The sequence below is a fragment of the Streptomyces sp. So13.3 genome (assembly GCF_005860785.2).
Classification (GTDB): Bacteria; Actinomycetota; Actinomycetes; order Streptomycetales; family Streptomycetaceae; genus Actinacidiphila; species Actinacidiphila fildesensis.
Genome location: NZ_CP048835.1, coordinates 7864090 through 7921241 on the forward strand (window position 1 = coordinate 7864090; position 57152 = coordinate 7921241).

At 69.7% G+C, this 57152-nt stretch carries 51 protein-coding genes and 4 pseudogenes (2 of these 55 only partly in view); 32 read left to right on the top strand and 23 right to left on the bottom strand.

From position 1 onward, the window contains the following. The 8 genes from C8250_RS35200 to C8250_RS35235 form a co-directional block, all read left to right on the top strand. Positions 1 to 279, top strand: partial view of an ABC transporter ATP-binding protein gene (locus tag C8250_RS35200; protein WP_138352766.1) — the final stretch only. The gene continues 447 nt to the left of window position 1, outside the view; only the last 279 of its 726 coding nucleotides appear in the window; its start codon lies off the left edge, out of view; it ends in the stop codon at positions 277 to 279. Next, on the top strand, positions 276 to 1016 hold the full coding sequence (locus C8250_RS35205; protein WP_138352767.1) for an ABC transporter ATP-binding protein: 741 nt from the start codon (positions 276 to 278) through the stop codon (positions 1014 to 1016). The genes C8250_RS35200 and C8250_RS35205 overlap by 4 nt, the downstream gene beginning before the upstream one ends. Next, positions 1013 to 3673 carry an ABC transporter permease gene (locus tag C8250_RS35210; protein WP_138352768.1) on the top strand — a complete coding sequence of 887 codons (2661 nt, stop codon included), beginning with the start codon at positions 1013 to 1015 and terminating at the stop codon, positions 3671 to 3673. Before C8250_RS35205 ends, C8250_RS35210 begins: the two co-directional genes overlap by 4 nt. 85 nt (positions 3674 to 3758) lie before the next feature. Continuing rightward, a complete protein-coding gene (locus C8250_RS35215) occupies positions 3759 to 4499 on the top strand; it encodes a response regulator transcription factor (RefSeq protein WP_138352769.1) in 741 nt (246 codons plus the stop codon). A gap of 68 nt (positions 4500 to 4567) precedes the next feature. Further along, positions 4568 to 5410, top strand: coding sequence for a hypothetical protein (locus tag C8250_RS35220; RefSeq protein ID WP_198358988.1), 843 nt, complete (start codon positions 4568 to 4570; stop codon positions 5408 to 5410). 100 nt (positions 5411 to 5510) lie between these two features. Beyond that, on the top strand, positions 5511 to 6188 hold the full coding sequence (locus tag C8250_RS35225) for a response regulator transcription factor (protein WP_138352852.1): 678 nt from the start codon (positions 5511 to 5513) through the stop codon (positions 6186 to 6188). Further along, positions 6185 to 7546 (top strand): HAMP domain-containing sensor histidine kinase, encoded by a 1362-nt coding sequence (locus C8250_RS35230; protein WP_138352770.1) that lies wholly within the window; start codon positions 6185 to 6187, stop codon positions 7544 to 7546. The genes C8250_RS35225 and C8250_RS35230 overlap by 4 nt, the downstream gene beginning before the upstream one ends. Positions 7547 to 7719: 173 nt before the next feature. Then, positions 7720 to 7905 (top strand): hypothetical protein, encoded by a 186-nt coding sequence (locus C8250_RS35235; protein WP_232486015.1) that lies wholly within the window; start codon positions 7720 to 7722, stop codon positions 7903 to 7905. Here the strand turns inward: C8250_RS35235 and C8250_RS35240 are convergent. After that, positions 7894 to 8508: a phosphatase PAP2 family protein gene (locus C8250_RS35240; RefSeq protein ID WP_307811579.1), complete on the bottom strand. Its 615-nt coding sequence runs from the start codon at positions 8506 to 8508 to the stop codon at positions 7894 to 7896. The genes C8250_RS35235 and C8250_RS35240 overlap by 12 nt on opposite strands. 144 nt (positions 8509 to 8652) lie before the next feature. Here C8250_RS35240 and C8250_RS35245 point away from each other — a divergent pair, with 144 nt between their 5' ends. Both C8250_RS35245 and C8250_RS35250 read left to right on the top strand, forming a co-directional pair. Next, positions 8653 to 9048, top strand: coding sequence for a BlaI/MecI/CopY family transcriptional regulator (locus C8250_RS35245; RefSeq protein ID WP_138352772.1), 396 nt, complete (start codon positions 8653 to 8655; stop codon positions 9046 to 9048). A gap of 13 nt (positions 9049 to 9061) precedes the next feature. After that, a complete protein-coding gene (locus C8250_RS35250; RefSeq protein ID WP_138352773.1) occupies positions 9062 to 10003 on the top strand; it encodes a M56 family metallopeptidase in 942 nt (313 codons plus the stop codon). A gap of 155 nt (positions 10004 to 10158) precedes the next feature. Here the strand turns inward: C8250_RS35250 and C8250_RS35255 are convergent, their stop codons facing one another. Genes C8250_RS35255 through rpmG form a run of 3 tightly spaced genes read right to left on the bottom strand, consistent with a single transcriptional unit; the run spans position 10159 to position 11743 of the window. After that, positions 10159 to 11298, bottom strand: coding sequence for a GTP-binding protein (locus C8250_RS35255; RefSeq protein WP_138352774.1), 1140 nt, complete (start codon positions 11296 to 11298; stop codon positions 10159 to 10161). Next, positions 11295 to 11543 (bottom strand): type B 50S ribosomal protein L31, encoded by a 249-nt coding sequence (locus tag C8250_RS35260; RefSeq protein WP_138352775.1) that lies wholly within the window; start codon positions 11541 to 11543, stop codon positions 11295 to 11297. Before C8250_RS35260 ends, C8250_RS35255 begins: the two co-directional genes overlap by 4 nt. Before the next feature lie 35 nt (positions 11544 to 11578). After that, on the bottom strand, positions 11579 to 11743 hold the full coding sequence (rpmG, locus tag C8250_RS35265) for a 50S ribosomal protein L33 (RefSeq protein ID WP_138352776.1): 165 nt from the start codon (positions 11741 to 11743) through the stop codon (positions 11579 to 11581). A gap of 69 nt (positions 11744 to 11812) precedes the next feature. Here rpmG and rpmB point away from each other — a divergent pair, with 69 nt between their 5' ends. Both rpmB and rpsN read left to right on the top strand, forming a co-directional pair. Beyond that, positions 11813 to 12049, top strand: a complete 237-nt coding sequence (gene rpmB / locus C8250_RS35270) for a 50S ribosomal protein L28 (protein ID WP_138352777.1) — start codon at positions 11813 to 11815, stop codon at positions 12047 to 12049. Continuing rightward, on the top strand, positions 12049 to 12354 hold the full coding sequence (rpsN, locus tag C8250_RS35275; RefSeq protein ID WP_138352778.1) for a 30S ribosomal protein S14: 306 nt from the start codon (positions 12049 to 12051) through the stop codon (positions 12352 to 12354). Before rpmB ends, rpsN begins: the two co-directional genes overlap by 1 nt. 205 nt (positions 12355 to 12559) lie before the next feature. Here the strand turns inward: rpsN and C8250_RS35280 are convergent. The 4 genes and pseudogenes from C8250_RS35280 to C8250_RS35295 all read right to left on the bottom strand — a co-directional run. Then, a pseudogene (locus C8250_RS35280) lies at positions 12560 to 12886 on the bottom strand (GTP-binding protein); the annotation flags it as partial. A 267-nt stretch (positions 12887 to 13153) separates the two neighbouring features. Beyond that, complete coding sequence (locus tag C8250_RS35285; protein WP_187145112.1) at positions 13154 to 13669, bottom strand: RICIN domain-containing protein; 516 nt, start codon at positions 13667 to 13669, stop codon at positions 13154 to 13156. Positions 13670 to 14539: 870 nt separating this feature from the next. After that, positions 14540 to 15391 (bottom strand): hypothetical protein, encoded by an 852-nt coding sequence (locus tag C8250_RS35290; protein WP_187145113.1) that lies wholly within the window; start codon positions 15389 to 15391, stop codon positions 14540 to 14542. A 262-nt stretch (positions 15392 to 15653) separates the two neighbouring features. Continuing rightward, positions 15654 to 16073, bottom strand: coding sequence for a hypothetical protein (locus C8250_RS35295; protein WP_138352782.1), 420 nt, complete (start codon positions 16071 to 16073; stop codon positions 15654 to 15656). Positions 16074 to 16528: 455 nt separating this feature from the next. Here C8250_RS35295 and C8250_RS35300 point away from each other — a divergent pair, with 455 nt between their 5' ends. Together C8250_RS35300 and C8250_RS35305 are read left to right on the top strand one after the other, a co-directional pair. Continuing rightward, complete coding sequence (locus C8250_RS35300) at positions 16529 to 17029, top strand: ricin-type beta-trefoil lectin domain protein (protein WP_187145114.1); 501 nt, start codon at positions 16529 to 16531, stop codon at positions 17027 to 17029. Positions 17030 to 17107: 78 nt separating this feature from the next. Further along, a pseudogene (locus tag C8250_RS35305) lies at positions 17108 to 17257 on the top strand (NUDIX hydrolase); the annotation flags it as partial. A gap of 42 nt (positions 17258 to 17299) precedes the next feature. Here the strand turns inward: C8250_RS35305 and C8250_RS35310 are convergent. The 3 genes from C8250_RS35310 to C8250_RS35320 form a co-directional block, all read right to left on the bottom strand. Next, entirely contained in the window at positions 17300 to 18052 is a 753-nt protein-coding gene (locus tag C8250_RS35310) for an IS256 family transposase (RefSeq protein ID WP_187145115.1), read from the bottom strand. Positions 18053 to 18274: 222 nt separating this feature from the next. Beyond that, positions 18275 to 19786, bottom strand: coding sequence for a S1 family peptidase (locus C8250_RS35315; protein WP_244809564.1), 1512 nt, complete (start codon positions 19784 to 19786; stop codon positions 18275 to 18277). 770 nt (positions 19787 to 20556) lie between these two features. After that, on the bottom strand, positions 20557 to 21711 hold the full coding sequence (locus tag C8250_RS35320; protein WP_244809565.1) for a ferritin-like protein: 1155 nt from the start codon (positions 21709 to 21711) through the stop codon (positions 20557 to 20559). 1040 nt (positions 21712 to 22751) lie between these two features. On the opposite strand from C8250_RS35320, the gene C8250_RS43990 reads away from it, so the two are divergent. Next, entirely contained in the window at positions 22752 to 23372 is a 621-nt protein-coding gene (locus C8250_RS43990) for a hypothetical protein (RefSeq protein ID WP_244809567.1), read from the top strand. Here the strand turns inward: C8250_RS43990 and C8250_RS44970 are convergent. Then, positions 23339 to 23641, bottom strand: a pseudogene (locus tag C8250_RS44970) (helix-turn-helix transcriptional regulator); the annotation flags it as partial. The gene C8250_RS43990 and the pseudogene C8250_RS44970 sit on opposite strands and share 34 nt — an antisense overlap. A 195-nt stretch (positions 23642 to 23836) precedes the next feature. On the opposite strand from C8250_RS44970, the gene C8250_RS35330 reads away from it, so the two are divergent. Then, complete coding sequence (locus C8250_RS35330; RefSeq protein ID WP_244809571.1) at positions 23837 to 24997, top strand: Ig-like domain-containing protein; 1161 nt, start codon at positions 23837 to 23839, stop codon at positions 24995 to 24997. Next, positions 24943 to 25092, top strand: coding sequence for a hypothetical protein (locus C8250_RS44000; protein WP_232486013.1), 150 nt, complete (start codon positions 24943 to 24945; stop codon positions 25090 to 25092). Before C8250_RS35330 ends, C8250_RS44000 begins: the two co-directional genes overlap by 55 nt. 92 nt (positions 25093 to 25184) lie before the next feature. Here the strand turns inward: C8250_RS44000 and C8250_RS35335 are convergent, their stop codons facing one another. Next, positions 25185 to 25640 carry a MarR family transcriptional regulator gene (locus C8250_RS35335; protein WP_138352786.1) on the bottom strand — a complete coding sequence of 152 codons (456 nt, stop codon included), beginning with the start codon at positions 25638 to 25640 and terminating at the stop codon, positions 25185 to 25187. Between the two features lie 127 nt (positions 25641 to 25767). On the opposite strand from C8250_RS35335, the gene C8250_RS35340 reads away from it, so the two are divergent. Both C8250_RS35340 and C8250_RS35345 read left to right on the top strand, forming a co-directional pair. Beyond that, a complete protein-coding gene (locus C8250_RS35340) occupies positions 25768 to 26160 on the top strand; it encodes a nuclear transport factor 2 family protein (protein ID WP_138352787.1) in 393 nt (130 codons plus the stop codon). 136 nt (positions 26161 to 26296) lie between these two features. Further along, positions 26297 to 27511, top strand: a complete 1215-nt coding sequence (locus tag C8250_RS35345; protein WP_187145116.1) for an alpha/beta fold hydrolase — start codon at positions 26297 to 26299, stop codon at positions 27509 to 27511. A gap of 175 nt (positions 27512 to 27686) precedes the next feature. On the opposite strand, the gene C8250_RS35350 is transcribed toward C8250_RS35345, so the two are convergent. After that, positions 27687 to 28028 (bottom strand): hypothetical protein, encoded by a 342-nt coding sequence (locus C8250_RS35350; RefSeq protein WP_138352789.1) that lies wholly within the window; start codon positions 28026 to 28028, stop codon positions 27687 to 27689. Between the two features lie 96 nt (positions 28029 to 28124). After that, entirely contained in the window at positions 28125 to 28247 is a 123-nt protein-coding gene (locus tag C8250_RS44550) for a hypothetical protein (protein ID WP_269288850.1), read from the bottom strand. Positions 28248 to 28293: 46 nt separating this feature from the next. On the opposite strand from C8250_RS44550, the gene C8250_RS35355 reads away from it, so the two are divergent. The 5 genes from C8250_RS35355 (at position 28294) to C8250_RS35375 (ending at position 35997) form a co-directional block, all read left to right on the top strand. Continuing rightward, positions 28294 to 29322, top strand: coding sequence for a carboxylesterase family protein (locus C8250_RS35355; RefSeq protein WP_138352790.1), 1029 nt, complete (start codon positions 28294 to 28296; stop codon positions 29320 to 29322). Positions 29323 to 29596: 274 nt separating this feature from the next. Continuing rightward, complete coding sequence (locus tag C8250_RS35360; RefSeq protein ID WP_138352791.1) at positions 29597 to 32530, top strand: BTAD domain-containing putative transcriptional regulator; 2934 nt, start codon at positions 29597 to 29599, stop codon at positions 32528 to 32530. Positions 32531 to 33114: 584 nt separating this feature from the next. Then, positions 33115 to 33948 (top strand): PIG-L family deacetylase, encoded by an 834-nt coding sequence (locus C8250_RS35365; protein ID WP_138352792.1) that lies wholly within the window; start codon positions 33115 to 33117, stop codon positions 33946 to 33948. 153 nt (positions 33949 to 34101) lie between these two features. Then, entirely contained in the window at positions 34102 to 35304 is a 1203-nt protein-coding gene (locus C8250_RS35370; protein WP_138352793.1) for a PQQ-binding-like beta-propeller repeat protein, read from the top strand. 159 nt (positions 35305 to 35463) lie between these two features. Beyond that, positions 35464 to 35997, top strand: coding sequence for a YbaK/EbsC family protein (locus C8250_RS35375; RefSeq protein WP_138352794.1), 534 nt, complete (start codon positions 35464 to 35466; stop codon positions 35995 to 35997). Between the two features lie 303 nt (positions 35998 to 36300). On the opposite strand, the gene C8250_RS35380 is transcribed toward C8250_RS35375, so the two are convergent. Continuing rightward, the gene (locus tag C8250_RS35380; RefSeq protein ID WP_138352795.1) at positions 36301 to 37023 is read right to left on the bottom strand and encodes a carbon-nitrogen hydrolase family protein; all 723 of its coding nucleotides are present in this window, start codon (positions 37021 to 37023) and stop codon (positions 36301 to 36303) included. Positions 37024 to 37249: 226 nt separating this feature from the next. Here C8250_RS35380 and C8250_RS35385 point away from each other — a divergent pair, with 226 nt between their 5' ends. Next, positions 37250 to 37396: a hypothetical protein gene (locus C8250_RS35385; protein ID WP_187145117.1), complete on the top strand. Its 147-nt coding sequence runs from the start codon at positions 37250 to 37252 to the stop codon at positions 37394 to 37396. Between the two features lie 335 nt (positions 37397 to 37731). On the opposite strand, the gene C8250_RS35390 is transcribed toward C8250_RS35385, so the two are convergent. Further along, positions 37732 to 39516: a hypothetical protein gene (locus C8250_RS35390; protein ID WP_138352796.1), complete on the bottom strand. Its 1785-nt coding sequence runs from the start codon at positions 39514 to 39516 to the stop codon at positions 37732 to 37734. Positions 39517 to 39972: 456 nt separating this feature from the next. On the opposite strand from C8250_RS35390, the gene C8250_RS35395 reads away from it, so the two are divergent. After that, the gene (locus C8250_RS35395) at positions 39973 to 42867 is read left to right on the top strand and encodes an AAA family ATPase (RefSeq protein ID WP_232485214.1); all 2895 of its coding nucleotides are present in this window, start codon (positions 39973 to 39975) and stop codon (positions 42865 to 42867) included. Between the two features lie 154 nt (positions 42868 to 43021). Further along, positions 43022 to 43690 (top strand): hypothetical protein, encoded by a 669-nt coding sequence (locus C8250_RS35400; RefSeq protein ID WP_138352798.1) that lies wholly within the window; start codon positions 43022 to 43024, stop codon positions 43688 to 43690. Positions 43691 to 43848: 158 nt separating this feature from the next. Here the strand turns inward: C8250_RS35400 and C8250_RS35405 are convergent, their stop codons facing one another. Then, on the bottom strand, positions 43849 to 44919 hold the full coding sequence (locus C8250_RS35405; protein WP_138352799.1) for a zinc-binding dehydrogenase: 1071 nt from the start codon (positions 44917 to 44919) through the stop codon (positions 43849 to 43851). A 178-nt stretch (positions 44920 to 45097) separates the two neighbouring features. Here C8250_RS35405 and C8250_RS35410 point away from each other — a divergent pair, with 178 nt between their 5' ends. After that, positions 45098 to 45412 (top strand): agmatine deiminase family protein, encoded by a 315-nt coding sequence (locus C8250_RS35410; protein WP_138352800.1) that lies wholly within the window; start codon positions 45098 to 45100, stop codon positions 45410 to 45412. A 71-nt stretch (positions 45413 to 45483) separates the two neighbouring features. On the opposite strand, the gene C8250_RS35415 is transcribed toward C8250_RS35410, so the two are convergent. Continuing rightward, complete coding sequence (locus C8250_RS35415) at positions 45484 to 46701, bottom strand: AI-2E family transporter (protein WP_138352801.1); 1218 nt, start codon at positions 46699 to 46701, stop codon at positions 45484 to 45486. 282 nt (positions 46702 to 46983) lie between these two features. Between C8250_RS35415 and C8250_RS35420 the strand changes: the two genes are divergently transcribed. After that, positions 46984 to 49143, top strand: a complete 2160-nt coding sequence (locus tag C8250_RS35420; RefSeq protein WP_138352802.1) for an MMPL family transporter — start codon at positions 46984 to 46986, stop codon at positions 49141 to 49143. A gap of 75 nt (positions 49144 to 49218) precedes the next feature. Here the strand turns inward: C8250_RS35420 and C8250_RS35425 are convergent, their stop codons facing one another. The 4 genes and pseudogenes from C8250_RS35425 to C8250_RS44010 all read right to left on the bottom strand — a co-directional run. Beyond that, a complete protein-coding gene (locus tag C8250_RS35425; protein WP_138352803.1) occupies positions 49219 to 50700 on the bottom strand; it encodes an alpha/beta fold hydrolase in 1482 nt (493 codons plus the stop codon). Positions 50701 to 50820: 120 nt separating this feature from the next. Next, the gene (locus tag C8250_RS35430) at positions 50821 to 52185 is read right to left on the bottom strand and encodes a carotenoid oxygenase family protein (protein ID WP_138352804.1); all 1365 of its coding nucleotides are present in this window, start codon (positions 52183 to 52185) and stop codon (positions 50821 to 50823) included. Between the two features lie 150 nt (positions 52186 to 52335). Beyond that, positions 52336 to 53112 (bottom strand): MFS transporter, encoded by a 777-nt coding sequence (locus tag C8250_RS44005; RefSeq protein ID WP_244809573.1) that lies wholly within the window; start codon positions 53110 to 53112, stop codon positions 52336 to 52338. 166 nt (positions 53113 to 53278) lie between these two features. Further along, positions 53279 to 53830: pseudogene (locus C8250_RS44010) on the bottom strand (MFS transporter); the annotation flags it as partial. 423 nt (positions 53831 to 54253) lie between these two features. On the opposite strand from C8250_RS44010, the gene C8250_RS35440 reads away from it, so the two are divergent. The 3 genes from C8250_RS35440 to C8250_RS35450 all read left to right on the top strand — a co-directional run. Beyond that, positions 54254 to 55609, top strand: coding sequence for a cytochrome P450, cyclodipeptide synthase-associated (locus tag C8250_RS35440; RefSeq protein ID WP_138352805.1), 1356 nt, complete (start codon positions 54254 to 54256; stop codon positions 55607 to 55609). After that, positions 55606 to 55956: a nuclear transport factor 2 family protein gene (locus C8250_RS35445; protein ID WP_346268782.1), complete on the top strand. Its 351-nt coding sequence runs from the start codon at positions 55606 to 55608 to the stop codon at positions 55954 to 55956. Before C8250_RS35440 ends, C8250_RS35445 begins: the two co-directional genes overlap by 4 nt. Before the next feature lie 156 nt (positions 55957 to 56112). Then, a protein-coding gene (locus tag C8250_RS35450) for an AAA family ATPase (RefSeq protein WP_138352806.1) crosses the window boundary here: on the top strand, positions 56113 to 57152 show its 5' portion. Its footprint extends 970 nt past the window's final position; 1040 of the gene's 2010 nt are visible here — the first part of the coding sequence; it begins with the start codon at positions 56113 to 56115; its stop codon lies off the right edge, out of view.

A 57152-nucleotide genomic window follows, 5' to 3' on the forward strand; every position in this document is an offset into this window, starting at 1 on the left:
GTGGGCCTCAGCAGCCGGGCACGGGCACTGCCGCACGAACTGGCCGGCGGTGAACTGGCGCGTGCGGGACTGGCGGTCGCCCTGGCCAACGACCCGGACATCCTGCTCGCCGACGAGCCCACCGGTGAACTCGACGGACAGACCGAACAGCGGGTACTGGCCCTGCTCAGGGACCGTGCGAAGGACGGACGCGGGGTCCTCGTGGTCACTCACAGCCCCGAGGTCGTCAGGATCGCCGACCGGGTCATCGGTCTGCGCGACGGAAGGATCGAGTCATGAACGCCCCGACCGTGGCCCAAGCCCCGGCCGCCACGGTACTGGTGAGCTGCCAGAACGTCGCCCGGACCTTCGGCAGGGGAGCGGGCGCCGTGGTCGCGGTGCACGGCACCTACTGCCTGGTGCGCGCGCACGACCGGATCGCTGTCATGGGCCCCTCCGGGTCCGGGAAGTCCACGCTGCTCCATCTGATGGCCGGCCTGGAACGGCCGACCGGCGGCACGGTGACCTGGCCCGGCCTCACCATGGACGGTGGACTGCGCGCACGGGACATCGGGGTCGTCTTCCAGAGCCCGAGTCTGATCAACAACCTGGACGTGGCCGAGAACGCCGGTCTCCCGCTGGTCCTGGCCGGCAGGCCCGAGGGCGAGGCCCGGCGGCGGGCACTCGAAGCCCTCGACCTCGTGGGAGCCGGCGATCTGATGGGCAAGCTTCCCCAGGAACTCTCCGGCGGCCAGGCCCAACGGGTCGCCATCGCCCGTGTGCTGGCGCTGCGGCCCCGACTGGTGCTGGCCGATGAACCCACCGGTCAGCTGGACCGCGTCACCGGCCGGCACATCGTCGACGTCCTGCTGGGCGTGGCCGACCGGATCGGCGCCGCACTGGTCGTCAGCACGCACGACCCCAGCGTCGGTGAGCGGTTCCCGGCGCGCTGGACCATGTCCGACGGCCGGCTGACCGTTCCCTTCGACTCCGGTCCGCCGACCGCGGGCGACACCGGCCGGGGAGGCACACCATGATCGTCACCTGGTCGGCCGGCCTGCTGCGGCGGCGTGGCGGCAGATTGCTGGTCACGGCGCTGGGCATCGCGCTGGCCGTGGCACTCATGTCCGCGCTGGGTTCGTTCCTCACCGCGTCGAAGTCGACCATGACGGCCCGCGCGGTCCACTCGGTCGCCGTCGACTGGCAGGTGGAGGTGCAGCCCGGTGCCGATCCCGCCACCGTACTCGGCACGGTCCGCGCCGCTGCGGGTGTACGGACCGCGCTGCCGGTCGGCTTCGCCCGCAGCACCGGCTTCCAGGCCACGGTCGCGGGTTCGGTACAGAGCACCGGCTCGGGGGTCCTGCTCGGTCTCCCGGAAGGCTACCGGTCCGCGTTCCCGCGCGAGATACGGCAGTTGACCGGAGCAGCCGACGGCGTGCTGCTGGCACAGCAGACGGCCGCGAACCTGCATGTGGCACCGGGCGACACGGTGCGCATCGGCCGGCCGGGCGCGAGCCCCGTGTCCGTCACGGTGGCCGGTGTCGTCGACCTGCCGCAGGCGGACTCGCTGTTCCAGAAGGTCGGTGCCCCGCCCCAGACGCAGCCCTCCGCGCCGCCCGACAACGTCATCCTGCTTCCGGCCGCCCTGTTCAGCACCCTGACGACCCCGGTGAAGGCCGTGGACCCGGCCGCTGTCACCACCCAGATCCATGTGTCCCGCGACGCGCGCCTGCCGCAGGACCCCGCCGCCGCGTACTCGGCGGTCACCAGTGCGGCGCACAACCTCGAAGCGCACCTGTCCGGCGGAGTACTCGTGGGCGACAACCTAGGCGCCTCCCTCGGCGCGGCCCGCCAGGACGCCGTCTACGCCCAGATCCTCTTCCTGTTCCTGGGCGCCCCCGGAGCCGTCCTGGCCGCCCTGCTGACCGCGGCACTGGCGGGTGCGGGAGCCGACCGCCGTCGCCGGGAGCAGGCACTGCTGCGCACCAGGGGGCTGCGCCCCCGCCAGGTGGCCAGGCTCGCCGCGGTGGAAGCGGGTGTGGTCGGTCTGGCCGGCGGCGCGGTTGGGATCGGAATTGCCGCGCTGACCGGGCGGCTGGCCTTCGGCACCGCGTCGTTCGGCGCCACCACCGCTTCGGCCGCCACATGGTCCGCCCTCGCCCTGATCCTGGGACTCGTCATCGCAGCGGGCGCCGTGCTGCTGCCCGCTCTGCGGGATCTGCGGGCCGGCACCGTGGCCGAGGCACGGCACACAGTCAGGCACGGCCGCAATGCACTGTGGATGCGGTGGGGTCTGGACGTCGTATTGCTGGTGGTCTCCCTCCTGATTTTCCGGGCGTCCAGCCGAAACAACTACGCGCTGGTACTGGCTCCGGAAGGCGTGGCCGCCATCTCGGTGTCCTACTGGGCCTTCCTGGGCCCGGCCCTGCTCTGGCTGGGCTCCTCGCTCCTGCTGTGGCGGCTGGCAACGATGGTTCTGGCCCACGGCCGCCGGCCGTTGGTCCGGCTGGTCAGGCCGCTGACGGGAACGCTGGCCGGGGCGGCCGCAGCGAGCATGTCGCGCCGGCACCGTCCGCTGGCGCGGTCCATGGTGCTGCTGGCGCTGGCGGTCTCGTTCGCAGCCTCCACCGCGACCTTCAACGCGACATACCGCCAGCAGTCGGAGATCGATGCCCAGCTGACCAACGGCGCGGACGTCACGGTCACACAGTCACCGGGTTCCACCACCGGACCCGGCGGCGCGAGCGCTCTGGCCTCGGTCGCCGGAGTGCGGCATGTGGAGCCGTTGCAGCACCGGTTCGCGTACATCGGATCCGATCTGCAGGACCTCTACGGAGTGCGGTCGTCCACGATCGCCTCTGCCACCTCCTTGCAGGACGCCTACTTCTCCGGCGGCAGTGCGCAGAGCTTGATGCAGCGGCTTGCCGCCCGGCCCGACTCCGTTCTGGTCAGCGACGAAACCGTGAAGGACTTCCAGCTCGCCCCCGGCGACCTGCTGAATCTGCGCCTGCAGGACAGTCGCACACAGCAGTTCCGCACCGTGGCGTTCCACTACGCGGGCATCGTGAAGGAATTCCCGACCGCCCCCCGCGACAGCTTCTTCGTCGCGAACGCCGACTACATCGCCAAGGCCACCGGCAGTGACGCGGTCGGCGCCTTCCTGGTCGACACCGGCGGCACCCACCAGAGGGACGTGGCCGCGAAGCTGCGCAGCGAACTCGGCACCAGGGCGAGCGTCACAGACGTCACCCAGGCACGGACCGCGGTCGGCTCCAGCCTCACCTCGGTCGACCTCGCCGGACTGACCCGGATCGAACTCGCCTTCGCGATCCTGCTGGCCGCGGCGGCAGGCGGCATCGTGCTGGCTCTGGGCCTGGCGGAACGCCGCCGCACCTTCGCCATCGCCACGGTGCTCGGGGCCTCCAGACGACAGCTGCGAGGGTTGGTGCTCAGCGAAGCCGCCGCCGTACTCACCGGCGGAGTGCTCGGTGGCGCCGTCATCGCCTGGGCGTTGTCGCAGATGCTCGTCAAGGTACTGACCGGGGTCTTCGACCCACCGCCCAGCACGGTGGCCGTGCCCTGGCAGTACCTGGGCCTGACCCTGCTGATCACCATGACCGCGCTGGCAGCCGCTGCCCTGGCCGCGGCCCGTGCCTCCCACCGGCCGGCTGTCGAGGAGCTGCGGGAACTCTGACGGCTCACCCGGCCGGCGGGGCAGGCGCCACGCTCTCCCTGGTGTCTGCCCTGCTCCTGCCTGCCCGACCCCTACGCTTCGGAGCATGCCCATGGCCACCGCATCCGACCGGCCCGCCGCTCTGGTGATCGAGGACGACGAGACCATCGGACGCCACCTGCACACCGGCCTGCTCGGTAACGGATACAGCGCCAGCTGGTGCCGCACCGGGACTTCCGGGCTGAGCGCAGCGCACAAGGCTCTCCCCGACGTCGTCCTCCTGGACCTCGGCCTGCCCGACATGGACGGCATCGATGTCGCCCGCAGCCTCCGCGCGGACCACCCCGATCTGCTCATCGTCATCCTGACCGCCCGCTCCGACGAGATCGATGTCATCGCCGGCCTGGACGCGGGCGCTGATGACTACCTCGTCAAGCCCTTCAGCCTGACCGTTCTGCTCGCCCGGCTCCGCGCACACCTGCGCCGACGCCCCACCACAGCGCCGGAGGGCCCGGAGTCCCTCGTGATCGGTCCTTTGACCCTGGACATCGCCGCACGGCGCTGCCTGCTCAACGGAGTGGAAATCGTGCTGCGCGCGAAGGAGTTCGAACTCCTGACCGTACTGGGCCGCAACCAGGGCGCGGCCGTGTCACGGGAGGACCTGATGGCGCAGGTGTGGGACGAGAACTGGTTCGGCCCCACGAAGACCCTGGACGTCACCATGGCCTCATTGCGACGTCGCCTGCACCATGCCGCTGCCACCGCCGCCGCCCCGACACGGCCGCTGGAGATCACCACGCTCCGAGGCCACGGCTACCGGCTCGAAAGACCGGAGGAGAGCCTGTAGCGCCCGGCCGACGGCGGCTGGGAAGGACAGTCAGGTTCTGTTCAGGTGCGTCGTGCCAGCCTCGCGCCATGACGATCACGACGGAATGGTCCGGGGCCGCGCCCACGCGCCGCCAGATGTTGAACAAGGTGCCGGAGGTCACGATCTACTTCTGGGTCATCAAAGTGCTCTGCACCACCGTGGGCGAAACGGCAGCGGACTTCCTGAACAGCAATCTCGACCTCGGCCTGACCAACACGACCTACATCATGGCCGGCCTGCTGATCATCACGCTGTTCTTCCAGTTCATGGCGAAGAAGTACCTGCCCGCGGTCTACTGGATGGCGGTCGTTCTGATCAGCGTGGTCGGCACGCTGGTCACCGACAACCTCACGGACAACTTCGGCGTTCCCCTCGCGACCACCGCCGTCCTGTTCGCCATCGCGCTGGCCGCCACCTTCGCGATCTGGTTCGCGAGTGAGAAGACGCTGTCCATCCACAGCATCGTCACGGTCCGGCGCGAGGCCTTCTACTGGGCGGCCATCCTGTTCACGTTCGCCCTGGGTACCGCCGCGGGCGATCTCACCGCGGAGCAGCTGGGCCTGGGCTACTGGGTGTCGACGGTCGTGTTCGGGGCGCTGATCGCTCTTGTCGCACTGGCGCACACCGGCATCAAGCTGAACGCTGTGGTGGCCTTCTGGATCGCCTATATCCTGACCCGCCCCCTCGGCGCCTCACTGGGCGACTACCTCTCGCAGCCCGGTGACGAGGGCGGCCTCGGCCTGGGGACGGTCGGGACCAGCGCGCTCTTCCTCGTGACGATCTCGGCTCTCGTCGCCTTCCTGTCCTTCACCCGTAAGGATCAGACGGATCCCGGAGCCGCCGAACCCGTCGCGCGCGACCTCGTCCGGGGTGCCTCCGAGGGCGGGTGATACTGACCCCGTGGCTGTTCACACCCCTTCCCACCGCGACGCGCCGTCCGAACGCCGGGCCGAGCCGGCCGAAGAACCCGGCGCGCGGTCCGGCCCGGCCGTGCGCAGGACGCGGCCCCTGGTGCTGGTCGTCGAGGACGATCACGCGCTGAGGGACGTGCTGGCCCGAGGCCTCCGCGAGGAGGACTTCGAAGTGGTGACCGCCGCCGACGGCCGCAGCGCACTGCGAACCCTTGCCGCCACCGGCCACGCGGACGCCGTTGTGCTGGATGTCGGCCTGCCGGACTCCGACGGACGCGACGTGTGCCAGGCCATGCGGGCCCGCGGCCTGGTCGCACCGGTGCTGTTCCTGACCGCGCGCGACGGACTGACCGACCGACTGTCGGGCTTCTCCGCGGGAGGCGACGACTACCTCTCCAAGCCGTTCCACATGAGCGAGCTCGCCGCGCGACTGCGGGCGGCCGTGCGGCGCACCGGAAGCGAACGCGTGGTGCACGGCGCCGGGGTCCGACTCGACCCGGCACGGCATCTGCTCGAGGTGCGCGACCGCACCGCATCCCTGACACCCACCGAATTCCGTCTCCTGGCCTGCCTGATGGCCGAGCCCGGCGCGGTGGTGCGACGGCGGACCCTGATCCGCACGGGATGGCCCGACGGCGCCAGCGTCAGCGACAACACGCTCGACCAGTTCCTGGCGCGGCTGCGCCGTAAATTGCGGGAAGTGGACGCGGTCGAGGGCATCGACACCGTCCGCGGAGTCGGATACCGGTTCGCATGAGACGCTTCACGCGCCGCCCGGCCACCTTGCGCGGCCGGCTCGCATTGCTTGCTCTGGCCAGCACCGCCATATGGGTGGCGCTGCTCACAGCCGCGTTCAATGTGGTGCTCGACGCGCGGCTGCGCGCGCAGGCCGATGATCTGCTGCGCACGCGTGCGGCCGCCGTCGCCGCCACCGTCGAAGTGCGGTCCAACGGCTCACTCACCGTCCATGAACCGTCCGACGACCATGTCCTGGACACCGGAATCTGGATCTACCAGGGCCGGCGCGTCGTGGAAGGACCGCCGCCGCCCGGCGGCCCGCAGGCCTGGGCCGACCGGCTCGCCGGCGGGGAAGGGTTCGCGGACGAGTCGTCCGGCTCCGCTCCGTTCCGACTGTACGCACTGCCGATCCGGGACCGGGGTCGCCAGGTGGGCACGGTTGTCGCAGCGGTGGAAGTCACTCCGTACCGGCATACGGCCGAGACCGCGCTCATTGGGTCGATCGGTCTGGCGGTGCTGCTACTCGGGGGTGTCTACCCGGTGACCCGTGCGGTCGTGGCCCGGGCACTACGCCCAGTCGGCGTCATGAGCCGGCAGGCGGCACGGTGGAGCGGGGAGGACGCCGGTCACCGCTTCGGAGCAGAGCGACGCCCGGCGGAACTGGCCGACCTGGCGGGGACACTCGACGCACTCCTGGACCGGCTGGCCGCGGTGCTCCGGCATGAGCAGCAGTTGACCGGTGAGATGTCACACGAGCTGCGCACCCCGCTGGCCGCTCTCACCGCCGAGGTCGAATGGCTGCAAGCCAGGCCGCGCGGCGTCGAGGAGCAGGAGACCGCGCACCGGGCCATCGCGTCCGGGGCAGCCCGCATGCACGGCATCGTCGAAACGCTGCTCACTGAAGCGCGCACCCGCGGCTCCGAGACATCCGGACGGTGTTCATTGCGGGAGACGATCGAGGAAGTTGCGCGCCACAGCGCCGAAGCCCACCCCCAGGATCCACCCGTGGTGGTACGAACCGGAATCGACGGGGAGCAGCCCACTGTGGGCGTCTCCGCTCCGCTCCTGGAACGGATCCTGGTGCCACTGCTGGACAACGCCCGCCGCTACGCGGTGCGGTGCGTAGCGATCGAGTATGCGGCCGTTCCCGGACGGAACGTGGAGGTCACGGTCTCCGACGACGGTCCCGGGATTCCGGCCGGCCTGTGGGGGGCCGTCTTCGAACCGGGATTCAGGGCCGATCCCGCCAGCAGGCACGATGGAGCCGGCTTGGGCCTGCCACTCGCACGCCGCCTGGCGCGAGCGGCAGGTGGTGAGATCACGGTGTCTCCTGCCGATACCGGCGCCCGCTTCGTGGTCTCACTTCCCGCCGGATAGCGTGCGGCTCGGGGCAGCCGAGGGGTGTCAGGGCACTGCCCCTCCTCATACTGGCGCCGGAGTCGACGACTGCGCCGAACCAGGGGGAAGGCCATCCTGGAGGCTTTCGCCCACCACTGCGTGATCAGGCCCGCGCGTGGCGGCACGTTGATCCTCTGTGCCCGATGATGGCTATGCGTGATCCTGTCCACCAGCCCTGCAGGCACGACGATTTCGGCCTGTTCTGGACAGTGTTCGTCCTGACCCGTCCGCTCGGTGCGACTGCGGGTGACTACCTGAGCGAGCTGGAATCCAAAGGCGGCCTCGGGTACGGCACGGTCGGCTCCTCCATCGTCCTTGCGTCGGTCCTATCGGGTTAGTACGGGGCGCAGCCGGCTGGTGCGGAGTCGTTCGACGACCGGGGCGCCGTAGCGGCGGCCGAGGAGGACGGTCGGGGCGGCAATGGCGGTGCCGACCAGGGCGGCGGTGATGACGTCGTGGGGGTAGTGGGCGCCGACGTAGACGCGGGAAGCGGCCATCAGCACGGCGAGGACGAGAGCCAGTGCGCCGAGGCGCCGGTGGATGAGCAGCAGCGCGGTGGCGGCGGCGAAGGCGACGGTGGTGTGGTTGCTGGGGAAGGCGTAGTCGTTCAGCGGTGGGCAGGCTTCGACGAGGAAGTCGTGCGGCAGGGCGCGGCAGGGGCGCGGTTCGACGAAGACTTCCTTGATGCCGGAGTTGACGACGTAGGCGAGGACGACGGCGATGCCGCCCGCCAGCGACGCGGCCATCGCGGCGGCATCGGCACGGCGGGCCATCCACCAACCGGCGAGCAGGGCCACGACGAACAGCGCCGCTCCGTAGCTGGTGAAGGCCAGCATCGGGGCGTTGAGCCAGTGGGTGTCGCGGGCGAAGTCGGTGACGGTGGTGTACCAGCCGCCGTCGATGGCTGCGCCGTCCAGGGCCTGGAACGAGGTTGCGGTCACGAGGATGCCTTTGCAGGGGGAGGCGGGCGCCGGGGCTGCTCGCCAGGCGCGGGAGGGCATGGCACACTCGGGGGCGCCAGCAGCTTCTACAGTCACGTAGACGTTCTACGCGACTGTAGATGATGAACGGAAGGTAGCCAAATCATGAATGACGACGGCGCGGCGACCCCGGCAGCCGGACGGCGCCCCAACGGCGCTCTGGAGGCCGAGGTGCTGGCGATCCTGCAGGCCGCCGAGGAGGCGCTGACCCCCGCGCAGGCGGCTGAGCGCCTCGGCGGCGGACTGTCGTACAGCACGGTGGTGACGATCCTCTCCCGGCTGCACGCCAAGGGCGTCCTGGAGCGCGCCCCTCGCGGCCGGGCCTACGCCTACGCCCCCGTGACCGATGCACCGGGCCTGGCCGCACGCCAGATGCACAAGGTCCTGGGGAGCAAACCGGATCGAGAGAAGGTCCTGACCCGGTTCGTCGACGATCTGTCCGCCGACGACGAGCAGTTGCTGCGCCGCTTGCTCGGCGCCGAACTCGACCCCGGCCAGTAGGGACCGCCCCCGGATGCGCCTCGCCGTCTATCTGCCGCTGCTCTTCCCTGCCTTGGCCGCACTCGCTGTCCGGCCGCTGACGGAGCGGCTGGAACCGAGACTGGCCACCTGGATCCTCGCCGTCGGAGCGGTCGTCCTGGCCCTCGGCAGCACCACGGTCCTCGGGCTGCTCGTACTGGCCGCAGTGGTCCGGATCCCGCCTGTCGCCGCCTTGGGCGGGTACTCGCTCCAGGTGATGCAACGCCACGATCCCACCACCCGGGCGGTTGGGCTGCTCGCCGCCGTACTCCTCGGCGCCGCGGCGACGGCTGCGACCCGCATGGTGTGGCGGCGCGTGCGGGCATTGTTCAACGCGGCCCTGGAAGCAGCCTGCTTTCCCGGCACGAACCGATTGGTCGTCCTCGACGAACCGGCCGCCGACGCCTTCGCCATGCCCGGGCTGCCCGGCCGCATCGTTGTTTCCACCGGCATGCTCACCGCCTTGGACGACGGCGAGCGCGCAGTCCTGCTCGCCCACGAATGCGCCCATCTACGCGGCCACCACTACCTGTTCACCGCCGCCGTTCAGTTGGCAGCCGCAGCCAATCCACTGCTGCGCCCGGCAGCCACGGCTGTGACCTACACGGTGGAGCGGTGGGCCGACGAACACGCCGCCAGGGTGATCGGCGACCGCCGTCGCGTCGCCCGCACCGTGGGTAAGGCAGCCCTGGCAGCCCGGAGCGGTGCGAGCCGCAGCCGCTTGCCGGGCGCGGCGCTGGGACTGCTCGGCCGGGACCGCAAGCGGACCGCCGCTGGACCGGTGCCCCGCCGCGTTGCCGCCCTGCTCGCCCCTGCCCCGCGCAATCGGGCTGTGGTGCTGCTGGGCGTTGTGGCGGTGCTGGCGGCAACGGCGTTGTGCACGCTGGAGGCGGCCCAGGATCTGCACGAATTGCTGGAACTGGCCAAGGGCGGTTGACCCGGGGCCGGGAATCCGGTCAACGGCATCAAGAACGCAGACCGCTCCGGTCCAGTGGATTGGGGCTGGTCTTCAGCGGCTTGTGGGCGGCCTGGCGGCGGGCCATGTGGATTCCTTGGAGGTCGTCGGTGTCCGGGGTTGTCGATGCCGGGTGTTCAGGAGGCGGGGTCGAGGAGGGAGTCGAAGGCGGTGGGGAGTGTCTTCCACGCCTCGGGTCCTGAGGCGTATTCGGCGTCGGTGAGCAGGCAGAACTCCAGGAGTTGTTCCAGGCCGTGCCGGTCGAGGCCGGGGGAGGTGAAGACGAGGTGCTGGCAGCAGTCACCGTGTTCCGGGTGCCAGTCGAGTGAGGCGGCCGCTCTGCGCATCGGCGGCACCATCTCCCAGGCGGCATCCGGGAGAGCGGCCAGCCAGGGTCCGACGCTTTCCACGGATAGTGCGCCGCCTGCGGCGTCCCAGGCCAGCAGGGTGTTCGGGCGGTCAGCGAGCCAGAAGCGGCCCCTGCTGCGGGCGGCGGCGCAGCAGAGGTCCTCCAGTGCCTGGTGGAGCCGTTCGGGGTGGAAGGGCCGGCGGCGGTGCCAGACGAAGGTGCTGACTCCTGCCTCCTCCGCTTCCTGGGGCAGTAGGGCGCAGGCGGGATGTTGGGCGGCGGCCGCGGTTTCCACGTCGAAGCCGGCGAAGGCCAGCTGGGCCAGTTCCCCGGATCCGGCGGGCACCTGGCGGGCGGTCGGATGGAGTTGGGCGAGGACGGCGCGGTCCTCGTCGTCTGCTGCTGCGCCGTCGACGAGGGCGAGGACGGGTGCGTACTCCAGCTGCCGTGCCCAGGTGTCTCCGACGGTCCGCTGGTCGGTCGGGGCCGCGGCCAGGCCCACCTCGGCCAGGTCGTCGCCGTTGACGAGGTAGGACAGCACGAGCGCGGGGTCGACCGCGGTGATCACGCCGGTGAGGTCGAGTACGTCACTGCCGTGTGCGACGACCTCGGCCATGGCCTGGGGCTCGACGGAGTCCCACAGCTCGACGATGGCCAGCCGGGTCATGCTGCTGTCGGCCAGCCGTTCCAGCTCGGGCAGCAGGTCTTCGCGCAGCGCGCAGCAGGCGCAGTCGTTGACCAGCGGGGTCTCGTCCCGGGACAGTTCGCCCGAAGCGTCACGCATCAGGCGCCGGACCGTGCCCGTGGCCGCTGTGGCCAGGTCGTGGTGGAGTGCGACGCTGCCCGGCACGGTGTGCAGCAGGCGGTCCACGACCTGCCTGCGGGCGTCGGCGTGGAGCCCTCCGACGATGACGACCGGCAGGGTCATGACGTCCTCCCGTAACGGCGCTCGAAGCGCTCGACGCGGCCGGCGGTGTCCAGGACGCGGGCGGTACCGGTGTAGAAGGGGTGACTCCGCGAGGAGATCTCGACGTCGACGACGGGATAGGTGTTGCCGTCCTCCCAGTCGACCGTCTTGTCCCTGGTGGCGGTGGAGCGGGTGGGGAAGGCGAAATTCGCGGCCTTGTCGCGGAAGACGACGGGGCCGTAGGCGGGGTGGATTCCGGGCTTCATGGAGGTGTCCTTCGAGCTGCGGTGGCGGTGGTGGGTCAGCGTTCTTCGCGGAAGTCGACGTGCCGGCGCACCACCGGATCGAACTTGCGCAGCACCAGGCGGTCCGGGTCGTTCCGGCGGTTCTTGCGGGTGACGTACGTGTAGCCGGTGTCGGCGGTGGAGCGGAGCTTGATGATCGGGCGTACCTCGTTGCGTGCCATGCCGCTACTATACGGGAATGGGAATCGTTTTCAATAAACGATTCGGTTCAGAGAGAGGCAGGTCGCACCTTGTCCGCCCACTGCCAACTGACCGGGGCCCAGCCGGGCTTCGGCAACACCATCTCCCACTCGCACCGGCGCACCTCCCGCCGCTTCGACCCCAACATCCAGCGCAAGCGATACTGGCTGCCCGGCGAGGGCCGGTATGTCCGCCTGACCTTGAGCGCGAGGGCGATCAAGACCGTCGACGTGATCGGCGTTGAGGCTGCCGTTGCCCGGATCCGCGCCCGAGGGGTGAAGGTCTGATGGCGAAGAAGAGCAAGATCGCACAGAACGAGAAGCGCAAGGCGATCGTCGAGCGGTACGCGGCCCGGCGTGCCGAGCTGAAGGAGGTCGTGCGGCGTCCGTCCTCCACACAGGCCGAGCGCCATGCCGCTTCGGCAGAGCTGCGCAACCAGCCCCCTAATGCCAGCGCGACCCGTGTACGGAACCGGGACAGCGTGGACGGCCGGCCGCGTGGGCATCTACGGAAGTTCGGGCTCTCCCGGATCCGCATGTGTGAGCAGGCGCACGATGGTCACCTCCCGGGAGTCACCAAGTCGTCCTGGTAGGGCCTGAATCCTTGGCGAGCGCGCGTGGCCCCACGTCCCCGGTGGGGCGTGGGGCCACGCGCGGTCCGGGCTTGCTGTACGCCTCGGATTGACCGCGACGAAAGCGACAAGGCGAAGGCCCGGCAGAGTGCCGGGCCGGGAAGGACGGATATCGATACCGGGCTGGGCAGTGCCGTGGCTGCGACCACTGCCCAGCCCGGAGTCTTCAGGTCTGCGGCACCGGCTCCAGGTGCTCGTCCTCGCAGGTCTCTTCAATACCGAAGGTGTCCCAGGCAGGGAACGGGTCGCCCGGCGGCAGCGTCTCTCCGTCGGCCATCAGGCAGTCGGCCACGGCTGCTTGCAGGGCTTCGACGCGCAGCCCGGTGCCGATGAAGACCAGCCCCTGGCCCTGGGTGGTCTCCGCGTCGCGGGCGCCGGAGCGCTCAAAGCGGGCCACTGACCCAGCCTGTGACCACGGGCCCGTCACGTGAGGGCGGGTGGCCAGCCAGAAGAAGCCCTTGGAGCGCAGGACCTATCCGTAGGTTCCGCTGTCTGCAGGAGCTCAGACGGCTCGGGCATCACAAAGAGGTCACCGTGCGGCGGGCCGGGCACTGGACGGCGGGCGGTACCGAGATGGGACGCCGCCCGCCGACGCGGCTCGTGGCCCCACCGCACCGCATGCGCCCGGAGCGGGCCGTTAGACAAACGGCCCGGCATCACCCAATCGTGTGGCGTCCCACGTGAGTTAAGGGCACGGTGGGGCCTATCGATGTGGCCGCACCGCATCGCGCGCGGCCACATCGTCAACTGCACCAGGGGTCTAGTAGTACATGCCCCAGTTCTGCGTGGCCGGCACGTTGCTGGCACAAGACCAAAGGGTCATGTACGTGCCGTTGGAAGTGCCATTGCCGTATCCGGTAATGCACTTGTTCCCGTAGGTGGTAAAAGTGTTCGTCCGCAGGTCGACCCTGTCACCAACGCTGAAGGTCTGAGCCGCGTTGCGGTAGCTGCCGCAATCCCACAAGGTCAGCACGGCACCATTCGTGGCATACGCATTGCCCCGGGGCGTCACGCACTTGCCGCTGGACAGGTTCCTGATGAACCCGTCCTCGACGTACCACTTCTGGATGTCGCTGCCCGTGCAGTCCCAGAACGTGAGAGCGGTTCCATTAGCGGTGCTATTGCCCTCTGGAGTGGCGCACTTGACACCGCCGCCTGGGTAGTTGATGAGATAGCCCGTGGCAGATATGTACGCCTGCGCAGAGGTCGCGTTGACCATCATGCATGCGAAAAGCATCGCGGCCAATGTCGCGAGAGTTTTGGTCGTGTTCTTCACTGAAAATCCTTCGAAGTCTTGATTTCTACAGAGGATGCAAGCGGAGAAGGCGCACTCAGGTAGGTAGCAGGCATACGAATGCAGGACAGGCGTGGGCCCGTCCTGGTCGCACCGACCTAACTCGCGTGACTCGGCACCGACGCTCCGAAGAGCCGCCTCCGGCTCCACCCCGAGCCGCTGAACACGGCAGAGACCGTGAAGCATTTCCCCGTTTGGTGACATCCCCCGATGTGCTGCCGCCCCATTGCATGAAGCGCCGGGCGGCTCTCGATTTGACAGAGGCTAGGGTGCCTGATCAAGGCCTACGCGTCAAATGATGGCTTGCCGTGGAGCGCCAGCAGTCCCACCCGCTAAGTGAGTTACCCGCTTCAAACACGGCGGCCACCCACTCCGCTTGGCCGACTTGACGGTATCGCTGGGAGCGCTGTGACAAGCCTGTGTCGATGTACCTGGAACCCCACTTTGCGAGGGTTCCAGGGTCCAAAAGGCGGATTTCGGGGTCGGGGCCGCCTCACGAGGGCCGATCGCGGCCGTCCAGTAGGCGATCGACCCGGCCGGTGGCCCGCTGCGCCTCCTCGTCCGCCGCGCGACGCACCTCAACGGCCTGCTGAACGGCCGCGAGCCCGGCAGTAATTTCCACGGCCCCAACTGCCCTGGGCCTGGGCCTTGTCAACGTCACCAGACGCACCCCTTCCGCCCGCACTCGAGACGATTCGTGCGATGACCGCCAGCCTCAGGCACCGGCTTCGCCACGAAGCATCCAACGGTCACTGCGGTGGCTGCCCAGATGAGCGCAGTGTTCGATGCTGCCGACCACCCGACCGGCAACATGCACCTGCGAAAGAAGTAGCGAACCTTTCGTGATCGCTCTCAACGTTCCTGCCGCAACGGATCTCCGTTCAGCGCCGCGGTGGCGGCCTTCACCTGGGCCTGCAGGGCGGTCTTGATCTGTGCCATAGCGGCGGCGTTCTCGGCGATCGCCTGCTTCTGGTAGGCGAAGTCGACGATGTACCAGACGCCGACCAGGTTCGCCTTGTGCCGACACTTCGCGTCGGCCGTTGCCACCTGGATCTCATGCGGCGTGGGCATGGGGGTGTCCGACCACTTCTTGTCGCCCATCGCGGCCACGGGGTCCGGGTAGCTGAAGCCGCTTCCCTTCATGCACTGCGACCATTGAGCGAAAACCGTCCGGGTCCGGACGTCGTGCTGGGAGTTCAGCAGCGTGCCGAACTTGAGGTCCTCCGCGAGCTGCGCATCGCCCACTCTGCCGTCCACGGCGCCGGTCAGTTCCTTGACGGTCTCCCCGACGCAGCCGTGGTTCGGCACGGTCCGGCCGTTGATGACCTGCCCGCCGGGACCGAACTTCTGCGTCATGTCGGACGAACCCCGCAGAGCGGCCGTCATCTGCTGGCTGAGCTGCGGCCTGGGGGGCGCCGAGCTCGTGCCCACGTCGCCGCCCTCCAAGTGATAGCCCCACTTCGCCATCACGGTGGCGTTCTGCGGCCCGTAACGGCCGTCCCTTCGGGTGGTCGGGGCATCGCTACCGCGCCTCGGCTGAAGCGGTGCCGAGTGCGGGTAACTGAATCCGAAGCGTGCCATACACCTCGCGCCAAGCCGTGCCTGCGCCTTCTCGACCGTGAACATCTGCTCCGGATTGAACAGATAGGAGTCCAGGGGCAGCGGCAGATTGTTTGCCGAATCCAGCACGGGCGTGGCGGACACCGGGGGCGGAACCACGACCCGGGTCGGTGCGTCGGTGCCGCGCTCCGAGTCCGCGACGGCGCCCGTGCAGCCGACCAGCAGCAGCGGCAGGGCGACAAGGAGGACGGTGGAGCGACGCGGGCGGCTGAGCACAGGCGTGATCTCTCTCGGTTCGGCGAGACAGGCAGGTGTGGATGGCGGAAGCAGGTTGGGCTGCAGTGATCTCCGGCCAGTGCGAATGGTCGGAGATCACTGTCGCTTCTCAGACGGGGGCAGCTCCGGCTCAGCCGAAGAAGCCGGCCGCGTTGTTGTTCTTCATCTGCGCGTTGAGGTCCCTGAATCCGTAGTCCGGGATGGTCTGGCAGGCATAGCTGCAGTTGCGGTCGCCGCTGCTGTAATAAACGGTGAAGGCGCCGGCGTACCAGCTGTCGACCGACGCGGCGTGGTTCTTGACGGAGACGCCGGCACCATTGGTTCCGTAGGCGCTCTCGCCGAACTGGTAGCCCGCGTAGTTCGATATGTTCGACGACTGGTGGAAGACGGCCCCGTAGCCGTTGCTGCTGGAGTTGAAGTACAGGCAGACGTAAGGGCCCCCCTGGCAGTCGGCCAGGGTGGAGGCCGAGGCCATGCCGGTGGTCGCCAGGCCCGCGGTCAGAACGGTGCCGGCCAGGGCGGCGGCGGCGAGGATCTTCCGTATGCGCATTGTCGTGCCTTTCCTGACGCCGGCACATCCGGCGTCGTGGATCATGCTAGGGCGTATCGGGAGTTGTGATCGTCATCCTTCGACCGTGGACCGGCTAAGCCCCCTGACCGGTTCGCGAGTTGCGGTGTTGGGTGGTGGTGCCCGCATTCCCTTTGGGTCATGGGCTCATGGTCGGCCGCGGGGGCGACTTCGCGGTGTGCCGACACCATCCGTGGCAGGACCACGGCGTACGGGCCGTGGGGAGCCGGCTCCCCAGGAAAAGATCTTGCAAAATTCTGCAGCACGACTGTAGCTTGGCCCAGCTCACCCTCGCGTGCGGTTGCACGCGTCCCCTGCAGAGCCGGGGACGCGAAGCAGGGGAACACCATTCCAGTACCGGTGCAGCCGGGCCGGGCGTGCGGGGACAGACCGCAGGCACTGCCTTCCTGTGCCGGTTTCTCATGAACGAGGAACGTATGCGCAAGATTGCTTCGCTTCTGACCATAGCCCTGGCCCTGTGCGGTCTTTCCGCCCTTTCCGCCGCCCCCGCCAGTGCCTCCGTCAGCCACTGGGGCGTCGTTTCCAACGACTGGTCAGTCATCACCGACTGCATGACCCCGGAAGGCAACGGGACGTCCAACGGCACCAAGATCACCACCTGGGACTGCACGGGCAGCAACCTGCAGCAGTGGGGCTGGGACCGTAACCACTTGGTGCACAAGGTCAGTGGCAAGTGCCTCACCCCCTCGGGCAATGGAAGCGGTGTCAATGGTGCCGTCCTGACTCTGTGGACCTGCGACTACTCCTACGGATCTCCGCAGGAGTTCTCCTCCACCAAGGACCACACCTTCACCCTCTTCGGTGGCAAGTGCATCACCAACTACGGTGGCAACATGGCCAGCGGAACGTGGCTCACCCTGTGGTCCTGCGCCCCGGATCTGCCCCGCGAGCAGAACTGGAGCGGCTACTACATCTAGGAGAGCCGCAGCACACCACATGCCGGGTGGCGCCCCCGAAGGCGCCACCCGGCACGCACGAGACAAGCTGCTGGGCCGGTCGGCATCTACACCAACCCAGTCCACGTGATCGCCTATGACGACGGCGAAGTACGCCAGCAGTACTCAACCTGCTTCACCTCCCGCATCGTCGGCGGCGAGCTGCACACCAGCAGCGAGACCAAGGAAGTCGCGTTCGTCGAGCCTGCCGCTTGGGAGTGTCTTTTTCTTTGTGCATGCCCGGTGCTGTGATTACTGGTTGATGATGCGGTCGCCGTAGTAGCCGGCGAGGGTGTTGATGGCTTGTTTCCAGTTGCGGGTTCTGCCGGTGACGTTGGGCCGGTTGGGCTGCCGGTCGCGGATGACGAGGTAGAGGACCTTCAGGGCAGCGTTCTCGTCGGGGAAGTGCCCGCGACGTCGGGTGGCCTGCCGGAACCGTGAGTTCAGCGAGTCGCTCATGTTCGTGGTGTAGACGACCTTGCGGATCTCGGACGGGAACCGCAGGAAGAACACGAAGTGTTCCCCGTTGCGCCGCCAGCCCGCGACCAGCGCCGGATATTTGGTGCCCCATTCGGCCTCGAACTCCGCGAAGCGGGCCTCGGCCGCATCCGCGGTCACGGCGGTGCAGACCTGCCGGAGTTCTTTGGCGATGGGCTGCCAGTGCCTGGTGGAGGCGTATTTCAGGCTGGCGCGGACCATGTGGACCACGCACAGCTGCACGTCCGCGAGCGGCCAGATGGTGGTGACCGACTCCGGCAGTCCCTTCAGCCCGTCGCAGCAGGCGATCAGGACGTCCTGCACGCCGCGGTTGCGGAGTTCGGCGAGCCACGTCATCCAGGTTTTGGCGCCCTCGCCGCCGGTGCCGACCCACATCCCCAGTACGTCCCGCTCGCCTTCGAGATTGATCCCGACCGCGACGTAGACCGGGCGGTTCGCGACCGCACCGTCATCCGGAAGGGTTTGTAAGGCCGTGTTTCCGTGCAGCCCTCTTCGCCCATCTCTCACATGTGTCTCACGGATGGGGTGTCATGGAGCTGAAGTAGTCATCATGGCGGCGCGTGTGGAACGAGACATGACCCGACTGGAGGAGTGGGGCGCGCTCGCTGACGGTGCAGCTGCGGTGGCCAGCCCCAGGGGAGGAGGGGCCGGTCACCGCAGCTCCATCGTGCGGTCAGTTCGGTGGAGCTCCGGTGTCACCGGTGACCGGAGCCGGTGGTCCCCGCGGACCTACTGCTGTCCGTCGCCACCATCCGCGCCGGTTGTGGCGCCGGTGGTGGAACCAGCACCCGTATCAGTACCGTTCGCGTCACCCGCACCCGCACCCGCACCCGGATCAGTGCCGTTTGCGTCACCGGAGCCAGCACCCGCATCAGTGCCGTTCGCGTCACCCGTACCCGCACCCGCACTTGAACCCGCACTGGCGTCGTTGCCGTTCGCGTTGTCGCCACCGGCGGCGTTCCCGTTCGCGTCACCACCGCCGGCCGCGCTGCCGCTGCCACCGGCGTCGCCCGCTCCGATGACGGCTCCGGTGGCCGCGAGCGCGGCCGTGACCGGCTGGAAGAAGGTCTCGCCGCCCTGCTGGCAGTCACCGCTGCCGCCCGAGGTCAGCCCCACGGCCGCGTCGCCGGCGAACATCGGGCCTCCGCTGTCACCGGGCTCCGCGCACACGTCGGTCTGGATGAGTCCGTTGACGATGTCGCCGTTGCCGTAGTTGACCGTGGCGTTGAGACCGGTGACGGTGCCGTCCTTGAGACCCGTTCTGCTGCCGGATCGCTGCACCTTCATGCCCACGGCCGCGTCCACGGCCTGGGTGATCTGCTGGGTGCTGCCGTTGTGGAGGTCGACCGCGCTGGACGGCTTCGTGGTCGGGTCGTCGTACGTCACCAGGGCGAAGTCGGTTTTGGGGAACCGGGAGTCCGCGACGGTGCCCAGCGGCTGACTACCTGCCTGATCGGCCGCCCAGGTCTTCGATTCGTTGCCGCAGTGGCCTGCTGTGATGAAGGCGGGCGCTCCCTGCACGGTGACGTTGAATCCCAGTGAGCACTGCGCTCGGCCACCGAAGATGGCGGAGCCGCCGATAGCTCCCGTCGCGGTGTTCGCGCCGCCCGCCTGGCCTCCCGCCCCTCCCGCCGCAGGGGAGCCACCGCCGGCCGCTGGGGGGTTGCCGCCGGCCGAGCCTTGGCGGCGGCCGCCCGCGTCGTAGAGTGTGAACTCGCCCGAAGTCCGTTTGACGCTCACCAGACCGGCCAGCCGGTCCGTGGCCCGTGTCAGGGTGGCCATCTTCGTGCCGGTCACCGTCCGGTCGGCGAGGACCACGATCTGGTTGGTCTTCGGGTCGATGGACCAGGCGGTGCCGGGTATCGAGGCGGTGTCGCTCAAGGTGCGAACGCCGTCGCGCAGTGCGGGCATGGTGTTCCGCACGACCTTGGCGATGGCCCCCTGGGACTGGACCCGCCGGGCGTCGTCGTTGCTCAGTACGTTCACGACCAGGTGGCTGGTGGGGGTGTCCAGGTACCAGCCCGCTGTCCTGCCGCCGAGGTCCGTGTCGAGGGATGCCGCGAGCATCGCGGCCGACTGCGAGGAGAACGTCTCGGGGGGTTGTGGCGTGTTGGTACTCGCGTTGGCGTGGGGAAGCAGGATCGCCACCCCGGCGACAACTGCCGCCACGGCGCCGGTGATGGCGCCGGTCCGCTTGTTCACATGTCGGTGGCTCAACTCAAGGACCTCCAGCTGGATCACGCGGGAAGCACACGGGCGTCCGCCCTGGCGTTTCCTTCAACACCTGTGCACGCTTGCCACCCAGTGGTACGTCGCTGCGTGTGGGTCGGCCTCACGGCCACTCAAACTGTGATGAATTCCGGCACATGCCACAGTGAGCACCTACCCTCCGCCGATTCGTTTCGCGCGCGGAAGAGTTGACCGGCGTTCGTGATCGTTTCGCCGGGCCTCCCGGTCCCCGGAGCAGGGCGGGACGCCGCGACGCTTCCGACGGTGTGAGCGGGCGGCAAGCGTCCACGGGAGCCACCGCCGTGGGCCGCGTCGGGGCGGGTTCGTTGTGACCCGGACGGCCGGTTCCATCGGATGGGGGTTCAACTGCCCTCTCCCGGCGGAACGCCCGGCCACGGAGCCGATCGCGGTGGGACCGCCGGGTACGGAGTTGATGCTGCCGTTGTCGGCGGGGGTCAGCCCCAGCCGGGGGAAGCGGTTGAGGAAGTGGTAGCCCACAACCAAGCGCACCGGTGAGTTGTTCGTGGTCCCGTCGATGTACGGCCGGTCGCCCGCGGTTTTCAGGGCCACCACCAGGGCTCAGGACGCCGGCACACCCGCGGACACGGCGTTCCGTCGGGGCGTTCGCCATTGCGGTGTCGCGGTGAGGCGCCGAAGGCTGGAACGTCGCGGTGGCGCTCCGGGTCATCGCGTCGACTGCGGACGCGCACACTCCTTTACGGCGTGGCGGCGGCCCAGCGGCTGGGCCTGTGCGGGCATGTCCGTTGCCGGGATGTCGGCGATCATTGTCCGGTGGGGCGGGAGGAGAGGGGCGGGCGGAACTGGGGGCCGTAATTCCCCGGGGTACCGGGGATACCGATCTCCATCAATTCGACGGCTGGGGTCTCCAGTCCCCGCATGGCGTGGACGGCCGCGCGCAGGGCGCTGGGGTCGCCGCCATCCCACGCTGTTTCGAGGGTGTCGAGCACGGCGTGGTAAGTGGTGTCGAAGTGGTCGAGGAGTCGCCGGACCAGCACTGACGCGTGGGGCCAGCCGCCGGCTGGGACCGTGGCCATGGGACGGGTGTCGGGGAAGGGCACGGGCGCGCCGGTGAACTGCCTGCTTGCGCCGACCTTGAGCAGCCGCCGTCCGTGGTAGATCTCACCGAAGGCGTAGTAGTGCGCCGGGTGGTCGTCGCCGAAGGACTCATCCGGGGAGGTGATCGTGCCCTCGCCCTGCTCCTTGATGACTTCGAGGCAGCGTTCGACGTCATCGAGGTTCTCGACCGGCTTCAGCACGGCGGAGCCGATGTGTTCGGACAGCTGCCCCCGCGCCGACAGTTCCGGTGCCGCCTGTCGGAACGCCTGCTGCAGGGTGGAGTAGAAGTCAGCAACGCTCGGCGAGGTGGCCCTGCTGCGGGTGAGCGGAGCGTCGGGGGCCTCAATCGCCATCATCACGTCGTGGACGACGGACTTGGTCAGGCCCGACAAATAGATGTTCACTCCGGCGCGCACGCCGCCGGGTAGCGGGCCGGGGTAGGTGGGGGCGGCGTCGCTGATCCGGGGCCGCCCGCCCACAGCCACCAGGAGGTTGCAGACCACTCCCAGGTGGTACATCTCGTCGCCGACGATCCGCCGGATCAGACGCGCGACCTCGCTGCTGCGGTCCTTGACCGACCACCAGCCGCACAGATACGGCGGGATAGTGGAGAGTTCGAGTTCCACCGCAACCTGAAGGGCCTGCCTGAGCCAGCCGACGTCGCGGCCGATGGCGGGAACAGCCATCAGACGCGCGACAGACCCGAACGGTGCGGCCTGCGGCGGCCCGGCCGCGTGCGCGGCTGCGGCGGGCCCGGCCAGCGAGACCGGCGCGGCCGCCAGGGCTGCCGCCGCCACGAAACTCCTGCGCTTGAACGGGGAAGCCTCCGGTTTGTCCGGGTCGCTCGTTGTACCTGTCACCGTGGTCTCCGCTCGTCGCGGTGGGCCCCGCCTGCTCCCGGGGCTCCTCGGGTCTTCCGAAGGTTCGCGAAGCTAGCAGCGGTTGTCCCCGTTCCCGAGGTGCGGGATCCGCGCGGTGCAATTGCCACCCGTTCGGCCCAGACGAGGCGAAGCCGCACCCTTGCGGGGGAGGTCCGCAGCAACCCCTTGCGAACCCGCGGGCTGGGGGTGCGCGGGCCCTATCGTCGGGCCTGCCCGGCCACACCACGGGCCATTTAGTCGACAACGCCGCCAACACGACTCTCGCTCTTCTTCGGCAAGATGGCCGATCGACTCGACCACCGGCTTGTTGAAGGGTGCGGTTGGCGCGGAGGAGCGCGTTGATGCCGGTGGATTCGGTGAAGGTGAGGTGGGGGAGGCCGGGTGAGCAGCGGTCGTTCCGGGGCCGGCCCCGGAGTACCGGGACGTCCGGGGCCGGCTCGCTGTCACCGCTGGAACGGGCTCGGCTCCCAGGCTTGTCCGCCGATCGGGTGGACCACAGCGGCCGGCCCTTCACCGCGCTGATGCGGAACGGCGTGCCGTGGCCGAGGTCGACGGGGAGCGTCCCCTTCCGGTCGCCGCTGGACCACTCCAGCTCCAGGTACCAGGACACGTCGTGGGCGGTGGTCCGGGCGGTGATCTCGATGACCTCCGGGTCGCCCTCGCTCACCTTCAGCGGCAGGCCGGTGCTGCCCTCGGTCACGACCGGCCGCGGGCGGGCCGCGTCGAGATCGAGGTCGTAGGAATGGACGTCGACTCCGCCGCCGCAGCCCTCGCCCATGGAATAGGCGTTCCAGGCGAGGGGAGCCGCGATCCGGGCGACCCGGACGTTGAGGCCCGACAGCACCACGGTGTCCCTGCTCGTGCCCTGCACGACGATCTCGATCGACAGGTAGGGGCCGGGAACCGCGCCGAGCCGGGAGACCCAGCCCGCCACGTCCGGCACCTGGGGCGGTCGAGGGACTTCGGACGGCGGGCGGTCGACCAGGTACTGATCGCACGGGGTGTCCCACCCGGAAGGCTTGACCGAAACCTTGATCGGAGCGCTCGTGTCCGTCCCGCCGCTCGGCCCCGGCGAGCCCGCGCCCGCGCCCGGGCCCGCGCCGGCGGAGGCGAGCGCGGGGGAGGACGACGACGAGTCGAGGCCGCCCGCGGCCGGAGATCCGGAGGACGACCCGCCGGCCGTGGCCCGCCCAGGATCGGTGTCACTGCCGGTGGCCGACTCCAGCCCCGTAGCGACCGCCCCGATGGTGGCCAGCACCACGGCGACCGCCGCCGCGGCCAGCATCCCCCGGTGGCGGACCCGCCACCGCAGCGGCACCGCCCGGGGGACAGGGTCCGGTTCGGCGCGGGCGGCGGGGACCGGTCCGGCCTCATCACCTCTCCCGTCCGGTGTCGCCTGCGCCTCCGGCCCCGCCTGTGCCTCCGCCTGTGCCTCCGTCGGACCCGTCGCCCCCGTCGCCCCCGTCGGACCCGTCGGACTGGACGGTTCGGACCCGGATGACGTCCTGGTCCCTCGCGCCGCGTGGACGACGACCCACAGCCGATACAGCTCGACGAGCTCTTGCGGCGTCGCTCTGCACAGCCGCGCGAGGTGGTCCAGCGGGGCGAACTCCGTCGGCACCACGTCGCCGGTGCAGTAGCGGTGGAGCGTCGAGGTGCTCAGATGCAGCTTCTTCGCCAGCGCGCCGTAACTGAGCCCCGACCGGCTCTTCAGCTCCCCGAGCAGCAGCGCGATCTCGTCCCGCTCCCTCAACTCCCCGAACCCCTCTGGCACCGTTCCTCCACCCCGCTCTTGCGTCCCGCAATGATCGCGCCCCGCCGTCCCCGGCCGACATCGGCGGTCGGGTTCGGCGCTGTCGCGTCCCCCCGCGGCCGGACCACCGTGAAGCGATCTCCGGGGCAGAAGCACGCCCGCTCACGCTCCCGCGGTTCCCGCCGCCGGGCACGCCGTTCCTGCGTCCCATTCACGCGTCCCAGGAAGGTTACGTCTTCCCAGCTCAAAGGAGGTAAAGGCGTCCCTGCGTCCCAGATCGGACGCCGGCCGTTGCTGCTGGGACGAAGCGGCCGACAAGCTTTCGGTGATCACCGAGAAGGAGCAACAACAGTGAGCACTGTTCAGGCGGCCCGGCGCGCGATACGTACCGGCGACCGATTCCACCGCGGCGCGGTGGCGCTGACGATGGGCGGCATCCTGCTGATGACCGCGGCCTGCGGCAACCCCCACGGCGAGGGCGCCGAGGCCTCCCGTGCGACGGACACCGCTGCAGCAGGCGGCCCGGCCGCCACGACCACAGGCGGGGCTGTGCCGAAGACGTCGGCCGCGGTGCTGGACGTCGAGCCGAAGGACGGCGCCCAGGGCGTCGCCCCGAACGCGCTTCGGGTGTCGGTCTCCCACGGGAGGCTCACCACCGTGGACGTGACCGACAAGAACGGCAAGCCCGTGCCCGGCTCGCTCACCCCGGACGGCACCGGCTGGAAGCCCGCCGCCGCGCTCGCACCCGGCACGGCGTACACGGTGAACGCCCAGGCGACGGACGCCGACGGCCTCGTGGCCGCCGCCACCACCGCGTTCACCACACGCACGCCCGGCAGGCAGGTCTCCACGAACGACAACATCGGCGACGGCCAGACCTACGGCGTGGGCATGATCGTCAAGGTGGAGTTCAGCAAGAAGATCGTGAACAAGGACGCCGTCGCCAAGGGCATCACCTTCGCGACCGACAACGGCACCGAGGTGAAGGGCCACTGGTTCGGCGACGACCGGCTGGACTTCCGCCCGGCCGAGTACTGGAAGCCGGGCACCAAGGTCACCATCCACTACCGACTGAAGAACGTCGAGGTCTCACCGGGCGTCTACGGCGACGTGGACAAGGACGAGCCGTTCACCATCGGCCGGTCGCAGGTGTCCACCGCGAACGCCGCCACGCACCAGCTCACGATCGTCCGGGACGGCAAGGCCACCACCGTGCCCGCCACGCTCGGCGACGAGAAGCACCCGTCGTGGAGCGGCACGATGGTGATCATGTCCAAGGAGAAGGTCACCCACATGAACTCCCGGACCGTCGGACTCGGCGACGAGTACGACATCCCCGCCGTCCCGCACGCGATGCGGCTGACCAGCAGCGGCACCTACCTCCACGGCAACTACTGGTACAAGGGCGACCGTTCGGCAAGGCCAACACCAGCCACGGCTGCGTCTCGCTCAAGGACGTGGAGGGCGGCAGCGACAACTCCGCCGCGGGCGCGTTCTTCAACAGCTCGCTGATCGGCGACGTGGTCAAGGTCGTGCACTCGAAGGAGAAGGCGGTCGCCCCCGACAACGGGCTCGGCGGCTGGAACCTCCCCTGGGCGAACTGGTAGACCTGCCCGCCTGCCCGCCTGCCCGCCTGCCCGCCTGCCCGCCTGCCCGCCTGCTGGCCCGCTCGACCGCTCGATCGCACCGCCCGTGACGGTCAGTCGTGGTCGCCGGCGAAGGGTCCCTCGTCGACGAAGCGGCGCAGGAGGCGGGCGAAGGTGCGGGCGTCGGCCTGCGGCCAGCTGGCGAGTGAGTCCTCGATGGCGTCCGCGAGTCGCTGCCGGGTGACGGCCACGACGGCGCGGCCGTCGTCGGTGAGGGTGAGCAGGGTGGCGCGGCTGTCGTCCGGGTCCGGGTGGCGCTCGAGGAGCCCGAACCGCTCCAGGCGGTCGGCGCGCCGGCTGACGGTGGTGCGGTCCAGTCCGACCTCGCGGCCGAGGTCGGCGGCGCTGCACGGGCCGGTGCGGGCCAGGCCGCTGAGGACCGGGTAGGTGAGGTCGTCAACCGCCTCCTCCAGGCCGTCGGTGAGGCGGGTATGGAGACGGGTGCGGGTGCTGCGCCGCAGGAGCAGCCCGAGGGTCTGGGCGATGTCGTCGCCGGTCGTGTTCGTCACCGCTTCAGAATAGCGTGCGCGAAGCACGCTTTCCCCGTACAGTCATAAGCGTGCTCGAAGCACGCATCTCTCGTGCATCTCTTGTGCTCGCCTTGCGGGCCACTACCACCACACCGGAGGAAATCCCATGAACCGCACCGACATCCGCGCCGCCCTCACCGACCTGCTCCTCACCCCGGGCCTGGATCTGGACGAGGCCGCCGAGCGGCACTTCGCCCCCGACTACCGCCAGCGCACCGACGGCAGCTGGGCGGATCGCACCGAATTCCTCGCCCATATCGCCCACCTGCGCACGGTCGTGGCCGGCGGCTCGGTCGAGGTCCACGACGAACTCGCGGACGGCGACCGGTACGCCGACCGCCACACCATGGAGGTCGTGAAGACGGACGGCTCCACGGTCCGCATGGAGGTCTACGTGTTCGGCGAGTTCGCGCCCGACGGCCGCTTCCGCCGGATCGAGGAGACCACCTTGCTGCTCGCAGGCTCCGAGGCCGACCGCGACCTCGGCAGCGCCCGCTGACCCCCCTCGTGCCGATCCCCGTCGTGTCGATCCCCGTCGTGCCGATCCCCGGCGTCGGAAGGCTCAGACGCCGACCGCAACCCCGCCGCCGCCCCCGCCCGGCCCTGCTCATTCCCTCACCTTCAAGGACACTGTCATGAAGCAGCTGCTGTTCCCGGACAACACCCAGTTCTGGTACGAGACCCTGCGGTCGATGAGTCACATCGCTTATGGCGGCGCTGATTTCGGTGAGGTCGTCTCGACGTGTGAGCGCATCGTTGAGGGTGACTACGACAGTTGGCACACGGAGTGGCTCGCGACGGCGGACCGGGTGGCCGGCGAGGCGCGGATGGCGCTGGAGGCCGGTCACCCGGTCAGTGCGCGGGACGGGTTCTTGCGGGCGTCGAACTATTACCGGTCGGCTGAGTTCTTCCTGCACGGGCACCCGTGCGACCCGCGCCATGACCATGCCTACGACCGCAGCGTGGCCTGTTTCCAGGCGGCCGCCGCGCTGTCCACCCCGCGTATCGAGCCGGTCCGTATCCCGTACGAGGGCACCACGCTGCCCGGCTACCTCTACCGGGCCGACACCACCGGCGCACCCCGGCCGACGCTGATCATGCACTCCGGTTTCGACGGCACCGCCGAGGAGCTCCACTTCAGCGGCGCGCTGGCGGCCGTGGAGCGCGGTTATACGGTGCTGACCTTCGACGGCCCAGGGCAGCCCGGCCCGCGCCACCGCGAAGGGCTGGTCTTCCGCCCCGACTGGGAGAACGTCATCACCCCCGTGATCGACTTCGCCGAGACCCTTCCCGAGGTCGACCCCAGCCGTATCGCGCTGCTGGGCTCCAGCATGGGCGGTGTGCTCGCCCCCCGGGCGGTGGCCTTCGAGCACCGCCTGGCCGCGCTGATAGCTGTGGACGGTGTCTATGACCTCGGCCAGATCTCCGTCCGCAACATCCCCGGCGACCGCGCCGCGGCCGAACGTCTCCTGCGCGCGGACTCGGCCCCTGAACTCGACGCGGGCTTCGAGCAGCTCATGGCCCAGGATGCCACCGCCCGCTGGGCGATCAACCACGGCATGTACGTCATGGGCGTCGACACCCCCCGCGCCTTCAGCGCCTCCTACCTCGACTACACCCTTCACCACGGCATCGCCGAACAGATCCAGTGCCCCACCCTGGTCTGCGACGCCGCCGACGACGAATTCTTCAAGGGCCAGCCCGAGCAGCTCTACCACCACCTGACCTGCCCCAAAACCCTCATGGTCTTCACCGCCGAAGAAGGCGCCGGCGCGCACTGCCACCCCGGCGCCATGCGCCTGTCCCTCGCCCGCATCTACGACTGGCTCGACGACACCCTCACGACGTGAGCGGCGGTCGCCGGACGGCCCTCCCGGTCGGCCCAGACCGCCCGGTAGGCCCCGACCGCCCGGTGGGCCGCCGCCGGACGTCGGCGGTGCTGCCGCCGTCCGGAGCCGGCACCGCATCGACCCGGATCATCCCGCTGCCGGGCCTGAACACAGTGGGGTGAACACTGGCAGCCGGTCACCTTGAAGTCGGAGGTGCGGTGCCGGCCATCGAGATCGACAGTCCGTCGGTGAGCCATCTATGAGCCACCGTCATGTTCAGCACGCGTCCGCCGGTGACCGTGCCGACCAGGGCCCAATAGCGTTCCAGGCGGGGGTCGAAGCCGGACGACCTCGACACCAGCCCGTGCAGGTATGCGCGGAAGGCGGGGATGTCCGACTCGCGCCGGGCTCGTGCGTGGGCGGAGACGAAGGCGTTCACCGCATCCCCGGCGCTGGGCGGCAGCCCCTGGGTCACAGCGGCGGCCGTCAGGACGACGGCATCGTCGATCTCCCCGTAGAAGGCCGGGGCGTCCCTCATCTCTTCGTCGTGGTCCTGTGTCCAGCGGGTGAAACTGGGCGTGGAGATGAGCAGATGAAGCTCGGCGTAGGCCAGCGCTGAAGCGGGATCGGGGTCCTACGGTGGGTCGGGGGACAGCATGGCGATCATGATGTCGAGCCGGCGCTCGGGCATGGCCGCGGACAGCTCGCGATACCAGTGACCGGTGCGGGTGCGATGCGCCTGTGGGAGCCGCTGCACGCGCGAGAGGATCTCCAGACGCCGGAGCCGCTTCTCGCTTGTGCAGATGCCGGTACCAGGTGCGGGCGTGGTCCTCTGGTCGGAGTACTGCCTCTATCTCAACGTCACGATGCCGACGCCGAAGCCGGCCGGGCAGAAGCGGCCCGTGCTGGTGTGGATGCACGGCGGTGCGTTCCTGGGCGGTTCCGGCAGTGACTACAGCACCGAACAACTGGCGGTCCGGGGTGACACGGTCGTCGTCACGGTCAACTACCGGTTGGGAATCTTCGGTTACTTCGGCCACCCCGGGTTGGGCTCCGCCCCACCGTTCGGCCTGGCGGACCAGCAGGCCGCCCTGCGCTGGGTGCGGGCGAACGCGGAACGCTTCGGCGGTGATCCGGGCAGTGTCACTTTGTTCGGTGAGTCCGCCGGTGCCCTCAGTATCTGTGCACACCTCACCTCGCCGACGGCCGTCGGACTCTTCCAGCGGGCGGTGCTCCAGAGCGGTTCCTGCCTCATGTCCTTCCCCCGTGGTGCTCTTGGACCCGGAATGCCGGCGTACGAGCCGTTCGCCTCGGAGAGCGATGTCCAGACGGCCGGTGCAGAAGCCGCCCGGCAACTGGGCTGTACAGCGGGCGGCGGAGATGAGGTACTGGCGTGCCTGCGTGGGCAGAGCACGGATCGCCTCGCCACCGCGCAGCTGATGCAGTCCTTCAACCGGCCCGCCTTCGGCAATGCGCTGCTGCCCGTGGCGCCTGGCCAGGCGTTGGCGTCGGGGCACTTCCACCGCGTGCCGGTCATCCAGGGTTTCGAAATCGAAGGACCCACCCGCTGGTTTCGTGGTCATGTCCGCGTAGATCAGTCATCCAGCAGCGGGGGAGTCCTCCCGTCCGTACGGGGCCAGCTCTGCCGACAGTCCCCGCTGTTCCGCCTCGAAGGTTGTCCCGGAGTGGTGAGCGACCAGACAGACCAACCACCGCGGTACTTCGAGGGATTTGAGATGACGCGCACCGTCGAGCCACGGATAGGGCATGCGTCCTGCGGATTTCGGACGAACGCCGGGGAGCGATGTCCCCCCGTCATCGGTGATCTTTGACGCCGCAGCGACCGCGGGGACGGACTCTCTCCACCAGATCAAGGCAACTCGCTCCGCTCGCCGCCGCCCTCAACTGTTCCGGTTCAGGTACTGGAGGAACAAGGAAACATAGGTCCGATCGGTGGCTTGCGAGCAGGGAAATGCCCGGCCCGCTCGCCTTCGGTGAGCCGTGCAACAGGGACGCTATGGACACGGATCCGTCGGCCGTCCTAGATTCGTCCCAGTGCGAGGTCAGCCGGGGGATTGACGCTCATCATCGTGTGCCGGGGGGAACATGAGATTCGGCTTGCTGGGGCCGTTGCACGCCCAGATCGCCGGACGCGCGGTCCCGTTGAACGGGCCGCGGCAGACCAAGATGCTGGCAGCGCTTCTGATCGACGCCAACAACATCGTCGCCATGGAGCGGCTCGTCGCCGTGATGTGGGACGGGAACGCGCCCGCCACCGCGGTCCGCCAGGTCCAGGATGCTGTCTCCGGGCTGCGCCGCAACCTCGTCGTCTGCGGAGCACCCGGCTCCTTGATCAGCACGCGGCGCGGCGGCTATGAGATCCACCTGGCCCGGGATCAGCTCGACCTGCTGGAGTTCGACCACGAGCGACACCTCGCCGAACAGCGCACGGCCCCGTTCGAGACAGCCCTCGCGCTGCGGCGGGCGCTGGCCTGCTGGCGCGGAAGCGCCCTGGCCGACACTCCCAGTCAAGTCCTGGAAATCGATGCGGCGGGGCTGAACGAGAAGCGTGCGGCCACGCACAAACAGTGCCTCGCCATCGAACTCGACCTGGGGCGCCACCGAGAGGTCATCGATGAACTGACCGTTCTGCTCCGCGAGCACCCCTACGACGAGCAGGTCGCCGAACACCTGATGGTCGCCCTCTACCGGTGCGGAAGACAAGGCGAGGCGCTGCAGGCGTACGAGCGGCTGCGCCGGACACTGGCCGACGAACTCGGCGTCGACCCCACCCCGCCGCTCCAGGCGCTGCATCAGCGCATCCTGACCGCAGATCCCGCCCTGGCCGCTCCGGTCCCGGCACAGGGTCCCTCGGGCACACCACCGGAGAGTCCTGCCCCGGCGGCCCCCGGGCCGGCAATGGCGATGCCCGTGCGTCAATTGCCCCTCGACGTAACCGACTTCGTGGGCCGGGCAGAAGCACTGGCCGAGATCGCCGGACTGCTCGACGTGTCGGCGTCGAACCGGGCCCCGGTGGCCGTCATCGTGGGCAGTCCCGGTGTCGGCAAGTCCAGCCTGGTGACGCACGCTGCGCGGCTGGCGAGCGCCAACTTCCCCGACGGCCAGCTCTACCTCAACCTCGCGGCAACATCGGACGAGCCACGGGACCCGGGACTGATGCTGGCCGAAGCACTGCGCGCGCTCTCCATCGCCGGCAGTGCGATCCCGAACGGCCTGTCCGAGCGCGCCGCGCTCTACCGTTCGTTGCTGGTCGACCGTCACATGCTGGTGGTACTGGACGATGCCGGTCACGCCGATCAGGTGCTGCCGCTACTGCCAGGCGCCGACGGTTGTGCCGTGTTGATCACCAGCCGCACTCTGCTGACGCAACTTCCCGGCGCCCGGCATATCGACCTGGACGTGCTGAGCCCGGCAGAGGCGCGGGAGTTGTTCACCGGAATTGTCGGGCGGCGGCGGGTCGAGCGGGAACCGGGCGAAGCTGACGCGATCCTCGACTGCTGCGGCAACCTGCCGCTGGCGATCCGAATCGCCGGCGGCAAACTCGCGGGCCGCCCGGCCTGGTCGCTGCGGGTGCTGCGGGAACGCATCGAGGACGAGTCCCGGCGGCTGGCCGAGCTGAGGATCGGGGACCTCAACGTGCGGGCCAGCGTCGAACTGAGCCTACGGCTGCTGCCGGCCGACGCTGTGCGCGCGCTGAGTCTGCTGGGTCTGCTCGGCCCCTACACCCTGCCCGGCTGGGTGGTCGGCCCGTTGCTGGACCGCCCGGACGGCGAAGAAGTGCTGGACACCCTCGTCGACGCCAGCCTGGTGCGGCTGACCGCCACCGACGCCATCGGCCAGCCGCGCTACCGACTGCACGACCTGATCAGGACCTGCGCCGTGGAGATCGCCGCTCCCCTGCCGACCGCGGACAAGCGGGACGCGATCATCCGGGTGCTGTCCGTCTGGCTCGATCTGGTCAGGCGCGGTACCGACCGGCTGCCGGCTGGGCTGCTGACCGCCGCGCCTGGTTCGGCACCGCGCCGGTCGCTGCCCGACGCGGTCATGGACCGGCTCATGGCCGATCCGTTCGGCTGGTTCGACGCGGAACGCGACAACCTGCTCGGTGCGGTGAAACTTGCCGTGGACCGGGGCCTGGACGAGTTGGCCTGGGAGCTGGCGGCCGGCACGGCCACCTACTACGACCACCGGTGTCTGTATCAGGACTGGCAGCACGGGCACCGACTCGCGCTGGACGCGGCCGAGGCCACCGGCAACGCGCGCGGCGCATCGGTGCTGCTCCGCGGACTTGGTCAACTGCACATCTACCAAGACGAATTCGACCGAGCCACCCGCGCCCTCGACATGTCCATCGAGCTGTGCCGGGACAACGGGGACAAACGCGGCGAGGCACTGTCGGTGGCGATGCTCAGTACGGTCAGCCGGGTGCAGGGCCGTGACGACGAAGCACTCGAACGTGTCGAGCAAGCGCTGGCCATCGCGGTCGGTGAAGGCGACCGGGACGTCGAAGCGCAGCTGTCCTGCTCCATGGCCGTGATGCGACTCATGCAGGGCCAACTCGAAGAGGCGGAGTCCTGGTTCACCGGAGCCTTGAACCTGTCCAGGGCGCTTGACGACGAGCATCGCGTCGCCGTCGTGCTGCGGCGGTTCAGCAGACTGCACGATCGGCGCGGTGATCCGGACGAGGCGCTGCGCTGTCTGTGGCAGGCGTCGGCCACCTTCGAGAGACTGGCCGACGAGCGGTGCACCGCGTACACGCTGCTGGAAGTCGGCCGCGTGTACGCCGGTCAGGACGACCGGGACCAGGCGAGCCCGGCGTTGGAGCGCGCGGCTGGCCTCTTCCACCGGCACGGCGACCGCCAGGACGAGGCCACGTGCTGGCAACTGATCGGCGACCTGGACGCCGCGGCCGGCAGCCACCACATGGCGCGCCAACACCGAGGGCGGGCGCTGCGGCTGTGGCAGACGATCGGTGAAATGAACCAGACGACAGCTCCAGCGCGACCATCTTCCCCGTGAAGCGCGGCTGTGACGCGCCCTGCGGCCGTGCGGAACAGGCAGTTCGAAGTCATCCGTACCTACCACCCAGCCGACAAGCACTGTGGTCGGCCGATCCCGAAGTTCGCGCCGCCCGAGAGCAGGATCGCGCCGAGGCGTACCGCCGCGCGGCAGCCGTCATCCAGAGTTAGCAGAAGCGCGAGCATGGCGCGGCATACCTTGGGCGAGCATCCAATGAGACGGGGCTCAGCGGGTCCTCCGCTGCGGAAATCCACAGGGTGGCCGGACCGATGGACCGCCGTCGGATGATCAAGGGTCCTGTGGGCGGACGGCCGCCCGGCGTCGGCACGAGGCCGGCCTGGTCACCTGCGGGCTGCCGCGGAATTCGGCATGGGTCTCGTGAGCACTCGGCTCGGCCGGATGCTGGGAGATGGAGCCATACGGCTGCGCAGGGAACATCCAGACCGGCCGACACGGTTGCATTGGGCGAGGGGCCGGCGCCGCACGGGCGGGAATATGGAGACCGCGAGGTCATCCCACCTGGAGCCGGGCCCCAGGATCGCGGTAGGCCTGCCGCGAGCTCAATTTCTGCAGAGGACTGTTCAATGACTGACCGACCCTTGACGCTGATGGCAGTACACGCCCACCCCGACGACGAAGCCACCGGAACCGGAGGGGTCCTCGCGCGGTATGCGGCGGAAGGCATCCGCACGGTTCTTGTGACGTGTACCGACGGCGGTTGTGGTGACGGACCGGGGGGTGTCAAGCCGGGCGATGCCGGGCACGATCCGGCGGCCGTCGTCCTGATGCGCCGTCAAGAACTCGAGGCGAGCTGTGAGGTCCTGAAGGTCAGTGATCTGGAGACGCTGGACTATGCCGACTCCGGGATGATGGGCTGGCCGAGCAACAAGGCCCCGGGAGCCTTCTGGCAGACCCCCGTGGAGGAAGGCGCCGCCCGGCTCGCGGAACTCATGCGGCACTACCAACCTGATGTGGTCGTCACCTATGACGAGAACGGGTTCTACGGCCACCCCGACCACATTCAGGCCCACCGCATCACGATGGCGGCGCTGGAGATGACCGAGCTGACACCGAAGGTGTACTGGACGACGATGCCCCGCTCGATGATGCAGCGCTTCGGGGAGATCATGCGCGAGTTCAATGAGGACATGCCGGAGCCGGATCCTGCCGAGGCCGCCGCGATGGCCGAGATCGGCCTGCCCGACGATGAGATCTTCACGTGGGTGGACACCACGCCCTTCAGCGGTCAGAAGTTCGATGCGCTGGCCGCGCACGCCAGTCAGGGCGAGAACATCTTCTTCCTCAAGATGGGCAAGGAGAAGTTCGGCGAGTTGATGGGCGTGGAGACCTTCGTACGGGTCAAGGACGCCACCGGCGCGGCCGTACCCGAGAACGATCTCTTCGCCGGATTGCGCTGACCCGCCCGTCCGGCCGAGACCCGGAAGGTCATCGGCCGCACAGCGCGATCGAGCGGGTCACGCACCCGGAGGCTTGTCCGCCGACGCCGCTCGGCCCGAGGACCTGGAGCGGTAAGGCGCTGGTCACAGCGGTGAGGGCTGCCGGAGGTGGGGATGGAACGGATCGCCAAGAGACGGCTGCGGCAGGTGCGGCCCGCCTGGCGGGTTCCGGGGGTTTCAGGTGCGTTCGGCAGCCAGGGTGCCGTGGGGGGCTGGTGCGCGGCCGGTTCGGTGGTGCGCGGGCGCGCGGACGGGTTGCACGCTTACGACCTGGGCACCGGGGAAGCCGTCTGGTCGTGGACCGTTCCCGGCCGCACGGCGCTGCTCGCCATGAGCCGCACGGCTGTGAGCGGGGTGGGTCTGGCCGTCCACGCGGACGACAGCGCAGGTGGCGAGGTCGCCGACTGCGCTGTCACCGCCGTTGGGGTCGAGGGCGGCACTGCCCTGTGGTCCGTTCCGTTCGACCTCAGCGGCGGATCCTGGAGCCTGCACGAGCAGCACGTCCGCGGAGCCGTCGCAGTCGCCCCGAACCGCGCCGTCCTCCTGACGGACGGGCTCGGGCTCCAGGCCTACGCACTGAACAGCGGACGTCCCGTCTGGCCCCCGACCGCAGCGTTGAGGGGCAACGTCCAACTCGCCGTCTGCCGGACCGGCATCATCCAGGTCGGGCTGGACGACGGCCACCTCACCGTCCGGTGTCTCGACGCGGCCGAAGGGACCGTCCGCTGGGAGACCGCTCCGTCCACGCACGGGCCCGTGGCCACGGTCCACGTCCTGCAGGAAGATCCGCTCGCCGTCCTGTGCCGAGGTCGTGGCCGGGGCCGCCGCGGGCCGGAGGAGGTGCTGGTCCTCGACGCCGAGGACGGGCGGACGGCCGGGCGGATACCGGTCTCCGCGCACGGCGAGCTGCGTGTCGCGGCGTACGGACGTGTGGATGGACTGTCCGACGGACAGCGCGTGGCCGCGGTGGGTGAACTGCTGGTTGCCGTGGTGCGTCCGGTGAACGCCTGCGCCGATCAGCTGACCGCGTTCGCCCTGGACGGCGGGGCGCCCCGCTGGACCTGGTGGTCGCATGGGGTGGTCGTCAATGTCTTCGCGGCAGACGGTCACGTCGCGGTGGTGAGCCAAGCGGACCCTCACGTCCGTGTGCACCTGCTCGACGGCGCGACCGGAGCGGTCCGGGCGGTGCGACGGCTGGACGGGTACGAGGTGGGAATGCGTGGCCGGTACTACCTCGACGCCCACCACCGCCTGGTCCACCTGTCGCAATGGGGGGACGGGAGATGGCATCCGCTACAGATGTTCCCCTTGCGTTGACAGCGGGCGCGGCCCTGGTGCGGGCCATCGTGAGCGAGCCTGAGTGTGCCGCAGGTGGCGTGGACCGCGTGACCCCGCAGCCGTCTGCCCGATCCGGCCGTTGCGCCCATGCACCTTCGGCTTTGCCGACAACCAATCGGATTCCGCGATGGTTCGGGGATGAGCGACACACTGATTCAAGCCACGCCCGTCGACCGCACGGCGCGTGCTCATCTCCTCGACCATCTCACCCACCACCGCGCCCGCTTCCGGCGGATCGAGCACGCATCTGAAGGCAGAACCGACGTGGTGAGCGCCCTGCGCGGGCACCCGGTGGGGCAGGCAGCGAAGTGCATCGTCGTCCGAGTGAAGATGACCAAGAAAAGTTCTCACTACGTCCTGGCCGTGGTGCCCGGTGACCGCCGGGTCAATCTGGACAGGATCCAGGAGCTCTGGGAGGCACGGCAGGCGTCCTTCGCCGACCGCGCCACCGCTGAACGCCTTTCCGGTTGTGTCAGCGGCGCCATCGTGCCTTTCACCTTCGATCCAGCGCTGGAACTCGTCGTCGACCCGGCCCTCCTGGAACACGAAGAGATCTTCTTCAACGCAGCCGATCTGAACCTGTCCGTGGCGCTGGACGTGCGCGACTACGTACGGATCGCGGAGCCCCGCACCGAGGCCATCGCGGAGAACGCTGTTGCCCTCGCCGACTGAGCCCCGGCCTGCCGTTGTGTCCCGTCCCACGGGGGCGCAGCGGCAGGCGCCGCGGTACCCGTCAGGACGTGCGGGTGCCTGCCGGGTCGGCATCCGTCCGAAAGGACCACCGGCTCGAACCGGGGGAGAGGAGGCCCGCCCCTGGCTGTGGTCACGGGGACGTTCCTCTTGGCGTAGCGCGCGCACTCGTCAGGCTGCGGCGAAGCTACGACAGACCACATCCACTCAGCACATCAGCCCCCGATGCGTCCGGTCCTGCGCGGGGGATGCAGGACCGAACGCATCGGCATCGCGACCGTGGTGTTACGCGGTCCCGCCCTTGAGCCTGTCCGGTGTGCGGAAGGTTCCGCCGCTGTACATCGGGAGATGTATCGATTCTCCGTATCGGGCGAGCCGGCTCCAGGGTCGGTTGATTCCGGCGGAGCCGTAGCGGCGCACCCTGGTGACGGTGACGGTGACGGTGACGGTGACAGTGTCGAGGACGTCGACGTGGATCTCCTCGCCGGAGCCGGCCTGTTGGCGGACGATGCCCTCCGGGTCGACGACGGCGCTGGTGCCGACCCCGGCCGGGTCGCAGACGTTGACGTTGATGACGTAGACCTGGTTGGTCCAGGCGTTGGCGCGGGCGCAGACGAGTTCCATCTCCCGGTCGCGGGTGGGGGTCAGGGTGGGCTGGATGGCGATCTCCGCTCCCAGCCAGGCGAGCTGGCGGATGGTTTCCGGGAAGGAGCCGTCGTAGCAGATGGCCAGGCCCACCCGGCCGGTGCCGGGAATGTCGAAGACGGTGAACTCGTGTCCGGGCGTTGCTCTTTCGTAGGGCGGCCAGGGGAAGACCTTGCGGTAGCGGGCGACGATCTCGCCGCCGGGTGGGACGGCGAGGGCGGTGTTGTAGATGTGGCCGTCCTCGGCGCGCTCGTAGAGGCTTCCAGGGATGAGCCACAGGCCGGTCTCCGTGGCGAGAGAACAGATCCGGTCGGTAAGCGATCCGGGGATCGCCGTACGCCATGAGCAGGCGGCCCGCCTCATGGCCGCGAGCTCGCTACTGTCCGGGCCTGGGCGCCCGGCAAGTCCTCGGCTGAGCGGCGCGTCGACCTCGCGGCAGACCTGCGGCCGGAGTTATGGCGGGCATCGCTGGAAGTGTTCGTGCACTGCCCCGACCTCGACTTGCGGATGCAGTTGCGCAGCTGCACATCGGGTCCAACTCACCGAGATGAAACGGGGATGTTTCATAGACTGAAGTCACCACCACGCAATGGGCACTCAGAGAGTGGAGATGGACGTGTCACGACGATGGAAGATCGCGATCATCGTGTTGACGGCGGGGATCGCTGCCTTGGTCCTGGTCTTGCTCTACGGGCCCTCCTGGTTCATTGCCTGGGCGGACGACCCGGGCAAGTAGGGCACGTGCATCGGTGCGCAGTGGTACGGCATCCCCGTGTGATCGTCCCTTTGAGTCGTCGGACCGCGAGGTCATGTCCGTAGTCCTCGGCGAAGGCCAGTGGCGTGAGCCCTTCGGGGTCGGGAGTCGGGTCGGTGTACGGCCGAGGGGTACCAAGCGATCACCACGGTGCGGGCGTGATCCAGGGACGTGCGAAGTGCGAGGGACCCGACAACCGGAAGCCCCGACACAGTGGCCGTCCCTCACTCTTCGCTACCGGCATCTCGAAGCGTGGAGGACGGCCACTGCTTGTCTCAACGACGGGACGACATCCGGCCGACCGCGGTCGTGTGGGCTCAGGAGCCGTTGGTGAAGACGGTGACGGAGTTGCCCGGGACGGTCACGTTGTGACCGCCCGTGAAGTCCGCGGTCAGCGTGCGGACCTTGGTGGGGAAGCCGTTGGCGTCGACGGTCGGCGCTGAAGTGCTGGTGTACACGTACTTGTCCAAGGTGACTGTGCCGGTCGGTTCGTTGAGCGAGACGGTCTGCGTGTCGGCGGTGCGATTGACCAGGACGAAGGTCCAGGCGCCGGTGGGCAGTTGGGCGGCCAGGACGCGCACGCCGGTCGGCTGGGCGGGGGCGTGGATGGTGGATCCGGTGGGAAGGTAGCGGCTCAGCAGACTCCAGGTGTAGAACCAGGGCCGGAGCGCGGTCGAGTGCGCCGAGACCGTGTTGGGGTCTTCGGTGCCGCGTCCCCACATGCCGCAGTATGTCTGGGCCGCGTAGCCGTCGAGGCACCATGCGGCGGCGCCGTCGACCCCTGCTCGGGCCTCCTGCACGGCCAGGTCGGCCATGCGCAGCGGCTGCGTCGTGTCCAGCGCGAAGTCGTAGTTCTTGCTGCCGTCCGGGTTCTGGGCCGCCTTCATCCCTGTCTCGCCGAGCAGCACCGGGGTGCCGGTGGGCGTGGCCGCGCGGAGCTGAGCGACCGCCCGGGTCATCACCGGCTCGACGTACGCGGGTGCCGCACCGTACAGCTCCTGGTCGTAGAAGTGCGCCTCACTGGCGCCGAGCAGGCCGCTCTGCGCGGAGCGCAGCCACCACGAGTTGCTGTTGGTCCAGGAGCCCGAGTTCAGAGCGGTCTGCGTCTGCGTCAGGTCGTTGAGCGGATCGTTGAGGGCACTGCCGGCGCCGGCGATCGCCATGCCGCCGACCGTGTGATCCAGGGTCGAGGACGCGACCGACAGACGCAGGTATGTGGCGTTGGCGATGCCCGAGGCCGTGTAGGTGTACTGCCACATACCGCCGCTGTTCTGGCCGGTGACGGTGGCCACCGGCGTCGGTGCGGCAACGGACAGGCTCTTCCAGGTGGTCCCGTCGGACGAGGTCTGGAAGGTGACGGCGGTGTCGGTCGCGCTGGCGGCGTACACCTGCGCCGTGAAGGACTTGAGCGCGGCCGGCTTCCAGACCAGTGCGGAACTGCAGCCCGGGTTGCAGCTCTTCGCGGTCTGGTGGCCCAGGTCGCCGCTGTAGGCGGAGATGCCGGCCTCGGCGGTGTCCGCACCGGAGACGACGGTCTTCGAGGTGCTCACCCCCGCGATGGTGAAGGCGGTGGTCAGGTTGGTGGTCGCGGTCACCCAGTCCGGGTAGGAGTACGACTTCGGTCCGGTCGAGACGTTGGGCTCGTTGAGGCCCACCCAGTACTTCGGTGCGGCACCGTCGACCTGAAGGTGCTTCACCAGCGTCGCCTCGATGGTGGCGGTGCCCGGATCCGTGTAGTTCAGCGGGTCGACGCCGAACAGCCCGCTGACGACGGGGATGCCCTCATCGACGTAGTGTTTGATCACCTTTTCGGCGCTCAGGTAGGCGTCGTTGGTGAAGTCGTAGCCGCCGGTGCTCGTCCAGAACCAGGGCAGGTTGAACATCACCCGCACCACGCCGGGCTTGATGTAGTCCGTGCGGGACACCATCAGATTCCAGTCGGCGGCGGTCCAGGTGGTGCCGTTCGGCGGCTGCGGGGCCTGGTTGTAACCGAAGCCGATCCAGTCGCTGGCGACAACGTCGCTCGGTGCGACGGCGCTGCTGGGTTCGACGGCGCTGCTGGGGGTCGGCACGGCCAGGAAGCTCGTCAGCAGAGCGCCCACCCCCGCAAGAGTCGCGAACGCGGAACGGCCGGCCAGGGAGGGGGAGGGGCGGCGAGAAGGTCGTCGTGGACGCATGATGCGGGGTCTCCAGATCTGCGGGCGGAGCTGAGTCGGAGACGTCACCGTCGATGAGGGTGGTGAGTTCGCCCCAAAACCTCAAACTCAGCGTCCACCACGGTTGATGGTCGTCACTCAGGTGGTGACCGCCTCAAGTCTGGTCTGTGGCGCGGTCCGTGGCATCCGTGAAACTACGTAGTGAGCGGCGGGGCCGGACGTGGTGTCGCCGGGCGGCGGGAACCATGGGCTCGTGCGCCGGCCCGCGACCGGCCCGCGACCCGGCCGGGGACGGGGGCCCAAGGCTCGACATCGCGTCAGCGCCCGTCACCGGATCTCCGCGACCCCGAAACGCTGGGTAGCCTGTTCACATCAGGGCCTGACGAGCGGGGCGAGAGCGTGATGACGGTGGTCGGCAGGTCCGCGGAGGTGGAGCAGTTCGACTCGCTCATCAACGGCCTGGGGATGAACGCGGGGCCCTGGGTGGTCGACATCTCCGGGGACGCCGGTATCGGGAAGAGTCGGCTCCTGGGCGAGGCGTGTGCGCGGGCCAGGCGGCGCGGGCTGACCGTGCTGTGCGGCAGGGCCACCGAGTACGAGCGACACACACCGTTCCAGATCTTTACGGACGCGTTCGCGGACATCGATCCCACGGTGCTCGACGAGGAACTCGTGGCGGCGCTGACGCCGCTGTTGCAGGGTGTCCGCGGTGCGGGGGGCTCCCTGTCACACGCGGGATTATCCAACCGCTTCTCCGTGTATCGCGCCGTCGCCGGGGCGCTGGCACGGCTCGGGGAGAACGGGCTGGTGGTGGCGCTCGACGACCTTCACTGGGCGGATCCCGCGTCCTTGGAGCTGGTGGAGCATCTGATCCGGCATCCGGTGCACGGCCCGGTGCTGCTCCTCCTGGCGCACCGGAAACGGCAGACTCCGACCCCCTTGACCGCCGCTCTCACCCGTGGAATCGACAGCGGCGCCGTGCTGCCCATGGCGCTCGGGCCGCTGGGTGAACGGGAGTCCATCACGGCACTGGCCCCCGACCTGCCTGAGGACGATGCGAGGCAACTGCATGCCGCCAGTGAGGGAAACCCGCTGTACCTGCACGCCCTCCTCCACGCGTACCGGAACGGGGCGTCATTGCCGGGAGTCACCGCCCGGATCCACCCCCACGTACCGGACGACAACGCGGCCGGAGTACCCAATGGGCTGGACTCCTTACTGCTGGATGAACTGACCGCGCTGACGGGGCCGCAGCGCCTCGTCATCGAGGCAGTGGCCGTGCTCGGCGACCATGCGACCTCTTCGATGCTGCGTGTGGCGATCGGTCATTCCGGGCGCGAAGAGCCGGGTGACCCGACCCCCGAACTCGCCCGACGCGACCTGCTCCGGAGGGGAGCGGGCGACAAGTGGACGCTGCGCCACCCGCTGCTGCGGGCACTGGTCTATGAGAACACCGCCCCCCGGCTGCGTACCGAGATCCACTGCCGAGCGGCGGACGAGCTGGCCAGGACCGGTGCCTCCGCCGCCGAGCGCGCCCATCACGTCGAGAGGTCACTCAACGGCTGGGATCCGGCGTCCGCTGCCGTGCTGAGTGAAGCGGCCGTCCAGTTCGCCGATACGGCGCCGGCAACGGCAGCCCATTTGCTGGACGTGGTCCTGCAGATGCTGCCGGAAGCCCCTGAGTTCGACGGACAGCGCGGTGAGCTGACGCTGTCGCGAGCCAAGGCGCTGGGGATCAGCGGCAATCTGCGGCAGAGCCGGGATCTGCTGCACGCACTGATCAGCGTGTCAGGGGACGGCACCCCTGCCCTGCGCGCCGATGCCATCGCCTTGTGCGCCATGATGGAACGGCATCTGGGTCACTCGGCGGAGGCCACCGCGCTGCTCCGCAACGAGCTGTCCCGCACTCCCGGCCCTCCGCCCGGCCAGGTGGTCCCCCTGGGGCTGGCGCTGGGCATGTCCGCGCTGCTGACCGTTTCCTATCCCGACGTACGCGCGGACATCGAGCGGACTCTTGCCGCCGCTCGCTCCCAGGGCGACACCACCGGCGAGGCCGGGGTCCTCGGGCTCGCGGCGCTGGGGGAGGCGTACGAGGGCCGGACCGGGGACGCGGAGCGGTTCGCCGACGCAGCCGCAGGCCTCGTGGACGGCCTGACCGACCCCGGTCTCACCGACCTGTGCGAGTCGCTGGTGTGGCTCGCCTGGGCGGAAGCCCTGCTGGAGCGGTACGCCGAGGCGGAACGGCACGCGGAGCGGGGACTGGACATCGCCCGTCGCGCCGGACAACTCCACGTCCTGCCGCATCTGTTGATGAGCAAGGCCTACGTGCACCTGAGCACCTGCCGACTGCCATCGGCACTGGAGGCCGCCGAGGAGGCCGAATCCGTCGCGCGAGCCATCGGCAGCGGCGACCTGCTGGCGTTCACGTTGTCCACCAAGACGCTGATCGTCCTCGTGGGGAGCCCCCTTGGCGATCACCGGGCGCTGGCGACCGCCGAGGAAGCGGTGGCGGCGGCCGGCATGGGCTGCAACTGGTGGGCGTCACTGGCCTGGTGCATGCTCGGCCAGGCCGCGTACATGGCCGGCGATCCGTACCGTTCGACGGAAGCCATCCTGAGGGCGGGAGGCGGCCCCGGACTTCTGCGGCTGCAACCTTCGCTCCGCCCGGCCCAACTGGAGACCCTCACCAATGCCGCCATCGCGACAGGCGACCTCGACCAGGCGGCAAGCTGGGCCTCCCGGGCCGCGGAGGAGGCGGCCCACATTGGGCTTGCGGGCCAACGCGCGGCGGCGTTGCGCGCCAGGGCCGCGATCGCCGAGCAGCGGGGCGACACCAGCGCTGCCTCGCGCCTGTTCCACGAGGCGGCCCAGGAACACGCTCACACCGATGGGCTTCTCTGGGAGGTGGTGTCCTTGTTGCGGGCGGCCTCGCCGGCGAAGGTCACCGGCCACGGACCTCGTGCCGACGCCATGCTTCGCCGCGCCGAGCGGGTGGCCACCGGAGGCGGGGCGCGGTTGGTCTCCGACCTGGCCGAGTTGATCCGGTCACAGATGGAAGACCCGCCGCACGTCCCCGCGGAGCTGGCCCAGCTCACGGCACGCGAGCTGGAAGTCGCCGCATTGGTGGCCGAGGGACTGAGCAACCAGAACATCGCCACCAAACTCCACCTCAGCCGCCGGACCGTCGAGACCCACCTGTCGACGATCTATCGCAAGACCTCCGTACCTTCACGCTCGGCCCTGGCGAGTCTCATGACCCGGGTCGCTTGTGACAGCCGCGGGTGGCCGACAGCCTGAGCCTCAAGGACTACTGACCGGGCCCACCGATCCGGTGCGGATGTCGGGGGTTCGTCACAACGGTCCGCCGTTGGACCCAGGTTCGTGACGTCACGCTGTGCGGTGCCGCGGTCGCGGTACGTTCTCGGGCAGGCATCAACACCTTGGGGGGACCATGCGTAAGATCCTGCTCGCGACGGCGGCCACCGCCTGCCTCGCGCTGACGGCGTGCAATGGCACGACCGGCAGCGACGCGCACACGACGCCGACGGGCACACCGTCCGCCGGGCAGCCGACCACCGTGCTGCCGACGGCCACCGGCAGTCCTACCGGCACCGCGACCGCTCCCAGCGGCGACACCGGCAAGGGCAGCGCCGCGCTGGCGCTCGGAACGCCGGCACGGACGGTGGGGACCAAGCTCGTCGGCATCGTGGAGATCACGCCGACGACCGTCGTCCATGCCACGGCAGGTCGCGGACAGACCTCGCGGTACGGCACCTTCGTCGTCATCACGACCCTGGACACGTCGCTCTCCGCGAACGCGGCCGACGAGGAGACCACGGACGGCACGGGCGCCGGCTGGCAGTGGATCGGCTCGAACGGCCAGACCGTCTCCGAGGGCAAGGGCAACGCCTTCAAGGTCAGCATCGCGGGGTACGACAGCCTCGGCCGGATCGAGCCGGGAGCTCGGCAGAACCGCGCCGAGATCTTCGATCTCACCCCGGAGCAGGCCAAGGGCGGCACACTCGTCTACACCGACTCCACCAAGGCCTCCTACCGCTGGAAGATTCCGGCGGCCGACGCCGGGCCCGATGTGGCGGCGGTGAAGCAGCGTCTGGGCTGATGGCCACGAGGCGGCCGTGCTCGTGTGACCACAACTGTGCGGGGCCCGCACTCTGCCCATGGACTGAGAGTGCGGGCCCGTCGCGCTCCGGCGTGTTCTGGGAGATCAACCCTCCAAGCTCATTGCCGCTTCCCTGGGGTTGCCCGTGACGAACGTGCCTACCTCGGGTCCGAGGTAGGCAGCCTGACGATGGTCTTGCCGTCTGCTTCGCCCGCGGCCATGCGCATCAGCCCGGCCGTCACGACGTCCTCGAGGTCGATGACCGCGTCTATTGACGTGGTGGCGATCTCCGGGTGGTCGTTGAGCAGGGCCAGCGCCTCAGGCAGATCCTGATCGCAGATGTGTACCTTCGATGTCGAGATCCGGATCTCGTCGAGGACCAGCCGGGTCAGGTTCAGGGGCGAGGGGTCACGGTGCAGGCCGACCAGGCGGATGTGGCCGCCACGGCTCACCGCGTTCATGGCAGTCTCCAGCCCCTTGGGCACGCCCGACGTCTCCAACACGATGTCGGCGCCGTCGCCACCGGTGGCCCGCTTGATCGCGGCGGCGGCGTCCTCCTGGGACGCGTCGATGAGCACCGAGGCGCCACTTCGCTTCGCGATGTCCAAGCGGGCCGGCGAGACGTCGACGGCTATCGTCTCGATGCCCTGCGCCGTGCAGGCAGCCACCGCCAACGAGCCGATCCCGCCCAGGCCGATCACCGCGATGCGCGCACCCGCCTTGGCCTCGGCGCCGCGCACCGCGTGCAGTGCGACGGCGAGCGGCTGAGCCATGATCGCGATGTCGGCCGGCATGCTCCCGACGGAGCGGCTGATGCGCGCAGGGACGTTCACCCGCTCGGCAAGGCCGCCGTCCACGTGCAGTCCCACGGTGAAGTAGCTTGAACAGAGGTTCGTCCGGCCCGCATGACACCACCGGCAGTTCCCGCAGGAGACGCCGGAACCCGGGACCACCACGTCCCCGACGGCGAACCCGGTGACCTCCGCCCCCACCGCCGCCACCCTTCCGACCATCTCGTGCCCCAGCACGAGCGGACCGACATGACGGCTCGCCGGATGCGGCTTGGTGAGGGGGATCAGGTGGGGACCCGAAGCGAACTCATCCACGTCGGTACCGCAGATGCTGGCCCGCAGAATCTCCAGTTGGAGTTCTCCTGCCGCCGGTAACTGAGGATCAGGCCATTCCTGGACACGCACATCGCGTTGACCGTGGTAGACGGCAGCAAGCATCTGTTCAACTCCCAGAATTCAAAAGGATCTTCACCCTAGTGGAGGATCGTGGACCAGAGACGGTGGAAACGAGACAACAGGGCTCGCACCGCTCGTCGGGAACCGGCCTCGCGGCCGGATTCCGCCGGCCGGCAGCCGCCGCTGAAGAGAGCTCTCCCATAGTGGGCTACGTCATGCGGTGGTCTCGGTCCGGGGGCTGTTGAACGCCTCGGCGCGCAGTGAGACCGGTCCGTGGTGGGCGCCGTCCGGCCAGGATGCGGTGACGGTCTGCTGTTCCACCAACCCGGAGTTCCTCGCCTCCTTCGCCAACTACTACGTGGGCAACGGGGCGGTCATCAGCGGCCAGTTCGGCGACACCCCGGCGGACACCGCGGCCAAGGCCACCCTGACCCGCCTCTTCCCCGGCCACGTCATCGAACAGCTCAACATCGACCGCCTCGGCACCGGCGGTGGCGGCATCCACTGCGTCACCCAGCAGCAGCCGGTGCCGTAACGGGACCGCGGCACACCGGAGAGCGGTGCCTGACGAGGTTTTCGGGTGGGTCGGGCACCGCGCTCATGTCCTCATGATCCCGTGCCCCGGTCGGGGGCCGGGTTCTGCGGCGGACCCGGTTCGTCCGTCCGGCGCAGCGCCTGATGGACCGACCACAGGACGGACACCAGCGGTACGGCCACCACCGCGCCCATGACTCCGGCCGCGATGGCGCCGCCGATGACCGTGAACGCGACCACCACCGGATGCAGCCGGACGGCCCAGCTCATCACGATCGGGTGCAGCAGATGGCCCTCGATCTGCCCGATGACCACGATGAGGGCGACGACCATGGCCGCGATCAGCGGGCCTTTGGCCGCCAGCGCCACCACGGCGGCGACGGCAAGGGCGATGGGTGAGCCGATCAGCGGAATGAACGCGGCGAAGAACTCCAGCAGGGCCAGCGGGACCGCGAGCGGCACGCCGAGGGCGAAGAGAGCGACGCCGACCAGGGTCGCGTTGATCGCGGCCACCAGCACGATGCCGTGGGTGTAGCCGGTGAAGGTCCGCCAGGCGGCGCGGCCCCCGACCATCACCCGTTCCCGCGCGGCCGGCGGAAGCTGGTCGCAGAACCAGCCCCACTGCCGGTCGCCGGAGTGGATGAAGAAGACCGAGGAGAACAGGGCCAGCGCGAACACGGTCAGGACTTCGACCAGCCGGCCGGCGCCACTGACCGCCGTACTGATGAGAGTGGACCGGTGGCTCGACAGGAACTGCCCGATCCGGGACTGGACGTCGGTGAGCGCCTCGGGGTTGAGCCGGAACGGCGGCTGCTGGAGCCAGTGCTCGATCCTGTTGATGCCTGCCCGGAACTCCCGCGCCAGCCCGGTGCTCTCTCCCGCCACCGACCCGCCGACCAGGGCCAGGACGCCGAGGGCGAGCAGAATGCTGCCGATCAGGGTCACCGCGACAGCCAGCGGTCGTGGCAGGAAGCGCGCCAGGAGGTCGGTCACCGGTCGGAGCATCGCGGTGATGACCAGGCCGAGGAAGACGGCCACGGCGATCTCGTGGAACCGCCCCAGCACGGAGAAGACCGCGTACACGAGGACGCCCACCACGAGGATCCGCCAGGCGTACGCGGCGGCCGTCCGCAGGGCGGGGAACACCCGCGGCTCGCCGCCGGGCCCGGCCGGAGGTGGGGTGATGCCGCGCAGCGCTTGACGCGACGCCTTCCGGATCCGGTGCCCGCGCTCGGCGGACGGCGCGACGGGGTCCGGTTTGCCGGACTGCGGATGCGATGGCCTGGACATCTCCAAGCGCGTACCACCGGAGCCCGTTCCCGCCACGCCGTCGGCGCGACATTCGCCCGAAGGCGCGCCGACCGTGTGGCGTAGCGCCGGGGGACGCGTCACGGGAACGGACATTCGATGCCCCCGTCCCCGTCCCCGTACGGGCCGGCGCCTGCACGAGCGCTGCGTCGACCCCGCCCGCTGGCTCTGCCGTGTGGTGCAAAGTATGCAAATCTGTCGGATAACAGAGGAAAGGGACCGAGGGCTGAGCTCGGCACCCTACGGCGTGCGGGAGGACCGGACATGCGTCGGTGGGCCGAGTTCGTTCTGCGGCATCGCAGGGCGGTTGTGGCGTTCTGGGGTCTCGTGCTGGTTGCCGGCGTGCTGCTGGCGGGCCGGACGACGGATCGGCTGACGATCGACTTCTCGCTGCCGGGTCAGCCCGGCACCGTGACGGCGCACAAGATCGAGGCCGCTTTCGGCAGCGGCGGCGACACGAGTCCGTATCTGGTCGCGGTCACGCTCCCGGCAGGGCAGACGATCACCGGCCATGAGGCCGAGGTCGGCCGCGCATTCGCGGCCGTGGGCGCAGCGGTTCCGAACGTGCGAGTGATCGACGAGGCGAACACCGGCGACAAGGCCTTCAGGACGAAGGACGACCGCACCGCCTACGCGATGGTGTTCTACCGGTTCAACCCGTCACCGAGCCAGAAGCTGCTCACCGATCCCATCCAAGTGGCGGCGGCGAAGGCCTTGCCGTCCGGCGCCACGGTCGGGGTGACGGGTCAGGACGTCCTGGCCTCCGGGGGCAATGACAGCGGCGGGCCGGGGGTGCTCGGGGAGACACTCCTCGGTGCCGTCGGAGCCCTCGCCGTGCTCGCCTTCGTCTTCGCCTCGTTCCTCGCCCTGCTGCCGTTGCTGGTGGCCGCGGTGTCGATCCTCGCGACCTTCGTGATGCTGCTGCCGCTCACCTACGCCACCGATGTGTCGTTCATCGTGCAGTTCCTGGTCGCCCTCATCGGCCTGGGTGTGGCGATCGACTACTCGCTGCTGTTCGTCACCCGCTGGCGTGAGGAGCGCGACCGCGGCCGGGAGAATCACGAGGCGGTCGTGGTCGCGATGGAACGGGCCGGTCATGCGGTGGTGTTCAGTGGTGTGACGGTGGCCATCGGCCTGCTCGCCCTCGTCGTCCTGCCGGTCCCGTTCCTGCGCAGCATGGGCTACGGCGGCGCGCTCATCCCGCTCGCGAGCGTGTTGACCACTCTCACCCTGACCCCCGCGATCCTGGGCGGCATCGGGCCGAAGGTCGACTGGCCGAAGATCCGGCACGAGAACCGGGCGAGCCGGTTCTGGAGCCGCTGGACCGCCGCCGTGGTACGGCGCCGCTGGATCGCGGCCGCCGCCGCCCTGGCCATGCTCGGGATCCTGATCGGCGTTTTCTTCGGTATCAAGATCGGCCTGGCCTCCTCGGAATCGCTGGCCAAGAACGGCCCGGCCTACGACACCCTGCAGACCCTGGAGCGCGGCGGCGTCCCGACCGGCGCGCTGACCCCGATGGAGGTACTGGTCCGCACCGACCAGGCCGGACCGGTCGCCGCCGAACTGGGCAAGGTCGACGGTGTGCGTGGGGCGTTCGTGCCCTCCGGGCCGGCCGGCAACCGGGACGGACAGAGCATCGTCGTGGTCATCCCGGACCACGAGACGGTGAACTCGAAGAGCATCGACGTCGTCAAGCGGGTCAAGAACGTCGCGGCGACCTTTCCTGGGGTCACCGGCGTCGCCGGGATCGGTGCGGCGCAGATCGACTTCCTGCACGCCGTCTACGGCAACTTCCCCCTGATGCTCACCATCATCGCGCTGCTCACGTACATCCTGCTCGTGCGCGCCTTCCGCTCCCTGTTGCTGCCGCTGAAGGCGGTGCTGCTCAATCTGATCTCCCTGGCGGCGACCCTGGGTCTGATGGTGCTCTTCTGGCAGAACGGTCACGGCTCCAACGCGATCTTCGGCATCGCCGCCACAGGGGCCGTCACGTTCTGGATCCCGATCATGATCTTCGCGTTCCTGTTCGGACTGTCCATGGACTACGAGGTGTTCATCCTCTCCCGCATCCGCGAGGAGTACGACGCCGGCCACTCGACCGACGAAGCGGTCATCGAGGGCATCGGCCGCACCGGCCGGCTCGTCACCAGCGCCGCACTCATCCTCTTCCTCGCCTTCGCCGCGCTCGCCTCCGGCCCCGGCACCGATCTCAAAACCCTGGCGACCGGCCTCGGCCTGGGCATCCTGATCGACGCGACCATCGTGCGGATGCTGCTCGTTCCGTCCCTCGTCTCCCTGTTCGGCAAGTGGAACTGGTACCTGCCCGAATGGGCAGCCCGCCCCCTCCGCGTACAGCCGTCCTCCCCACACCCCGAGCAGCCCGCGCCCGGGCCGCAGCCCGAGCCGCAACCGCCCATGGGCTGAACCTTCAACGACCGCGGAAATGGGTGACGTCCGGCGTGTGGGCGCCGGACGTCACCTTCGGTGAGGGGGTGGTTCTCAGTCGGTGCAGACGGTGCCGGGGGCGGGCAGGGCTCGGGTGGTCAGGTAGCGGTTGGTGGCTTCCAGGGCGCACTTGGAGACCAGGAACATGCTGTAGTCGTCGCCTTCATGGCCCAGGACGACGCTGCCCGGGAGTTGGGCGGCCATGGCTGCGCCCGCACGGAAGGGGGCGAGGGCCTGGTGGGTGGACTGGAGGATCAGTGCGGGCGGTGCGCCGTGGACCGGCGCGCCCGCCTTGACGGGCTGGGACGGGGTGGGCCAGCCGAGGCAGCCGGCGATGGCCTTGTAGGAGCGCACGGCGCCACCGAGGTGCGGGGACACCCGGGCGAGTTCCTTCCCCAGTTGGGTGAGCTGGGCGAGGGAGTGCACCGGGCGGGTGTCGTCGAGACAGGCCGGCACCTGTACCTGGACCGGGTCGAGGGTGTCGTCCTGGTCGTGGGTGAAGTCCATCGGGTCGCCCGCCTGGGCCTTGACGATGGCTTTCGCGAAGTCCGGCCAGGCCTGACCGGACAGGGTCAGGTAGTCCTGGGTGGCCTCGCGGATGTCCTCACCGGTCAGCGGCTGGTGGGACGCGCCCCCGGTCGGGATCGGGGTGCGGTCGGCGCGGGCGACGAGGGCGTCGTACTCGGCCGCGACGTCCTTGCCGTGCAGGGCGCAGTCCTTCGACGTGGCGCACCAGGCGGCGAAGCGGTTGAAGGCCGATTCCGCGGTGGCCGCCTCCTGGGTGACCCGGGCGAGCGGCGAGCCGGTGTCGTCCAGGGCGGTGTCGAGGACCATGGTGCGCAGCCTGCCCGGGTAGAGCTTGGCGTAGGTGCGTCCGAGGAGCGTGCTGTAGTGGATGCCGTACCAGTTCAGCTGCTTCTCGCCCAGCCCGATCCGGACCGCCTCGAAGTCCCGTGCGGTGCTGGTCTGGTCGAGGTGGTCGGTGAGCGGGCCGTTGCGGCGCTGGCAGTCCTCGGCGAAGGCCCGGTTGTGGGACACGAGCGCGTTGAACGCGGCCTGGTTCTGCGGGAAGTGGCTGACTCCGGCGGGCTTGAGCGGTTCCGCGCAGAGGATCGGCGTGCTGTGCCCCACACCTCGCGGGTCCACGGCGACCAGGTCGAAGTTCTGGGTCATGGCGCCGGCGAAGGCCGGGAGGTGGATGTGCATCGCCAGCCGCAGCTGCTCGATGGAGGAGCCGCCGGCTCCGTCGTTCAGGAGCACGGTGCCCTGGCGGTGGGCCCGGTCGTCCGCCGGGCGGCGGACCAGGGCGAGGGTGGTGCTGCCGGCGCGGGGGCGGGACCAGTCGACGGGTACCTGGATCGATCCGCACTGCATGTTCGTGAAGTCGGTGTCGGCGCAGGCGTGCCAGTCGATGCTGTTGGCGGGGGTCCGGTGATCGGCGTCCTCGGTCTGCGCGAGCGCCGGTACGGCGATGGTGGCCACGAGCGCGGAGAGGGCCGCGGCGATCCAGCCCGCGTTCTTCCGGATTCTTGTCATGTCGACTTTCCTTGGTCATGAGCCTCGGCCTGTTCGGGCTCGAGGGGTTGTTCGGGATGTTCCGGTGGGGGTGTTCCGGTCGGGGTGCTCAGGTCAGGGCGTTTCCGGGAGGAAGCGGGGTCAGCTTTCGCTTCCGTCCAGGGCGCTGTCGGGGATCCAGGAGCCGTGGATGCCGGCGGTCACGCGGCGCGGCAGGTGGACGGTGGCGATCCGGTCGAGGCCGGAGGCGTCCAGGACCAGCAGCTGGGAGGCGTCCTGCTTCAGGTCGGAGACGACGGTGAGCAGATAGCCGTCGTCCTCGTTGGTGGCGCCGGCCGCGGGGACGAACACCGCCTCACTGGGCAGCCGGGCGTCGCCGACCTGGTGGATGCGGCGGGCGCCGGTGGTGCGGTCGTACTTGACGACGCCGTAGCCGCCGAACCCTTCCTGGTCCGGGAAGGACACCGCGTACTGGTAGCGGTGCTCGGCGCCCAGGTAGTCCTCGTTGAGGGTCGGGAACTCCACCGCGAGGTCGTCGATGATCTGCTCGTCGACGGTGCCGGCCGCCGGGTCGATCACCCAGCGGCGGGTGTAGGAACGGGTGCTGGGCTCGGTACCGCGCCCCGGCGCGCCGACCCACCAGTTCCAGGAGAGCTGGAACCCCTCGCGGTCCACGGTGGGGCCTTCCAGAACGATGCGTCCCTGGCCGTCCTCGTAGGCGTTGCCCGCGTGCAGCATGTTGCCGGGTTCGACGGAGAACCAGCGGATCTGCCGGGCGCCGTCGCCGCCGCGGGGCATGACGCCGATACGGGAGGGCTGCTGGTCGCTCCAGCTGTAGGGGATGCCGGAGTGCTCGGTGTGGTCGAAGGTGACGTTGCCCTCGATGAAGACCACGTGGCGGCGGGTGATGGCGAAGTCGTGCTTGAGGGAGGCGGTCGCTCCCGGGATCTCGGCGCTGTGGACGATCTCGCCCTTGGCGTCGGCGACGTAGTACGTCAGGAACGGCGGGAAGGGCGAGGAGGCGAAGAAGTGGAGCTCTCCGGTCACCGGATCGACCTTGGGGTGCGCGGTCATGGCGTTGTTCAGCCGACCGTTGAAGTCATGGGCGCCGACCGTCTCCAGGTCCCGGGTGAGCTCGAAGGGGAGGTTGGCCTCGCAGAGCGCCAGCAGACGGCCGGCGTGCTCGATGACGTGGGTGCCGGCGGTGCTCGCGGTCAGGTCGGGCCCCTTGTCGGTCATGTAGGGGGCACCGTCGAGGGCGGGGGTGTGCACCCACCGGTTGCGGTACCACTCGGCGCGGCCCGCGCGGAGCCGGATCCCGTGCACCATGCCGCTGCCCTTGAACCAGTGGGTCGGGGTGACGCCGGGCTTGGGGTTGTGGCTGTTGCGGATCAGCCGGCCGGTCAGCTCGGGGGGCAGGTGGCCCTCGACGGTGAGGTCGGTGGCGGTGATCTCGTCGGCGACGGGGGTGTAGTGGCCGGTCAGGTAGGGCTTCGCAGCAGTCATGGCAGGAATCTCTTTCCGTGGATGTGGGGTGCGGGGTGCGGGGTGCGGGGTGGGTCGGGTGTGTTGTCCGGTGTCAGGCCGCCTGTTCGGCGCGGGGCACGGCTGATCCATGGACCGGCTGATCCATCGGTACGGCCGGATTCAGGGGATTCAGGCGAGTTGTGGGTCGGAAGCCGGGCTGGTGGCGGTAGCGGCGACAGCGGCGTCGGTGGGGGTCCGCGGGCGGATGCAGCGGGTGAGGAGCACCGCGAGGAGCGCTGTTGCGGCCAGGACCGCGGCGGCGACGGTGAAGACGGCGCGGTAGCCGGCGGTGAGCGCTTCCAGATGGGGTTGGTGGGTGGCCGCGTGGGCGGTGACGGAGCCGGCCAGGGTGGTCAGGGCGGCGAGGCCGATCGCCCCGCCGACCTGGCGGGTGGTGTTCACCAGTCCGCCGGCCAGGCCCGCGTCCTGTTGCGGGACGCCGTCCACGGCGAACGCGGTGAGCTGGACGAAGGCGATGCTCAGACCGAGGCCGATCAGGATGCTGGGACCGAGGACGTCGGCGAGGTAGCTCCCGTCGGCGCTGATCCGTGACAGCCACAGCAGTCCGGCGGCCTCGGTGAGCAGGGCCGCGGTCACGGTCGCGGTGCCGCCGACGCGCCGGGATATGCGGGGCGCCATGGCGGCGCCGAGCATGTTGGCCCCGGCCAGGGGAAGCTGGCCCGCACCAGTGGCCAACGGACTCGATCCGAGCACCAGTTGCTGGTAGAGCGGCAGGAAGAAGAACAGGGCGATCCACACGGACCCCAGCAGCGCCATCAGCTGGTTGCCCGCCGCGACGCGGCCGGTGGTGAACAGTCGCGGCGGCATCAGCGCGTTCGGCCGGCGGAGCTCGATCACGACGAAGGCCGCGAGCAACGCGGCGGCGCCGAGGAGGGCGCCGAGCACCCGGCCGGCCGTCCGTCCAGCCGGCGCCGCGTGCGGTGGTCAGCCCCCAGACCAGGCAGGTCAGGGCGAGTGTGACGGTGGTGGTGCCCAGCAGGTCGAACCGTCCGGCCGTCCGGGCGGGCGCCGCCCGTGGCACGAGGGCCGCGACGGCGACCAGGACCAGCACCGACCCGAGTGCGACGGCGTAGAAGATCCAGGGCCAGCCCCAGGCCTGGGTGAGCACACCGCCCAGCAGGACGCCGCCCGCCCCTCCCGCACCGGAGACCGCGCCCCACACCCCCAGGGCCCGGCCACGCCCGGGGCCGGACGGGTACAGGTCCATCGTCAGAGCGAGCGCGGCCGGGGCGATGGCGGCGGTGCCGAGGCCCTGAACGGCGCGGGCGGTGATCAGGACGCCGGGGGAGGCGGCCACTCCTGCGGCCAGCGACGACACCGCGAACAGCGTGAGGCCGGCGATGAGTACCCGGCGGCGCCCGAGCAGGTCGGCCGTCCGCCCGCCGGCCAGGAGCAGCGCTCCGAACGCCAGGCCGTAGGCGTTGACCACCCACGTGGTGCCGCCGTCCGACAGGCCCACCCCGGCCCGGATCTGGGGGAGCGCCACGTTCACGATCGAGGTGGCGAGCATGACGGTGAACTGGGCCGCGGCGAGCGCCGCGAGCACGGCCGCCGGCCGAGGGGTGGGGGGCGTCCGGCCCTTTTGTATGCGTCGGAGGTTCATGACGCTGAGCTTCGTGCCGGGCGCTGTCCACTTTCCAGGCCCGGCGGGGACGGGCACTGTCCACTCCTGTCCGCACCTGTCCACGCGGTCCTACGGGGTGCGGGTTATGGTCCACCCAGCAATTTCCATGGGTGAATCAGCGTCGAGTCATCCTGACGGTGGACCTCGTCGACCGTCCCGACGTAGGGGCCGACAGCGTTGTCCGGAGTGCGAGTTGCCTGCCCCTCCGCGGGGCGGCAGACGGTGCTCGGCCTTCTGCGCATCGTGCACGGGTCGGCGGAGGACCACCCCCGTCCCGGTCCCCGACCCCGTCCCGGGCGTCGGCGCATCGCGCGGCGCTTACCAGGTTGCCCACCGTCACCGCAGCGCCTGCCGCCGTAGCGTTCGCTCCTCGTCCGTTCCCCTTGAGAGGCCGCCGTACCCATGGTCGATCCTCGCTTCAGCGTCCTGTCCGAGGACTTCGCCGCCGATCCCTACCGGCACTTCGCCCGGCTGAGGGACCGGTCACCGGTGCACTACGAACCGGCGATCGACAGCTACTTCCTCTCCCGCCATCAGGACGTGAAGCGGGTGCTGACCGACCATGAGGCGTTCACCACCGAGACGCTGCAGGTGCGCGCGGAGCCGGTGATGCGCGGACCGGTCCTCGCCCAGATGACCGGGGCCGAGCACACCGCCAAGCGGAAGATCGTCGTCCGGGCCTTCACCGGACAGGCCCTGCAGGAGCAGACCCGCGCCATCCGCGCCGACGCCGCCGAGCTCGTCGCGCCCTTGCTTTCCCAGGGGCGGATGGACCTCGTCAACGACTTCGGCAAGCCCTTCGCCGTCTACGTGACGCTCGACGTCCTCGGCCTGGACAAGCAGGACTGGCGGCAGGTCTCCGCCTGGCTCAACGGGGTCGGCGAGTTCATCACCAGCATGGGCCTCACTCCGGAACGCCGTCGGCACTGTCTGGACTGCGCCGAGCAGTTGGAGGCGTACCTCGTCCCGGTCATCGAACAGCGGCGCCGACACCCCGGCGAGGACCTGATATCGAAGCTGTGCACGGCCGGGTCCGACGGCATCGCGATGAACAACCGCGACGTCACCGCGCTGGTCATCAACGTTCTGGTCGCCGCCGTCGAGCCCGCCGACAAGACCCTCGGGCTCCTCTTCAAGCACCTGATCGACCACCCCGAGCAACTGGCGCAGGTCCGCCAGGACCCGGCCCTGCTGCCGGCCGCGATCGCCGAGACGCTGCGGTACACCCCGCCCGTCCAGCTCATTCCCCGCCAGGCGGAGAAGGACGCCGTGATCGCCGGCACCGTCGTCCCGGCAGGCGCCACCGTCTTCTGCATGATCGGCGCGGCGAACCGCGATCCCGCCGCCTTCAGCGCCCCCGACACCTTCGACATCCACCGCCCGGACCTGGGCACCGATCGCTCCTTCACCGCCGCCGCCGCCCAGCACTTGGCCTTCGGCACCGGCCTCCACCAGTGCGTCGGTGCGGCCTTCGCCCGCGCCGAGATCGAGACCGTGGCCGCGCTGCTGCTCCCCCTGCTCGACCAGGTCCGCTACAGCCCCGGCTTCCGCTACCGGGAGACCGGCCTGTACACCCGCGGTCCCGTCTCCCTGCCGCTGGACTTCACACCGGTCCACGAAAGCGCACCGGCCGTGGTGGAACCAGGCCCCTCGTCCCGGCCTCTACCAGGGCGGCCGGCGCCGCATCCTCCCCTGTTCCAGGAGTCAGGGCCCGCCGTGCACCCGACCATCACCCCCACCGGGAGAGAACAGCGATGACTCCGACCGACATCACCCGAGCCATCAACGACCTGCTGTTCACCCCGGGCCTCGACCTCGACGCGGCCATCGACCGGCACTTCACGCCCGACTACCGGCAGCGCACCAACGGCGAGTGGAGCGACCGGGCCGCCTTCACCCAGCACATGACGCGCCTCCGTTCCGTGGTGCTCAGCGGGCACATCGAGGTCCACGACGAAGTCCGCGACGGTCTGCGCTACGCCGACCGGCACTCCGTCACCGTCACCCGGGACAACGGCCGCACCTCGGTCACCGAGGTGTACCTCTTCGCCCAGTTCGCCCCCGACGGGCGTTTCCAGCGTGTCGAAGAGACACCCTCCTGGTGACCGGCCACGACGACGACCGGAACCTGGGAGTCATCAAGTGACGGGCGGGCCGGACCGCCGACGCACGTGCCTCGTGCCGGTGCTGGTCACCGCGAGGCCTGGAGGGGACTTCCGGACCGCGTCGTCCGGAGCTGAGACGAGCGGAGGGGAACCGCCATGGTCTCCATCGGAGAGAGACTGAGCAGCGCGCGAGTACAGGCCTTCATCGGCCGGGACGAGGAACTCGCGCGCTTCGCGGCGGCCTTGGCCTGCGATCCGCAGGCGCCGTTCGCGTTCTACGTGTTCGGGCCGGGTGGCATCGGGAAGTCGACGCTGCTGCGCCGGCTGGCGGACCATGCCCGTAAGGCGGGCCGGCTGCTCGTCGAACTGGACGGCCGATTCGTCGGCCGGGATCCGGCCGACTTCGAGCGCGCGGCCGCCCCGTTCCTGGACGTCGCCGGCACGGTCCTGTTCGTGGACTCCTTCGAGCACTGCCAATGGCTGGAGAGCTGGCTGTGGCACCACTTCCTGCCGCGCGCCGCGGACGGCGCCCTGGTCGTCCTGGGCGGCCGGCTCGCGCCGCAGCCGCAGTGGAGCTCCGATCCCGCCTGGGCCGGGCTCCTGCACGTGGCCGAACTGGAGCCGTTCTCCGCGGAGCAGGCCCGGAGCGTGCTGGTCGCGGCGCGGATCCGGCCCGAACTGCGGGACCTGGTGCTGCGCTTCGCCGGAGGCAACCCGCTGGCCCTGTCCCTCGCGGCGGCGGCGGACTCGACGGGCTGGAGCAGGGAGGAGACGTGGTCGCCCTCGGGCGACGTCCTGCGCACGCTGTTGGCGGGGCTGATCGGAGAGGTGCCGACGGCGGCTCACCGCCGTGCCCGGGAGGTGGTGGCACAGGCGCATTCGACCTCCGAGGAGCTGCTGGCCGCGGTGCTGCCCGAGGAGGACGCCCATCTGCTGTTCGGCTGGCTGCGGGAGCTGCCCTTCATGGAGTCCACGCACCGGGGGGTTCACCCGCACGACGCCGCACGCGAGACCCTCGCCGCCGACCTGCGCTGGCGGGCACCCAACGCCTTCCTGACGATGCGCCTGCGGCTGGCGGAGGAGTACATGCGCCTGCTGCGCGAGGCACCCGAGGAGCGGGTCTGGACGGTCACCGACGAACTCTTCTACCTCTTCCGTGAGGTGGAGCTCCTGGCGCGGCTGCGCACGTGGTCCCG

Coding starts and splice junctions, on each gene's coding strand:
- C8250_RS35205 (WP_138352767.1), top strand. CDS start 276: ATGAACGCCCCGACCGTGGCCCAAGCCCCGGCCGCCACGGTACTGGTG.
- C8250_RS35210 (WP_138352768.1), top strand. CDS start 1,013: ATGATCGTCACCTGGTCGGCCGGCCTGCTGCGGCGGCGTGGCGGCAGA.
- C8250_RS35215 (WP_138352769.1), top strand. CDS start 3,759: ATGCCCATGGCCACCGCATCCGACCGGCCCGCCGCTCTGGTGATCGAG.
- C8250_RS35220 (WP_198358988.1), top strand. CDS start 4,568: ATGACGATCACGACGGAATGGTCCGGGGCCGCGCCCACGCGCCGCCAG.
- C8250_RS35230 (WP_138352770.1), top strand. CDS start 6,185: ATGAGACGCTTCACGCGCCGCCCGGCCACCTTGCGCGGCCGGCTCGCA.
- C8250_RS35235 (WP_232486015.1), top strand. CDS start 7,720: ATGCGTGATCCTGTCCACCAGCCCTGCAGGCACGACGATTTCGGCCTG.
- C8250_RS35245 (WP_138352772.1), top strand. CDS start 8,653: ATGAATGACGACGGCGCGGCGACCCCGGCAGCCGGACGGCGCCCCAAC.
- C8250_RS35250 (WP_138352773.1), top strand. CDS start 9,062: ATGCGCCTCGCCGTCTATCTGCCGCTGCTCTTCCCTGCCTTGGCCGCA.
- C8250_RS35255 (WP_138352774.1), bottom strand. CDS start 11,298: ATGACCCTGCCGGTCGTCATCGTCGGAGGGCTCCACGCCGACGCCCGC.
- C8250_RS35260 (WP_138352775.1), bottom strand. CDS start 11,543: ATGAAGCCCGGAATCCACCCCGCCTACGGCCCCGTCGTCTTCCGCGAC.
- rpmG (WP_138352776.1), bottom strand. CDS start 11,743: ATGGCACGCAACGAGGTACGCCCGATCATCAAGCTCCGCTCCACCGCC.
- rpsN (WP_138352778.1), top strand. CDS start 12,049: ATGGCGAAGAAGAGCAAGATCGCACAGAACGAGAAGCGCAAGGCGATC.
- C8250_RS35295 (WP_138352782.1), bottom strand. CDS start 16,073: ATGCGCATACGGAAGATCCTCGCCGCCGCCGCCCTGGCCGGCACCGTT.
- C8250_RS35300 (WP_187145114.1), top strand. CDS start 16,529: ATGCGCAAGATTGCTTCGCTTCTGACCATAGCCCTGGCCCTGTGCGGT.
- C8250_RS35340 (WP_138352787.1), top strand. CDS start 25,768: ATGAACCGCACCGACATCCGCGCCGCCCTCACCGACCTGCTCCTCACC.
- C8250_RS35345 (WP_187145116.1), top strand. CDS start 26,297: ATGAAGCAGCTGCTGTTCCCGGACAACACCCAGTTCTGGTACGAGACC.
- C8250_RS35350 (WP_138352789.1), bottom strand. CDS start 28,028: ATGAGGGACGCCCCGGCCTTCTACGGGGAGATCGACGATGCCGTCGTC.
- C8250_RS35355 (WP_138352790.1), top strand. CDS start 28,294: ATGCCGGTACCAGGTGCGGGCGTGGTCCTCTGGTCGGAGTACTGCCTC.
- C8250_RS35360 (WP_138352791.1), top strand. CDS start 29,597: ATGAGATTCGGCTTGCTGGGGCCGTTGCACGCCCAGATCGCCGGACGC.
- C8250_RS35365 (WP_138352792.1), top strand. CDS start 33,115: ATGACTGACCGACCCTTGACGCTGATGGCAGTACACGCCCACCCCGAC.
- C8250_RS35370 (WP_138352793.1), top strand. CDS start 34,102: ATGGAACGGATCGCCAAGAGACGGCTGCGGCAGGTGCGGCCCGCCTGG.
- C8250_RS35375 (WP_138352794.1), top strand. CDS start 35,464: ATGAGCGACACACTGATTCAAGCCACGCCCGTCGACCGCACGGCGCGT.
- C8250_RS35380 (WP_138352795.1), bottom strand. CDS start 37,023: ATGAGGCGGGCCGCCTGCTCATGGCGTACGGCGATCCCCGGATCGCTT.
- C8250_RS35385 (WP_187145117.1), top strand. CDS start 37,250: ATGGGCACTCAGAGAGTGGAGATGGACGTGTCACGACGATGGAAGATC.
- C8250_RS35395 (WP_232485214.1), top strand. CDS start 39,973: ATGACGGTGGTCGGCAGGTCCGCGGAGGTGGAGCAGTTCGACTCGCTC.
- C8250_RS35400 (WP_138352798.1), top strand. CDS start 43,022: ATGCGTAAGATCCTGCTCGCGACGGCGGCCACCGCCTGCCTCGCGCTG.
- C8250_RS35405 (WP_138352799.1), bottom strand. CDS start 44,919: ATGCTTGCTGCCGTCTACCACGGTCAACGCGATGTGCGTGTCCAGGAA.
- C8250_RS35415 (WP_138352801.1), bottom strand. CDS start 46,701: ATGTCCAGGCCATCGCATCCGCAGTCCGGCAAACCGGACCCCGTCGCG.
- C8250_RS35420 (WP_138352802.1), top strand. CDS start 46,984: ATGCGTCGGTGGGCCGAGTTCGTTCTGCGGCATCGCAGGGCGGTTGTG.
- C8250_RS35425 (WP_138352803.1), bottom strand. CDS start 50,700: ATGACAAGAATCCGGAAGAACGCGGGCTGGATCGCCGCGGCCCTCTCC.
- C8250_RS35430 (WP_138352804.1), bottom strand. CDS start 52,185: ATGACTGCTGCGAAGCCCTACCTGACCGGCCACTACACCCCCGTCGCC.
- C8250_RS35440 (WP_138352805.1), top strand. CDS start 54,254: ATGGTCGATCCTCGCTTCAGCGTCCTGTCCGAGGACTTCGCCGCCGAT.
- C8250_RS35445 (WP_346268782.1), top strand. CDS start 55,606: ATGACTCCGACCGACATCACCCGAGCCATCAACGACCTGCTGTTCACC.